Genomic DNA, 57671 nt, shown 5'->3' on the forward strand with positions numbered 1-57671 from the left:
TGTTATCGATAGGAATTCTTCCGGAAGGAACTTAACCAGGGCAAGCCTGAAGAAAGGGATTTCTAATTTTCTGAGTCGTAAGCGTTTCATATTTGACGATCATCAAAATGAGCTTTTTGAAGCCGCCCTGCTTGGTAGGGCGCATTTGATAGATGATGATTTATTAAATTTTTTCTCGACCACCGATAAGCTATACGCATACTTTATCATCGATAGCCAAGGTTTGAGTATTGCTTTTTGGCAAGAGAGCGAGCTTTTTAAGGAATGGGCGGATATCGTGAAGGCCTACGATCACGGAACTGCATGTTGCCCGATAGGCTAGAACCTTTCTCAGCAGTCATTTCTGAAAAATCAGTTCCGATTCGCAATATTAGACCTTTCAGGTAACACTTCCTCCCGAAATTTGCGGGCATCAAATCTCATTTGCCACGGCAGAGTATTCTTTTCCGTGGCCGCAATTTCTCTTTAACTCCCAACAATTTCCTTAAAGACAATATGTCTTTTGCTTTCAGGAATCGCTCATGTCGCGATGTGCCTTCGCATGATACGCATTCTATACCGGGTAAAATACGGTGCAAAAAATGGTGAAAACACCTGCTACCCACCGTATCGCTTGAACTAATTTTATATCGCTTCCCATAGTTCAGGAAACCCAAAACAGCCGATAAAATGGTAACCAAATACGAAGTAATCGTTTTCGATCTGGGCGAAACCCTCGTGAAGGACAAAAATTGGCTTCCCGGAGCGCAGAAACTTCTAAGGCTTCTTTTTGAGGATAAAATTCGGTTGGGTATCATTTCGAACACGGGTGATTTTAGTCGCGCGGCCCTCCTCGCGGCCCTACCGACGGATTTTCCCTGGGGTTTCTTTGAAAGCGATTTGATTATTCTTTCATCAGAGGTTAATGTCAAAAAGCCTTCACCTGAAATTTTTCGGATTGCTCTAAAAAAGACCAGTTGCGATCCCGCAAGATGCCTTTTCTGTACCGAAAATGTCGTCGACGGTTTGGTAGCGCAACAGCTGGGCATGCATGTATATCGAGTACAATCGCCGCCTGCCAGCGACATCGATCAAGTGTATACAAACCTTTCGAATATTTAACTTTTGGCTAGATCCTAGCCGCTATGATGTAAAACTCACGCGTCCCAACAATTTAAATGAACGAATATGAAAGCTCTAATTACTAACATTCTTTTTCTCGGTCTGTTTTCGCAGACCTGCCTGTTCGCTCAAGATGACTTTGAAGTAAAGTCGGGAAATGTATACCGATTCATTACTACGCAGGTCCAGGTTTTGTCAACGCAGGTTAGAGCTAATGCCCAGGGGCTTGCACCAGCAGGACAACAAGTAGCAATACCTTGGAATGCAAAAATTCTTGTTCAAGTTGTAGATGAAAAAGATGTTCAGTATTCGTATCTGACATATCCAGATTCGAATTCAGACAATTTTAAAATGTACAATGAAGGCAGCCCATTGTTTAGAATGACTCTGCAAGATTTTAAGAAATATGCACGACCCGTTTATCGAAATTATAAAGGTGCTACCGTGGGCCTATACACGGTTCCGTTCAGATTACGCGGGAAAGGCGATACGTTTGATTTCGAATCAAGTTTGGCTCTTCAAGCGAATTTGGTCTTTGGTTTAGGGAGTTCAAAGTCTAAGGAATCATGGCTTGACGCATCGGTCGGCCTTGGACTTTCCAGCATTAACCTTGACTCTCTCAACAGCGATGTTACCCAGGGAAGAACTGCAAGCGCGCTAACGATCTCTTTGGGAACGGTAATCAAGCTGAATCGCTTCGCAAATTTTGGCATTTTTATAGGCAAAGACTTCTTGAATGCCCGGGATCGTTCGACTGCGTGGATTTTCAATAAAAAGACCTGGGTTGGACTGGGGATAAATATAAGCTTTAACGATATCGCTACCGATAAGACGAACACAGGAAGCGGGCAATAACAGCCTCCTCAGCAACTTCTTCTGTTTTAATCTATCCCATTTCGAGCAAATGCAGATTCGCATCCCATATGCGGACAGCTCGACACGCACACTGGGTCCATATAGTAAACTGATAACTTCTCAAAGCAATGTCACTATTTTCGGTTTCCCTGGTATTACTGATTGCGGGCGTGATTGCCGGCCTTATTCAGTATTTTGTAGACTTCAAAGGGCTGATTATCTATGAGCCTAAGGTTAATGGTACCTCAGTGGTTGCCGTAAAAGAGGATTTTTGGTCACGACTGCTCAAATTCCTTCAGGGGAACTGGCCATTGATAGGTTACATTGTGGTAGGTATCGGTGGCTCGGCGCTCGTGCCGGTATTGTCTGCATTGGTAGAGCTAGAAGGCATAAAAAGCAAGTTTACAACTCCCTGCAGTGGAAACTGTGAGATCGACAATCAGACTCTTCTAATACTCCTGGGCTACGGTATAATATCCGGATATTCGGCTGTGCGCTTGTTGAGAAGTATCGGTACCTTACTGATCAATAACCTGTCTAATAACTTTTTAAAACAGCAGCAATCACTGGATGAAGCGAATGCCAAAATTAAAGAACTTGAAGCGAAGGTCGATACATTGCAAAAGGCTCCGACTTCGCAGGCATCGTTATTTGCCAACAGGGCGATCGGAGGAACTCCGGGGTCGATAAACGAATATTTCAATGCGGTACAGAACGAAGTTGAAAAACGAACATATTACGCCGGAATCGACTGGGATACGTCGCAGAGTATTTTTGGATCACTGGTTGAATTGCTGACAAAGACGCATCGCAATAAATTGCCTTACAAACCCTCGGTTTACCTTTATCCTTTGGTAGATCTGCATCCTGATAATTTGCTTCGCAGCGTATACCATCCAGAGACAGCCTTTGACCCTAGTGCGTTAATCGCTATGGATGAGCAGATTGATTTTTTACGGGAAAAGAAACGCGAGCAATTTGATTGCCTCGAAATGTCTAATGCCGAATTCGAGCAGCAGATACGGCGTGAGCTACCTTACAATTGCGAGCATGTAATTCCGCAGAGTTGGTTTGGGAATAATGCGCCCATGGTGGGTGACCTGCACCACCTGTTTGCATGCGAACTTGTTTGTAACGCGTTTCGCCAAAATTATCCATACTATGATTTTCAAGGATATGGTACCAATGATTTCGATAAACCACGATGTGGGCTGGTGGATAATGTAAATGGTTTGAACGAGCAAAAATTTGAGCCTATCGAAAACAAGGGTGCAGTGGCAAGAGCTGTATTGTATTTTTTAGTGCGGTATCCGGGGATAATTGGAAATAGATATAAATTTGAGGATGTTGCGATGCTGGTTCGATGGCATGAAAATAATCCCGTTACTTTGTATGAGCTACATCGAAATCAATGCATTTACAAATTACAGGGAAATCGCAACCCATTTGTCGATTTCCCTGAGCTTGCCACGAATGTAGATTTCAGGCATACATTCGATGTTAAACCGACAACAAATACCTTTTTAACTGAGATCACCCCGCACGACGAAACGGCTGCCAACGAATTCAGAGCTGCGGGAGCGAATCTAATCCAAGACTGCCCTGTAAATCCTGGCGCGCAGTGGAATGTATGGCGCGTTGCAGAAAGTCTGAAAAAATTGTTGGCACAAATTAATGCCGTCGCGCCTGCGAGAAAGAAAAATTCCGATGGGTCCATCGGCGATACGGCCCACAGAAACCGAAATTCGGATCATAATCCGCGGGTATGGGACGAAAATACAAAGAGAGGGGTGGTAACGGCATTGGATGTGACCCACGACCCGGCGAGAAAATGCGACTGCAACATTCTTGTCGCATCTCTTGTCACAAACAAAGATCCTCGGATTAAATATATTATCTGGAATAGACGAATTGTTAATTCAGCTCCCATTGGCGGAACGGCGGCATGGGTTTGGAGACCGTATGCAGGAAGCAACCCGCACGATAGGCACGTTCACATATCAGTTAAATGCACAAAGTCCGAGTACGACGACATCGCAGATTGGGACTTTGAGTTATCCTAATTGATATATACGGCTTTTGGGGAAAGAATTTATCAACCGGTTTTCTACGAGAATTGCTTTACATTATATTGACTTCTCAACCTATCTTTTGTCACTATGCCATTTATCATCAGATCTTCACAAGCAAAGCAATTGGGTATTCTCGATTGGGACGAAATCGACATTGGTATGATCTATGAATATCGAAAGGAATTCAAGAAACGTCATAACAAATTGAGAGATCGTGGATTGGATTTTACGAATGAAACAAAATCCGTGGCTATTGATGCTGTAAAGTTCAATGAACTGATCCAATCAGCGCAAGAGGGGCATTACCTTGTCGCGCAATATATGTGTCAACCGGAAGACAGAGGATTTAAGGGGTTAACGATCGGCTTTTGTATAAGGAAAAAAAAGATCATAGGGCGGGATGATACTGCTAAAAGCAAGATTTATTGGGCGGATGGACGGGAGGTAACGACAGGAGATTTGAAAATTGGGAAGGAGAGCTATCTGGGCCGGCGGAAAAGGATTGTCAATGACCTTCATATTCCGGATTTTCAGTCAGACAGGGAAGGCAGGGCACATCTAATTACTCGGGATATGAAGAAAGTTGTACAAAAGATGTACGACGATAACGAAGTATTTCAGGCTAATGGCCAAAAAGAGTATAAGCCATTTTATGCTTATTTTATTTTGGATGACGTCTTGGGAGAGCAAACACTTAGCGTTGTATTTGCTGTCAGTGAGATCACCACAGAGCTTGAAGTAACGAAAATAGATGGTGAGTGGGTGGACGATCCGCCTGTCGCTTACGACCACGGGACGGCATGTTGTCCCATCGGCTAATCTTTCCCGTCAAGGGTTGAACACTTCATTGTTTAATAAGTAATCGTTTACTATTTGAGAGATGTTCTGCCAAGTAGTTGTTAGTGGGACTTCCATAGTCTCCTCCGGAACAACTACAATTGACACCGTTAGCAGCCGTTACTTCCGTCAGCTTTGATTTAAGCACAATCGGTTTAGTCAATGTTTGTGCAACGAGTGGGGCCAAACGCCGCTAAACATTGACTTGTCAGGCTTTGTTAAAGAAATGACTTTTTTACTCATAGTATGTAAAGACTCGGTTGTAACTGCACTTTGCTATTTGCTGACCTTTCTATCTGTAAGCAATCCTAAGTCACCTGTGGAGAATATCAAATTAAACTTGTCCCTGAAAGGAATCAGCAGCGTGTGCCGAAAAATTTACGAAAAATTAATACGCTTCGGATAATTATTATAGCCGTTAGATAATTTTAAAGACAACAAAATGGTTGTATAAGGCATATTTCGATCTTAGAAGGAGGAGCAAACAATAGCAAAAGCTTCTTTTAATATTTTAAAATACTGATGTCTGAAAAAGCAATGTTTTGAAATAGTCCGTGTTGTATTTGTCGCTAGCGAATTTCCACTATACATTCATTCCTAGATAAGATTTCGAATCACCAATATCATATGAAGTATGAAGACAGCTAGGTGTGCTACGATCAACCAAGTGTACAAATTGGAGTCCAATGGGACGAATAACCCGACAATTTAGTAAAATAAATTTTTCAAAACTAAAACTACAGAAGTGAATAAACCCTCATTAATGTACAATTTATCATGTATAATCAAAAAGGATCTGACAATATAGCCGGAATTTTTTTCCGGATTAATACCAATCTGAACATTATCAAAGGAAAAATTGCAACAGACAATAAAACCAATGATTTCAGTTTGAATCTCTTCTTGGAGACAACAGCTTTGAAAATCTACAATATAATATTTGACAAAAATGCGATCAATGCCAATCTGGCTTCTGAAAATTTTCCCGGAGTTGACGGCATTGACATAGATGCATCAGAGATGATTCAAGTGACATCATCATATACAATGAGTAAAATAGATAACTCCATCGAGCAGGTTATTAAATATAAGCATTATGAAAAGTACAATCGGTTGAAAATTATACTTTTGAAAGATATCAATATAAAAAAAGATAGGAAAAAAATCAAGGATCGGATTGCGAAAATAATTAATGGAAAATTCTTGTTTGATATCGATGTTGATATTATAGATTTGGATCAAATGTACCGGCATTTGAAAATCAATCAAAATCTCTCAAAGGCAGTCGAAGTACTGACCATACTTGACAATTTTCTTGAAATAGCTCCCGATAGTAAATTTTCTGCGCCAAGGGCAATTAGCATAACATTTGGTTCTGATGAAATTACGAATGTTTGTAGTATCGTAAATTATTTAACACGTGAACAAATAAATGTTTACACATCTTCGAAGGAACTTTACGATCAGTTCAGAGTCAGCGGTAGATCATCTTTTGATTATCTAATCTATGTTTCACAAGAACAAATGCTGAGACATATTAGTCATACAATTGTGGTCTTATCCAACATCTATATAACAAATAACATTCAGGGAAAGGATTCTTGTCTAGTACTCAATCACCTTCTTTTGAATAGACACAGATGTCAAGTTATCAGTTTCAATAGGTTCCTGAAAAACTTAGACGTTTTTCGAAACCTGCAGTTAGGAGTTCCAAAAACTCTAAACGTGGCAAATATTGACAAGAGACTCAGAGATTCAATACTCAAAGACTTGTTTGCTGAATCCATGTTTAGCACCCTTAGCTATGAAGACGTGAAAGAAGCTTTAATTAATACTTATAGTTCCTTCAATAATAGCCACGTCGATGAAAAAGAATTCTATCTTATTAAATTTGTCATGGATCATCACCCATCCGTGTTTTTTAATCTTCTCGTCTTAAAAAAAGATTACGTTCTTCAACGACTGGAGCGACAGATTAAAGACGCGTGTGGCCCTTCTTCTCTTCAGAATTTGACTATTCTGGCACCGAAAGACTTCAATCATCGAACGGCCACGAGGATTGACAATATTAGAAGCTTCTTTCCTTCTTCTCAGGTTTACTACATTGATGAATTCTTGTTTGATAAAAGTTTCAAATTTGAACAAAGTTTACTTAGTAGTATTCCCGACTATGTCGACCCTGATGTTTTATCAAATGGTGACTATCTTGGGATTAATGATGTGATTGATTGGATTATCAACGACAATGAGTCGATGGTTGGCATCATAAAGGCGGCTGGCGGCATAGGCAAAACCACTTTTTGCGAAAAAATACATGACAAAATTGTAAGTGAGCATACGAGATTTGTTGTAGCATTTATTGATTCAAGTACGTTTATTCAGAGTTTCAAGAATAAGAGATTTCTGGTTGAATCTGATTACGACCTATACGCAATATGTAAAAACTGCTATCCAGACTGGGGTTTTGTGTCCGAAAGATCATTCTTTTTGAATTTTGCTCTTGGCAATATTGTAGTTATTTTTGACGGAGTCGATGAGATTATATCTACTATCCCTTCCTTTGACTTATCGTCCTTCCTTATTTATGTCGAAACTCTCCGTAAAGCAATCGGGCGCGGAAAAATTATCATTAATTGCCGTGATACTTATATTGAAGAGATGAATAGTTTTTTTAATTCTCAGGAAAATACCCACAGCGTGATGAGCTATGAGCTTCTCGGCTTTGATATCGGCCGGGCGGAATTGTATTTTCGTCATCACTTTGATGATAAGAAAGTCTTGTTGTGCAAGAGGATACTTAAAGAGTTTTATCCAGATGTGACATTCAATCAGTATAGCTTCCCGCCATTTGTTCTAGATATTATAGTTCAGATTGTTAAATCTAATTTCAATTTCAGTGAAATAGACTTTGATTTTAATAGTGATATTCTCTGTCAAGAAGATAGTAATGATTTCCTAATGTATAGAATTCTGAGACGCGAAACTTACAAAAAGAACGTTTTTGGATTTAATTTAAGTATTGATGATCAAGTTCGGTTTTTGTGCTTTTTAGCGGTTGATGAGCGCGGATCTGTTTATAAAGATGGCCTTCTGAATTTACTGAATAAAATTCGGAAGTTTGACCGGGGAGACAATATCGTAAAAGGTCTGCAAGACCATCCGTTGTTGACAAGAAGTGGGCAGAACCTTGTTTTTCGATTCCCGTTTTTGAATACATACTTTAAAGCAATAATGGTTACGGAATTTCTATTTTGTTCAACTAGCTTCGCTACTAGTCAAAATCTGGTTCAGGTATTATCATACGATTGCAACATAAATTCGGAAGTTGCACGGCTACTTACGGCTCGCATCCGCGTTATGAACAATAATTTTGAGTTATTAGTCAAAAGGGCTCGCACATGCATAGGGCGACTGAGGGAATTTGGACTGAAGAATGATTACCTTCTCAGTCATGTTGAGAAGAGTATTAGTAATTTATTTTTAATTTTAGTTGCATCTTTTTCTAATAGAAATAGCAATGAACTGATTCGTGGTCTTTTTTCAAAAAGTGATGGAGTAATAAGTAATTTTTGCCTGATTGACGTGCCGGCGAGTACAGACCTAAATTTGGATTTTAGTGATTTGTATTTTTCTGAATCGAGAATTTTGAGATTTGCTGATTTTTTTAATTGTAAAGTGACTGAGGAGACATACTTTGATGATACATGTGAAATTTCCGAGGTTTATTCGAAGCGAATTGATATTTCGAAGATAAATGCGAGCGCAAAAAATTTTGATAGCAATATTCGAGGAGATAATTCTGTTTTTAAAGTCCTAACATACCAGACTACCGGGCATGCCGATATCTCACGTTTTTTTCGGCAATACCTGAGCTACTTTTTGTTAAATCGGCAGCTAGTTCCCGTGGACCGGCGTTCGATTCAAATCGACAGTCACAATACAATCACTATAGATACGATTACTACGCACTTGGAAAATGGAGGCATTATTGAGGTTGACAAATCTGGATTTTCAATACATGTGAATAGGAATTTTCATTCAAATATTAACAGGTTTTTATCTCAGGGTAGAACTTTTTTGGAGTTAAACAGGGCGATCCGTTCGGTTGTTGAGGCAGATCTTAGCGGGAATGAACCTGATAGGAGATACGATTATTTGGACTTTAAACGGCGTGAGGATTAGATCGCATTATATTTTATTATTAGACTTTGTTGTCAGCTTACTATAACCAAGAACCATGGCCTCAATGTCATATTCCGTCTCGTTGTCGAAGTCTGCGGAATCTGCGCGATCAGGCATAAACAGCTCAATTCTCAATCCATAACCTTGTGCCAAGGTCAAAGTTTCCAGCGAGTAGCTTTATGGGGCCGCCACTTCGCTACGTCCGGTTGAATCCAGTTGCGTTAACTGCTTTCTGGTCGTATCCAATTGTAGTTGCATTTTTGAATTAATCGAATCGAAACGCGACTACGCGGACCTCGGCAGTGTAATTCGGGCCCGTCACAAGCCACTGAATACCGGTGATATTGTAATCCTGGAACGATCCAGATCCGTCGCCGATCCGCGTGTATCAGCCTCCGATTTGGTGAGGGCGAGTCGGCTGCTACTAGCTCCGGTACAAGCCCGAAAATGGCGGCTTGGTTCCGGGCGATCTCGTCGGGAATTAGCTATCTGTTCCAAACCGGCCTGGATAAAGTTATACTCACCGAACTATAACGGTCGTGGCAAACTGGTACCCGAGCCATTAAGACGGTTCTGGGAAATGTTGAGGATAAATTGGCCGTTGGCGATACGCCAAGAATCGCCTTGTAGATGGGGTTTTAATCAACGCGGCCCTTGTTATTCTAGATGAAAACTGGCGCTTATTGCCTATTGCCAAAACAGCCAGAGTGTTGGCAAATGGTACACACGCGATATTTCATTGATTTTTTGGTGATTGTTTATTTTACAAAATCCTACATTGCATTCACCTTATATTGGTAATAGAGCTTCTCTTCGCCAGGCCCTTCTGAAAATGCATTGTGGAAGGCGGTACTTTCCGCCGAGGTCATGAACTGCTGGCGTGTGGCCAGAATCTTGTCTTTTAGCGGTTGCTTCTCCGGCGTGCGGTCTATCGACAACCCTTCTTCGTTCATAATGATCAACCGGCCTTTGGTACGCAGGAGGAGGTCCGCGATCAGGTCGCGGTTGGGCATGGTACTTGTCCATCCCGGACTGATTACGTCATAATCCAGCGTCGCCATCGCCACCAGGTCGGGATCGGTCATCATTTCCACACCGAGGCGTTTAGCTGAGCCGTTATGGCTCAAATGGTGCGCTACCTTATAAAATACAGTCCTGTTGAGAAGGCCCTTGGTTTCCAATGGCTTATTATCATTAAAGCGGTCTTTCGCCTGCCATTTTATACTGTGCCAGCTCTTCCAGCTGCCATATTCCGCATCTCCGGGAAAAAGCATAACCCGTCCGCTATCCGCAAATTCAATAGCCAGCGCCACACTAAGGTTGTTGGTAGCGCTGTTCATCCGAAGCGCCAGCGAACCGGCGCTGTTGAGCCAGTCATAGTCGATCTTGCGCCAGGATTCACTCGCATACTCACTCATCGTTTCGTCAGCCAGAAAGCTTTCGTCGAACGGCAATATCGACGAAAGAAGCTGCGGGTCCGTGAGGTTCAGAATGGCCGTTGCAAAACTGTCGTTATCCGTCCGTTTGTTATTCTGGCTATGGCTGAATGTCTCACCCGGTTCATCGGCAGGGGCACCTTCGGCTTTGATCGAATCTATGGAGGTAGGGGGGCCCAGCACGTAAAATTTGATACCTTCGGCCCCTTCCGGATTGCTGATTACCTGGCCGGGATGTACGTAGGCGATGTTGTTCGTGGCAATTTCCTTTTTCACCACCTCCATTCCTGCCAGTCCGCCTATATATTCGCTGCCACGCGCTGAAAAGTGAAGTTCGGCAAACCGGTCGACGGCCACCGCAAAATCAGGCTGTAATCCTAGCGGGGACTTCTTTTTTGCCGCTTTTTCGTCGGTCATCAGGCTATTCAAACGGTCGGCTACCACATTCAATGCTTTTTTCCGCTGGCCGTATTCTTCTTTCCAATGTTTCAGTTGGTCGCCCAGTGGATCATCGGCCGATGTAGGAGCGTCGTTTTCAGTCCAGCCCATCCAGATCTTTTTGACGACAAAATCCGCCGTAAAAAGCTCTTTGCAGGATTTAAATACCGATACATGATCCAGGTGCTCATGGGTAACCACAAGCAGATCGATCGTTGCAGGTTCCGCAGTCCTGCCTTCCCGGATGTAATCTTTCAGGTTTTTAATATAGGGTTCCAAATGCTCCTTGCTGCCTTTCCAGGTACCGCAATCTATCATCATCGTAAAGGTATTGTCCGTGCCTTTGAACATCTTGATAATGAAGCAGTCGCCAGTCCCCATCCGGTACATCCTTACCTCGGCATGTGTAATCTTGTCCATAATTTTCAATGCTAATGGCGGTGTAGGAATGCGAATGGTTCTTGCGCGCCGTTGGTCAGGCCGCTGCCAAAATAATGGCTGTAGTCGGACACGCACATCATGATCTCGTCCTGTTCATAACGAACTTGCTGCTCAATCCGCTTCTTATCAAGGGTTCTGTCCTCGGGCTTCGTTTTGGTAGTGTCGAGCAAAGGCCGGCTGATGGCATAGCGCAATTTCAATGTATTCAGGTCGAAAATTAGCGTGCAGCCGCCCATGAAAGTCGATGCTCTCTTCTTTTCCTTTGTGTTCGTCGCCACTCCGATAAATTCCCCATTTTTCACGATCACCTTGGCTTGTTGCAGAAGTGATACTACAATATGATGGATCTGTCCTCCCTGCGGGCCTACGCGTGAGACAAGCCGCAGGTTATGCACCAGGACCGCAGGATAATCCTTGTTACTTCTGGATTCATTGATCCCGAATTTTTGCCAATCGCGATTCAGAACGAGGCCTGTCACGTTCTCAAACTCGGTCTGATTGTCAAACTGCTGGACGATTTGATCATGCAGACCCTGCTGTTCTTCGTTTCCGACAATATATTGTTGTGTGATCCTGTAAATTTCATCCCTACTTTTCGTATCCATGATATCATTCCGAAATTTTTTCAGGAACTGACTGATCATCAGAAACATACCCTGTACTTTCGGACCAAAAGACGGGTTTCTTTTAAATTGAAGACTTTCAACGCTGAGTGTCTTGATGTTTTTAGGATAAATACCGCGCCGACGGAACGCATCGATAAAGGCCAACCGGTAATTACGAGAATCGTCGTTCACCAGATCCACGTCTGCGGTAATAATAGCCCTTAGATAGTCGCCAAAATTAATATCCACGGGCGTACAGTAATCCAGCGCACGAATGCACATCTGCAATACGTGATCGGCGGATTTCGCAGCCTCGTCCGCAAGCCGGTTAACCAGGTCTTCCGGCAATTCTCCCGCCGTTAAAATCCCTGTACCGTTGGAAGCAATGCGGATCAGGTCAGCCACACGGCTCTTATAAATATTGATAAATGCCTCAAAAACAGCCGCCACCAAAATACTTCCCCTCGCATGCGGCTCCATAACCGTGCGGTAATCGTCCGGATTGGGCTCTTTGGGTTTCCACTGTTTCGTTTTTTCATCGATCTCCCCGATCGCATCACGCAGACTGCCATAATTCCCGATCGCAGAGCCAAACTGCTGGGCCAGTTGACCCAGTAAATTTTGCGCAGCCAAATCACCCCGAGTTTTCCTAATCTGGTTTTTTAGTACTTCGGGAAATGTAAAGTGCTGAAAAAGAGCCACTATGTCTGCAAACGCCTCATGAAATGACAGCACATCCGGATTCGTCGGCTGGTTGAAATTCGGGTGCATACCATCCAGGATCGCGTGCGTGGTTTCGTGGGCGATAATATCGTGGCTCAGGCAGGTAAATATCAGTGAAGCAGGCATTTGAATGCTTTCATCGGCCGGGGACGAGGAAAAATAGCCAAAAAGCAGCGCGCGCTTGTACGGGCTATAGTAGGCATTCGCTTCGCGTAACGCGTGAGGGTATATACGTAGCCGCGAAACATTCTTTTTCGTACCCCTGTCCCAAGTATCTGCCCAGAGGATTTTCCGGCCAAGCGCTCTTTCAAAATTTTTGATGGTTGTCATAGCCACTGCATACACCATTTGCTGATGAAACTGCGGGTTGCCCTCGCTGGGATCCAAGCCATCCTGCGCCAGAATGTAAGGATCATTCAGGTCGACGGGCTTGTAGGATTTGCCCACAGTTGGATCATAGTCAATCACCTCCAGATACTCACCTATCGGCCCGGGTCTAATGCCCTGGTTATTAATGGTAGCGGCAGCGGCATCTTCCCACGGAATTTTGTAAACAATGGTGCTGATGGGGGCCATATCCAATTGAAGGGTGAGTGCCGGGTCGAATGCATACCCCCTAAGTTTTCGGAACGGTGGTTTTGCGTCAGATGCCATAGATTTACGTAGGTTGTAATGAACTGACAATGGTTTGTTTATATTCTTATATGTGTAAGATTCAGAAATGATACTTACAACTAGGAACACGTGATATTTGAAGTGCGGATATGGGAATCTCTACGTCCATGGTATGATGCATACAGACAACACCCGCTAATATTAATCAAAATAAAAATCAAGTATTCAGTCTATTTAACAACATATGAACGTTTAAATTCGGCAACTCTCATCGGATGCTGTTACCAGGACTGTCACAACTACTTCTGAATTAAATGCTTTTAGAACCTTCAATTCTTGTTTTACAGAAGGTTTTTCTGAAATTTTCAGCCTACTTGAATCATAAGTGGTAAGGGTTATGATGTCTTTAACAATATTGATTCAAAGGCCATAAGCGGTCTAAACGATTAAGAGTAATCGAATTTATCTAGGCTTCTATTTCTTGATCATCAAAGTGAAATATTAATTGCAGCTTTTCAACCAGATATCTAAGACTCTCTTTTTCTTTCTTGTCCCAGTAGTGGGTGTGTGAAATAAAGGGGAACCATCCGTATCTCGCTGATCGTAATTTCTTATTTTCTACGCCTGAACCTAAACACGCTATCTCTCCCCCAACGAAGTCATTTCCAAAGTACATATTGGTCCAGCGGGTCATTGCAAATACTGCTGCGTGATGCAAGTTCCTAGGAACAGCTGGATCGTCTGTTGCCGGAAAAGAAAACCAATCTTTCTTGTTTGCATTTTTAAGTTTCTTCAAAGCAGCGGCCGTTGGGCGCTCCATAACAGGCGGACAGGTGGGAAACTCTCGTTGCCTTTTTTTTAATGAAAATTCATCCACGTTTCGGGCAATATGGAAGTGGGCAAAAGCAAGGGGGCTTCCTACTGTCAGTATATCACTAACTCGCCAAGAGTCGCTGTTTTTGTATTGGGATAGCCAAAACTTAAATTGTGCGCTTCGAAACTGTTCGAGATTAATCTTAGTGCTGTTAAAATTGGCTACGGCCTGCTCGGCTTCATCAATAGCTAGCGGATCTACTTGAAGTTTTGGGCTGATTTCGTTCCAGTAAAGCGACAATATATCGTAGGCTATAATGGATCCTAAGCTATGGCCAACAATGACGACGCGGTCATATAAATTATTTCCGATAGCATCTTTTTGTTCATGCAAACGACGCAACAAACTAATGCCTGTACCTCGGATCTGTTGTCGTTGAGCAATATTTCCGGGTCTTGGAGCAAAGTATCGAACTGCATCCCCCAAATAATTTAGTAGTAGGCCATTGATTAAGATTGATGCAAGCGTAACAATGAATGAGCTTACGGCTTTGAACCAGCCCACTGTTATAACATTTTTCCACCAAACTGGAATCAATGAGCTTCCAAAATTTTGAATGAAAATTAGACAGCTTATCGTCGCCAATACTATTGCCCAGAACAAATAGTAAATCCATCTTAATCTTTTAGGGACCTGTCCAGGGAACCTTACAAAGACATTCCAGGTCCACCATAGGACATCACTAATTTTTGTGTCAAGCATTAAATGTGCCCAGTACAGCTCGAAATAATCTGTCTTATAAGATTTACGTTGCCTGTTAGCAGTTAACCTTCGTAATTCGTAGCTATCGGAAAACTGGTCGGGCTTGCTAAAAAATGCTGGCTTGTTAGGATCTTGGTTTTCTGGGGCAACGGATGTGGCAAAATCACGAAGCGTGTCCATCGGGCGTTGCTCGCCGATCCCATGTATGATGATAATTGCTTGACGGGAGATCGAAGGTTTGGACGGCATGAGGGTTCTGGGAAGGTTGCTTTAATTTACCGAAAAATTAACATAATAGGCTCGAAAACACTAGCACTCCCATCCCGTATTTATCTAGCGGCAAAAATGGACTCGCTGCCTATCATAAGTCATACCCCGTTGAAGGTCCATATTGGCATCAACGATGACACTATATGCGGCCCACGAGAATTAGGCATAAAAAAAATGAAGTTTTTGAGCGAGGGATTTGAACGATTGACTTAACGGACTGAAAATCAGCAAGACCTCTATCTTCTAGAAATCCCTTCCATGATGCACGGAAAACTCAAAAGTCTGATAGATCTATGTTGTGTAATATATTGATTGTTAGTTACTTGGAGATGTTGAATATTGGCTTGTGACATAGAGATTAGGCAGCGGATGCTAGACAGGCTGCTATTTCAAACCTTGGCAAGCCTTTTCAGCCTGGTCTGATACGCCTGAAGATAATTCCTTTTAGAACGATCATTCAAGAATGAGGCATTGACTAAGCGTTCGACCTTTTCCGAATTTGAAAGCATCGTGTCGAAGATGGATTTAATCAATTTTATATTTAAGCCTGCTTCCTCTCCAAGTGTATGGAATCGTCTGGCGATATTCCCCTTTGATAGTTGAGGGGGTAGTAGGCCATCCTCCAGCGCGAAGTCGGAATCATTTACATGAAGGCGGCTGTTAAGAAGATCGTACGCGGGACTGAGCCTGAAATCACCCATGCCGGTTTCAATTATCGAGAAGTTCTTGAAATGGGCATCGCCATTTGAAAATAGATAATTGAACATGATTAGTTGAAATAGTTTAGGCGATTCTAATCCATAGATTGGAAGATATTTCTTCATTATGTTGAAGAGTTCCAGATAGTTACCCAGATACTTGTAATGTTCCCCGTGGGTCTGAGGACTTCTGTTGGCCAAAGCCGCGAAATCCTCTACCGCCTTCTTTTTATTTCCGTCCTGTACATCAAAGCGCCTAGTCAGATAGGCAGGTTTACCGTTTTCAAAGAAAATAAGTGCATTGTCGGCCGTATCAATGCCATAAACCTGGCGGGCTATTTGCATCGTCAAATGTTCATTGGCTGGCATTTGATCTGGATTACTGCCGATGGTGGGTATCGGTTTAAGGATGTGCGTGCCCTGCTCGCCCTCTCCAACCAATCTCAACTTACTCTTGACCTGAATTATGGAAAATTTTTCTTGGACGCCGGAAATTGACACTCGCCTTTGGCTCTGCAAGAACGCTAAGTTAGCAAGGCCCCCGGAAGCTGGCGAGTCATACGGTAATACATGTGATACTTTCGCGCCATTGAACATTCTTTTCAGGCATTGTCTGCTGTAAGTATCATAGCCTTCGGCTAATGTACCCGGACAGTATTTGATAATGGGTATACTCATGCCGAGTCGTTTGTCCGTTTGACTGTGACAGCTCCAATTGCGTCGTACTGCGCAACGTTCAGTAAAAGCCCAAAATAGTCGTCCTCGTCAATTTTTAGGGACCTGCAGATAACATGCTTATTGACGCCCTCCGGCAACATATTCGCAAAGAAAGGAAAAAGAGTTTTGGCGTTATACACCTTGACTGATTTCGGCAAAGTGAGGCTAACAGGAGGTTTCTGGCTGTTTGCTATCCAGGTATCTTCGTAGGTGAAGCTAAAGGAACCGTCGTTATGCTGGATTAGCTTGCCAGCAACTTCGCCCTTGTACATAATTTCCGCCTGCCTCATAGCTATTGATTCATCGATTTGATTTGCAGAACGAGCTGCATTCCGAGTACATCGGCAACTTTCTCTAATGTGATGATGGTAGGATTTCCCTTTCCACTTTCCAGCTGTTTCACTGTTCTCAATCCAACACCTGACATCTCGGCGAGGGTTTCCTGGGTTATATTAAAAAGTTTTCTTCTTTCCTTTACTATGCTACCAAGATGCATTGTCCCTCCCTTTTGTAAAAACTATTATTTAAATATACATCAAAAAGTGCATTAAAGTGTTCTTTTTGATGTTAAAAGTAATTATTGGTTGGTAAAATATAGCAAAAGTGCACTGTATTGCACTTTTAAAAAAATACTTGCGCCTTGCGAGCTTTTTTGGATGGGTTTTACTAGAGATGGGAAAATTGAAATGTAAGAATATCTGCATTCTGTAACCAACGGTACTTTTCGAAGAAATCATCAGGCAATACATTTCAAATTGATCCATCTCTATTCAGAAAATTTCCGAATGAAACCTGACCGGCCTCTGTTTGAAATTCGTGAACAGAAAACTAAAACTATAAGACATCCTGCATAAAATGATCTAGTGATTGAGTGCGACAACTTGACATCATCAGTTATCGCACTCAATCTCGTAATCAATAATCTGCAAAAACATGACCTTCATATTCACTGTACCCTTCTAAAAACAAGTCTCTGGCGAAGGCTTCATAGTCGAAATATTTCCCGAGCGCGGATGGTGCGCCTGAAAGCAGTCCTGTTTCTTCGACGTATTGGTAGGCGTATTCAAGCTCTGGATCTTTCATCGATCCGCCAAAGAATCCGCGGTAGCTTTCCCGGAAACTTTCAAGTTGGTCTTCCAGCTCACAGCAATTGTTTGGCCAATAATTGATCTGCTTACAGTAGATCTCAAATGCTTCGACGGCCTCATCGTCCATTTCGCCGATGGCTTCAAAATAGGTAAATGCCTCTTTATGGAGGCTGCATTCTGATATCAAAAAATCCGGGATGTTCTCCCAATCTTGGAACATCAGCTCTGGATCCAGTTCATTTCGATGAAATTCGTAGCAGTCTTGCAGGAATTCTTTGAGGTCAGCGTAGTCCGTCAGGTCAAACCACTTACCAATCAGCGACCCATTGTTGTACTGGCTGTAGGTTCCTACATAGATTTTAGGAGTACTTTCAAGATTTCTCATGATTGAAAGGCATTTAAGTTGCTTTGGCCCCGTCTTTGTGCTCAGGGCAATCGCTGCCTATCGATCGAAGAAAAAATGACGGGGCTTGTCCCCTGGTTGCAAGCCCATCCGGCGGTTTAAGGTGCGGCTGGCTGCCGAGCGGTCGCTAAAAAGCCGGATGACGGAGTGCAGGCTTGCAACCGTCATTTTTTGCTTTGTAACTTTCGTTTGCACTGATCACGATCTACCTGATGTCCCTCGCGTGGCCAGCGACTTAGTCCCGTCTCCCTCCCTTGAAGTCAATTCAAATTCAAATAAAAGTCCTGTAAATCAATGATTTGTGGAACTAGCTCGCAATCCCGTGCTACAAAATACCCTTGAGCCGCCGCATGGCAGCGGTACTCATCGGCTCAACCAAAACGGGCTCATCAATGTCGACTTGACCGTAGACTAAATCTTGATAGTTCATGGACTTTGAACATGGGTAACCTGCGTTATCTTGCAAATATAGAGCAACAAATCAGCCATATTTGCTCGGTCTGAGTAAAGCTTTAAAGCTCATTCTAGTTCTAGTATCACAGGATAATATGGATTCCAACTAATGATGAATATCTTCCAGCCATTAATATCGGTGAGAAATTACGCCTTTAAAATCAGCTTTATGCTTCTGGGAATGCTTTCATGTGCGCAGGTGCTAAACAAACCGAAAGGAGATATCTTCAGGTATATCGATATCGGGAGTAACTACCGACTCTTACTCGGAGATAAAATTGAGAAACATTTAGCTATCCTTGAACCGGTAGACGGTGGATACAAACTGCCGGGTGAAGGCTATGGAGATGCGAGCAGTATACTCATTCATGCTTCCAGGGAAGGCAAAATTGAGAGATTTGAATTTTTATACGACTCCGGAATCAGTAGGCAATCAAAAATTGACGACTATCGATCTTTATTCGGCGCTCCACTGGTAAAAGACGGCGTGTCGTTTTGGAGGGATAAGATGACCGAGTTACAGGTAACTAACCTTTGAGACGGCTCCTTGGTGATTTATTTAATTGACATATCCAAATAGTAGACCATACTACGGTATTTCACGGAGCTCAGAGGCCTATTGTGCTATCTTGGGGGCATCTGTACCCTTTGCTATGCTTCTTCAGGCATTAAGTCTCTGGGAGAACAGTTCATTTCACGGGCGAGTATTCCAATATGTTCAATATTGTACTTGCTTGGGAATTTGGGGCTTTCGATTTGTCCAATGAATCCCCTGGTCAGATTTAGAAACATAGCGAGATCGTCCTGAGTATAGCCCTTAGCTTTTCGGACTTTCCTCACTTGATTTATCACCGCAATTTCGAAATCTGTTTTTTCGGGCATGGGTTGCAAGAACCAAAAACATCGCTATTTTTGCGCTTAGTTATAACTAAGCAAATGTTTCAACGTGTCTGCTTTCCACAGTTTCAGACGCCTAAGTAGATGAAGTGATGTATTACTAAGTCAATAATGTATGATATGGGAATTCGAAAGCTACGTGCCAACTCTGGTGGAAACGTCGATATGTTAGACAGGTTTAAGGGCGGTGATGAACGCGCATTTACAGGTTTTTACGAGAAGTCATTTTCTAGCCTTTTCTACATTGGCAAGGGCCTAGTTAGTGACGAGTTCCTGGTGAGCTGCGTTCTACACGAGTGTTACCTCAAAGTCTGGGCACACCGTGACAAGATTGAAAGCCTCCCACATGCGTACCGGTTTATCCGTCTGAATCTCCGTTGGCAACTCTTGAAACAGGTCCAAAAGCCGGCCTACCAGGTATACCGGAAAATGACGGAAATAGACCACTTGGAACCTTTCCTGGGCGAAAAGTCAGATGTGGAGAGCTATTTCAACGGCGACACCGAAGGGAAGAGGTGGGATGAAATCTCGAAAGCGATATCATTTCTGCCTAAACAGCGGCAGTTGATAGCCAGCCTTCATTTTCAAGATGGGCATAGTCCGCGCGAGGTAGCGAAAAGAATAGGAACAAATACGCTGCACGTGACCAGCGAAATCCAGAAAAGTATAGAAGAGCTTAAAAGGATTGTAGCGCCCCGAGCGACTGTGCCTATAAGAAAAGTAAAGCAATCCTATCCCTACGATCATATCTTGAATAGTGAGCAGGCGGCAGTGTTTGAGCTCAGACAAGATCAGAAGAAGTCTTTTGCCGATATCGCCTCGATTTTAGGCTACCCGCAGACCCAGGTTCAACAACACTACATCACAGCATATCAACTCGTTAAAAATCACTGGAAGCAAAATGGGCGTTAGGTTATGGAAAAGCTTTTCACCACTAGAAAGATCCGCCTTCTGATTGATTCGGATGACATCGATCAAAAGAACAAAATTCTTGATACGCTCTACCAATGGCGCTACATCTGTTTCAAAGCAGCCAACCAGATCTATACCCATCACTACGTCCAGCAGCAGCTCAGGGAAATGTTGTATCTAACAGAAGGTGTAAGAGCCAGACTCTCTGATATCAAAAAAGACGAGTATGGGATACTCACGACATCCAGAATGAACACCAGCTACCAGGTACTTGCTCAAAACTACAAGGGCAGTATCCCGATGCACATTATGAGCGCCTTGAATGGTAATCTTGTTGCCAGCTTTAACAAGATGAATAAAGCACTGGCTAGCGGAGAAAGCACCTTGCCTAGTTTCCGAAGAGAAATGCCGATCCCATTTAAAGGAACCGATGTGAAAAAATTAAGAAGTAGCAGGGAAGGAGCGGTATTTCATTTCTCACTATTCGACATCCCGTTCAGGACATACCTGGGCAAAACAGGCCATGACAAGCGGGAAATACTCAAACGCTTAGCTGCTGGTCAGGTCAAACTATGCAGCAGCTCGTTGGCGCTAGACAAAGGAAAGATCTTCATGCATGCCGTTTTTCAGACGGAAGCCGGTGAGCACGAGCTCGACCAGGACGTTATCGCCGAGGCAAGCTTGTCGCTGGATTACCCGATCATGGTCTTGATCGCGGGTAAGCGCTACACGATCGGAAGCAAGGACGAGTATCTCTACAAGCGGCTTGCGATCCAGGCTGCCATCCGGCGGAAGAGAAAGGCCACGGCTTTTATGAACCAAAATAGCCGAAGGCAGCTCCGTAAATCAACCATCGATAATCTGATGCAATCCGAGAAGCGGTATGTTTCCCACAAGCAGCACGTATACAGTAAGAGGTTAATCGAGATATGCCTAAAAAATAAAGCCGCGACTTTGCTTTTGGTAGACCAGACCGAGAAGGAGCAGCAGGCCAAAGAAGATCCCTTCCTTTTTCGGAACTGGGGATATTACGGTCTCAAACAGAAAATAGAGCGCAAAGCCGAAAAGGCGGGAATTGCTGTGCTGGTCGAATGAATTTTCACAGAGGCTGCTTGTACAGCCGCAGGATGAAACCACCAGCGGTTTCATTAAGTGCCGAAGGGCACATACAACTGGGTTAGCTTAATTTAATCAGTAAGCAAATGTGACCCGAAATCAAGCAGGTAACCGGGATTGGTTACCTGCATTTTTTTCTGTTTTATTTTGCATCAACCGATTTCCTAGGCTTTCTGCCGCGCGGTTTTCCGGTGTATTCCGGTTTGGGCGTTTCAGTTTCAATCGCCAGCTCATAGCCTTTGGTAGCCTGGTCAAAATCAAAAGTCGAGATCTTGAAGACCAGTTTTTCACTCTCGAAATTGAGGCCCCCTTTTTTGAGAATAACGGCCAATGGAATTACATGGCCGCGGCCATTTTTTTCAAATGAAAAGGTCTGCTCAGAACTTGCAGCCGGGACAAGATATAAGGATTTGATTTTTCGCTTCCCGTGCTGGGTACCGATTTTGAAATAAGCAGACTGGGGATTGATTCCCAGATCGCCGAGTGCAGTAGCCGGGAAAACAAGCTTGCCGGTATTAGAAATGTAGCCAGTCGGCAGCGGAGCTGCCTTGACCACTTTGGTTTTAGGTAGGTTTTCCTCTGGGGAAAAGAATTTAATTGCTTTTAGCTTCATGGTGTTATGGGTTATTTCAGGCTAAAATAGGATATTCGTTTGGTTTAGCCTATTTACAAATGAAACCCTAAACTTCTCCGCTTCCTTTTTCTCTTTTTTAGCTCTGGATTCTGCGTTGTCATAGCGTTAAGGCCAATCCGATTTTCCAGCAGGCCTAGCGAGTATTCCCTGCCGATATCAGAACCCTTTATCTTCATTTTAGTCTCCATATGAAAAAATGCGATGCCTCGCCCCACATAGGTCTTGTATCCGTGCCCAAGTAAGTGTTCTTTCAATTCCTGGATCGAAGAGACTTGTGGCGTCAAACGGTCAATTAAAGATTTCAGCTTCATATGCGCCTTGTCCGCTGAATGAATCTGCTGGCCCAGGGCACGGTTGATCCGCATATCGTGGGTCGGTACCAGGCTCAACTCCTGTTCCATCCTGCGGCAGAACTTGCCGGTCCGCGCATAGTTTTTGAAATGGTCGGCGGTGTTCTTTCCGTTATAATTGATGCGGTTAGCGATAATATGAAAGTGTAGGTTGGCTGAATCTTCGTGCTTAAAAACGACCATCTGATTCTGCTCGAAGCCAAACTCTTTGGCAAATTCTCTGCAGATCTGCATGATCTTGTCATTGCCTGGCTTTTCGCCGGGCGAAAAGCTGAACGACTGGTGCCAGACGTATTTGGTTAGCTTCTTGTTTTTAAAGTGGTTGTCTGTATACTGCCGGGCAAGGTAGTCCAGGTCCAGGGTCCCGTCGGGTGCTGTTTTAAGGGCAAGGTTCTGAATATAAACCAGCTCCCCTCTGATGTTTTGTCGCTGGATTTGCTCGCCTGCCGTCGTTTGCTGACTCTTTTGATAATAGCAGTACTCCAAAATTCCTTTGGCGTAGCTGCCCAGTCCTGCTTTCCCGATCATTTACTGGTTTGCTGGATGAATTCTTCGATGGCATTTTCAATCTCGTAGTGTACCGAGGCGATATCTGCCGCCTCGTTTTTCCAGGCTGGCGTAAGATCCTGCAAAGGCTCAGTGTAATAGCTTTCGTATTTCGAAAGCAGCTCGCGCGCCGATCGGGACATACTGCGGGCTTCCCGAAGGATTTGCTCTTTGCTTTCCCCAGCGCCAAGGACATGGCCCAGATAATCCGACAGGGATGTAATCCAGCAGTCGATTTCAGTAAGTGTCTTTTGAAAGCTGCGAATCTCAAAGCTTTCAAAAACCCAGCGGGTGATAAGATCGGCGAGCAGCCTGACCCGCTGGCTGCTTTGTTGCCACTGCATAGAGAGCACCTGATGGTCTTTGGTCTTTAAAATAGCGAGCGATAGAATTCCGGCCAGCTGCTCGAGAATCCGGATTGTTTCGGCAGTCGCCTTCGGCAGCGTCCTTTTCTGGGGCCTTTTGAATGGGACATCCAGCGCCAAAGTCAGAAAGTACTGACTGGCTGAAAGCCCGCTCTTTTCAATGAGCTGATTGATCTGGCTTTTCTGGTCAGTGCTTACCCAGACGGAAAAATGTTCCCGTTTGGCAGTGCCCTTTTCCTTGGGCGGCCTGCCTTTCTTAATTTGATTTTTCATGTGTCTTATTGCTTTTGCTATGAGCCGCCAGGCGAATAGCAGGGGTCCAGGGGTTTTCCCATGGCCAGCCCGCCGGGGAGTCGCATTTTGCGACGTACCGGCGATAGCTGGCTGTGGAGAAAACCACCGTTCATGTTTGTAACCGTTTGAAAGCGTTTGCTTTCGTTCTAAAAAATTCGGGATTGTTTAAAAGAATTTGAATCCGTTCGAAAGCAGCAGAAACTGTGCGTTTCTGTTCGAAAATTCGCAAGACTGACGGGTTCTTACTGGCCGCCAAGCGGTACAAGCACACGCTTCGCTTGGGAATCATAGAGGTAGTGCTTGCCGATCTGGACTTCACCCTTCTTAGGCAAGGGGACAAGTTGCAGATACAACACGCCATCGTACTTGATGATCTTTCCGTGCTGCATGATCTGCCTGAAAGCCGGGGCGTCCGGGTACTGCTCCAAAATCCTTTGCCGCTCGACATACTGCTGTCCATGTCGTATTAAAACATAGAACAAGACTGACAGGACAATGCCGGCAATCGAATAGGGGCCGCTTACACCGAAGCCGTAGAACAGTGCCTGGCTGCGGTCTTGAAACTGCAAGAACCGTTTCCTGCCTTTCAGCTCTAATGCGGCGCGGTCGATGGCGGCGATGGATTTGTCGACCCTGCTTTCCAGATTTTGGAAATGCTCCTGGGTCTCAGACAAAAACAGGGCTGACCAGTCATCGATCTCGTGACCATACTTGGCCGCATACTTGCCCCTGGTCTGGGTGAGACGGTTGGGTTCGGTGTTATTCATCGCTGAAATTCTCTTTAAGTTCCTTTTTTAGTCTGAGCCTTGCGCCCGGTGGGTAGTCTTTCAGCGCATAGCCATTCCTGATACCATCCAGTATCTGTCCACCCAAAAGTGAAGCGGGCTCAAAGTCGCCAAAACGTCTGAGGTCAAGCCCAAGTGCAGTGCAGTTATCTTCAAGTTCTCGTGACAAGCTGGGAAACTGGGCAAAGCCAAAAAGGTTCTGCCAGATCACGATTTGAAACTTGGATCTGAGCGCTGCCCGCATTTTTTCCAGGAACTGAATACTGGCCACGTACGCTCCGCCGCCACCGATGATGATGTGAAATATGGCCTGGATTCCCAACTCGTCACACCATTCCTTTAAATCGATGTCGCGGGTGATCAAAGCGGGCAACTGCTCACTTTCCGGCGCCCCGAAATCCATATACACTTTATCGAAGGGACTATCCGCCAGGCTTTCCACATAACCGATGAAAAGGTCCCGCATGAGTCTTTCACGGTTGTCAAGCAGAGAGAAAGCCTCGAAGCGGTTCTGCCCCAAGAAAGCCAGTTGCCTGGTTGAGGTTTTTGTAGAGCTATCCAGGTCTACAAAAAGGGAAGAGTCGCCAGCTTCTGAAAGAGCCCTCAGGTAGGTATGAAGGCTTTTGCCTACGCCACCTTTGGCCTGGACGATGAAGTGAAATTGCTTTTTCATTGTTTGTTTGAATGTTTTGATTTGAACTTAAATTGGTCTTGTAGCTTGATTTCATCCGGATCGGTTACCTTGAAAGCGCTGGGTTGATTGCTTTCAACATATGATCGTTGATCCGGCTTTGGTTTGGGCTTTTCCACAGCCCCGGGGGTAGCCTCGGTTTTCTTGCCCTTGAAGTAAAACCGGCAGTAGCGCACATCTTCAGCCGTGATAAGTCCTGGCCTGCCCAATTTGGCGCTGATCAAATCGGCGATCCTGGCTCGCGTCAGTCCAGCCATCAGCTCCTGGTGAAAAAGCTTGAACAGGTTTTCTCTGCGTTTTCTGTCCTTTTGCTCGAAGAGCTCGATCAGCAGCTTCTCATCGATCAGCATCGGACTCAGCAGTTGTTCCGGTAAGCACTATACGACTGCCTAGTTGCGGGTGAAAAGAAGGATCGTAGCTCAGGTAGCCGTACCTGACCAGCTCCCGCATGCACTTATGATAAGTCGCACCGGATTTGATCCTGGAAAAACCCATCAGCTTCCGGCGGCTGGCATGAAACGGGATTTTTTGGATTCCGTTACCATAGTAAAGAAGCGCGGTGTAAAGGCTGATGTGATAAGAGTTGAGCCGGTCATCGGATTTGATCACTTCAAGTGCCGGCATGTCCATAGCAGCACTTGCCTGATTGTGCCTTTTCATCGCTTGGAGCCGTTTTGGTTGAGCATGGCAGCGATGTCGCGCTGACTGTAAAAGAAGCATCCGCCGATCTTGGTGAACCGAAGGTGTCCCTGGATGCGAAGGTTCTGTAAGGTGCCGGGCGAAATGCTCAGCATCTTTCGTACCTGAGCGCTTCTCAGCCAGGTGCCCTCCAAGGGCTTGTCCTGGGAAAGAATGGATTTGAGCTCTGCAACGATTTCTGTTTTTAGGTTTTGCAGATCCTCTCTGGTGATCATCTCTACATTCATTTTGCTGCAAGTTTATTGTGAAACATCCCGGCATAAAAACGGCCGGTTGCTTGCAAAAATGAACTGGGGGAGACTGATTCCAATGACCAAACTTAGCAGCTGGTCATCACTTACCCGGCTTTGAACCAGTCAGCACGATTGTGAAGAGCTGCAAATCCTTGGGTACCTCGACGGCCTTGCTCGTCTTTTCTTTCTGGACTGGAAAGTAATTGCGGGCTGTTTCGATGGGGATCGGTTTGCGGTCGTGCGTGAAATATTTACTTACCAGCTTATACCAAGCGGCTTGACCCTGAAAGTTGAAAAGCCTGCGCCCATCGGCAAGGACCAGATCTTGTAACTGATGGACGAGGTGGATGAAAGCACCCAGGTGCTTGTCGCGGATATCGATCTTGGTGCTCGGCTCAAATTGTCGAAGAGCCTGGAGCTGACTTTCAAGGTCAGTGATTTGCTCTTTGAGGCCGAGGATCTCTTTGTTATTTTCTGCAATAACCGCTTCCAAGGCCTGCGAGGAGTTCCACTGATCGATTGAGTGGAGGAACGTTTGGAATGCTTTCAGCTGCTCAATTTGTTCTTTGGAGCGAAGGGCTTTTCGGGAGAATGGATCCAAAAGCTTTAAAAGTGCAATCCGCGTCGACACGATCTCGGATACGTAGCGATGAAAACTTTGTTCGGAATCAGAGAACTTCTTAGTATGATGCCCGAGGTGGAAATTGTAAAAATCGGAAAAGTCCCGCTCTTGTAAATGGTAGAGCTTTAAAAGGAAGTGGTTGTCATGAAATGAACTTCGGATGAAAGGAGTACCAATCTCGAATTTATGGGGTTTGAAATTCCAAGGATCACGGACTTTAAAATAGGAGTTAGACATGGCATTTTTAACCATAAGTTACATGTTGCATTAGAAAAATGCAAGCAGGATTAGCCGTAAATTTAGACTGTAAGCTCGGGTTCACGACGGCTTGGCGTCGGACTTTGAACAGATAATGAAGCCACCGGTTCGATTCAACTTTAGTTATACATACCGCTGGCCCTCACTAACCTCTCCTTGATCACCTTCTGGAAGCTCTCTGGACCTGATACTTTAACCCGATCCCCGTAGGAAAGAATCAAACTCTCTAGTTCATAGTTCGGTATCACGTCTATGGATACGACTACCTCCGATTCATTCTCTGAAATTTTTTTCTGAGATCCGTGTAACGGCTTCGACAGCACATAAGGAGCTGCATCTTTGTTAAAAGTTAGCGTGATCAAAACTGGTTCCGCGTCCTGGTAAAGGGTAACTCCGATGATATCTTCAAAGTAATCATCGAAATTATAGTCGCAGTTTGAGATATAAGGAGTGTTTGAATCATGAATCGTAATGATGCGATCCAGCGCGAAGGTGGATATCCTGTCCCAGGTTTCGGATAAACCCAGTAAGAACCACCGGTTATTGTATTGCTTCAAATAGTAAGGGTGAACCTGATACTCTTTTGGGATCTCACTTCTGTATGATTGATATTCAAGGCAGAGAACCTTTTTATACAAGATTGCTTGAAACAGCTCGCCCAAATACTCGATGCCCTTCAAATAGCGATTATTGTCAAAGCTGATGATAGTCTCCTGATGTTTTTCCAGTAGGAAAGTTTGTTCCATTTTCGGTGCCAGCTCATTTACCCACTCAAATTGAGGCATTCCCTTAAAACGAGATAGTATTTGCATGGCTGATGCGATCTGCTCCAACTCAACCTGGTTTAGAGGCTGGTTATTAATGGAAAACTTTGTATCACTGTAGCGATAGAATATTCTTTTGCCATCTCGATGTCTTTCCAGCGGTATACTCCCACCTTCGTCACTCTCAAGATAGCGGATATCCTGTTCGATCTGCCGTCTACTTATGCCGTTGCTGTCTGGATCGATTTCGAGCAAGGCGTTGCTGCACGCATCGATCAGATCTTGCATGAAATATTTTTTAGCGGGATTCGAGAAGCAACGATCCAATACCCGAAATCGCGTATATGCGTTTTTGTTAATTGCCATGCAGAGGAGTGTTTTTTCAAAATTAATTTTTTCTGCGCAGATAGACTGCGCATGAAAAGGCAAAATTTGACTTGATGAAAAACAAAAGCGAAAATTATGGCAAACTTAAACTACGAGAGAAGGCTAATGAACCTCAATGCCCGTCGTTTTGACGAGCAAGTGGGCAAAGCAGATTTATCGGAATCATACGGGAAATTTATCCTTCCAAAAAATCTGGAATACCTCATTGAATCCATGAGACCGATTGAAAAAAAATACAATGATGTAACACTTGTTGCCGCTGAAAATGTGAAAAAGCATTTGGAACGGGATCTGTCGCTTCATTTTAACCGCGCATACCGAACTCAGGGATCAGTGAAGACTAGCACCAATATTAAGTTGCATAGTGATATTGATTTGTTGGTACTCGTTGACCGCTACCAGTTTTTGGAGCCAGCCTTATGCCCACCGCAGTACCCATACACGGATTCCATTCCAGACGACGATATTTGGTTATTGAGACGTCAATCTACAACCATCATGCAAAATCAGTATGACGATGTAGATACAACAGGTAAAAAATCGATCTCGATTACAAATAAGAATTTACGACGTAAGGTCGACCTCGTATTTAGTTTCTGGTATGACACACAAAGGTACTCGGAGGCAAATGATGAATTCTATCGCGGTATTTGTTTGTACGATTTTCCCGCAAAGAAGAGACTTCCAGATTTCCCATTTGCACACATTAGCAATGTTAATTGGAAAGGTGAAAATACTCTTGATGGGAGTCGAAAGGGGATTAGGTTGGTGAAGACGTTAAAGGCCGATTCGGAAGATCGAATCAAGCTTTCAAGTTTCGAACTGACTTGTTTGGTTCATTCAATTGAAAATTCAGATCTTTTTTATCGAAATCGTGAAGAGTTAAAAATCGCGATCAGTATCTCCTCGCAGATTGGTAAAATGCTCTCGGACTCTGTATACCGTAAGAGCATAAAGAGTCCCAACGCAACCGAAAAACCTTTTGATAACGATGATTGCTTGTCTGGTTTACGGAATCTTAAAGAAGATCTTGACCAGCTAATCAAAGATTGCGCGGGCGAATTGAACAATTTTTTAACTAAAAGATCACTCTTAATATACTAGTCATGGAATTAAAACCACGCGTTTTTATTGGCTCGTCCTCAGAAGGTTTGGATGTAGCCAAATATGTTAAATCTTATCTGGGTACTGACTTTGATTGTTACCTATGGAACGACGATATTTTCAAAAACAACGAAAGTGTCTTCGAGACTTTGTTGAAAAGCGCCAGTCTTTTCGACTTTGGTATTATGGTAGCCACAAAGGACGATTTTTTGAACAGCCGTGGAACCGAATTTGAAAGTGCACGGGATAATGTTGTTTTTGAATACGGCTTGTTCTTAGGCAGGGTTGGTCCTGGCCGCGCATTTGTCATTCAAGAGGAAGGAACCAAACTCCCCTCAGACTTATATGGAATTACAACCCCTAGGTTTGAAAAACTGCCAAATCTGGTTCATGCTGACAAGCTCAATAATGAATTGAGAAAAATCAGTAAATCAATGAAGGAGAAGATCAGCATCGGTGAGCTAGGTTTGTTACCTTCAACTGCTTTGGCGATTGGTTATTTCGACAACTTCGTGGCACTTACCTGTGAAAGTCTGTGTACAAAAGGTGAGTTAGTTGTAGAAGGGAAAACATTTAAAGAATTTTCATTCTGTATTGTAATTCCTGACGATTTGGACAGCGATATCAAAAAGCGATCAAACCTGTTCTGTACCAAGCACAAGCTCCGCCAGGTTCCCATTCAGGCAGCCGGTAGAAGTTACCCCATTTGGGTTTCCTATCAGGATGGTGATCGTGTGCTGAAAATTTATGACATGCCGACCACTTTAAACGGCATAGACCGAGCGATAGAGATGTATATGCGAAAAGGCCATATCGGAAAAACAGAAGAACAGCAATTGCTCGAAGACCGTGAACTCCGAAATTTTACAAGAGTACTTCAACTACTGATTGACAATGATTCTTACTGCAAGCATTTAGTACAAATTGTAAACGAAAATAATACGTCAATTTAGTGAGATAGATAAATCAGCGACACCTTGTTTTACGAAGGTTCGATTGGAAAATCTCAGTGGACGAATCATTTTAACTCTAATTTTAGGGTCGGAAAAACGCTTAAGGATCCGACCCTGGGAATTGCTCGCATCATGTGTAGTGGCTCTACAGTTCCGCTACATCTACAAGTCGGCAAAATGTAGGACAAAACTACGTTTTGGTTTTCCTTGCCAACTTTGCCATCCGTAGGTCTCGCCAGTAGGCCTGTTCTCGAATCCGTTCTTTTGTTTCTTCGTAGAGTGCCTCGATTTGGTCCCAGAAAGGCGCACTGGCAGAGTGTTCGGACGCAAATTCGATCGGAGTCTTACCACCCAACGAGCTGTGCGGCCGGAAATAGTTGTAGTGGAATTGCCATTGAGAAAGTTTGTCGTCCAATTCGGGGTCTCGCAGGTCAACCGTCGAGTAGAATTCTTGAAGATCAGTCTGCTGGCTTCGTTCGACTTTGCCGTTTAGATGTGGTGACCTGGGTTTTATGGGGCGAAACTTGATGCAATAATCCATCAACTTCTGCTGAAATGCGACCGCAAAAAACTCCTGTCCTCTGTCCGTCTGAATACGTTGAATGGGATAATGAAATTCCTCGATGAGTTTATCCAGAAAATCGATTGAATTGGCGGCCGACCGACGCTTGTAAAGTTTCAACACCCTAAGGCGGGTACAATCATCAATCGCTGTGTATTGATATAGGCCAGCTCTGATCTTGCAAACGTCTAACTGCACACGTTCACCAGGAACGAGCTTAGCATATCGAATTGGGGGACGATGTTTAGTAAATCGACGAATAGGTGCAACTGAATGCTTTTCGAGTATTCGCGCTACGGTAGAAGTTGAAATCTTTAAATCATGTAGCCTGAACAGATGAGAGCAGATTCTGAGTTTTCCATACTTGAATTCATCGCGCACCTTCAGCACGAGGGCTTCGTCTTCAGGAACATACTTTTGTCGCCCGAACCGATGCGGACGGTGAGACCGATCTGTAAAGAGATTTTCGTCCTTCCGTTTTATCCAACGCTGTAATGTAGATCTGGCAATCCCGCACCTCCTGGCTGCAACCGATACGTTCCCGATTTGCTTATAGAGGGTAACCCATTTTTCCCTTGCTTCTGCTTTCAGGCTTTCGGTGGCCATAACAACATAATTTGAATCCGCATCGTCTCATTTTTTCTCACAACCCTCGGGATAAGTGGGAGGGATTGCGAGAAAAAATGATCATTAATGTAACGACTTCCTGGAATTAATCGATGATCCAAATATGACTTTTTGAAGGATCAGAAATGATTGTAAGTGTAGCGAATGTTATGAACCATCACACATCATGCTAGGCAAAGCATATTAATTATTCCATCCATTCCACAATTTCAGGAAGTTCGCGACACACTTCTTTTAGTTTTTTTGAAAATGGAGAATTCATGTCCTTGAGAACAATTATTAGTGTATCTATCGCTCTCGTAAATGGAATGAGAGTCCATTGATTTACAAATTTTTCCCTTTTCTCATCCTCGGTTTCCAAAGCTATGCTTAACTGATCGGAATCGTCCTCGTTTTTGTAGGCCTTTGCTTTTGCTGATACAAATTCATCTAAATTCATACAGACTACCGTCCAGCCTTCCAATCCTCGACAAGCTTCATAGGGTACTATTCGATGCTGGTCAATTTTGACTGGATACTCTCTTCTTAGATCCTTATTTGTGCCGTCCCAAAAGTCGATTTTGCCTTCATATTCCTTTACCAGGCTACAAGAAGATAATTTTACGATTTTCTTTGTTTCACTTCCATCTCCGTTGGAACTGCTGTGAATTTCTTCTTCTCTTCGGACAATCAATGTGTTTGGTACAATAAACATCATTTCATATGCCTTATTCCCATTTTTCTTACAAAGTTCATATTGTTCTTGGTGCAATTCATATGTATAGGTCGAAGTCACAATAATTTTTCCACCTACAAACCCGTCATTTGGTTCTAACTCCCATCCTGGTAAACCAAATTTTTCCGCAAACATGTTTGCAAAGTGGACAAGATTGACCTTTTGGCGAAAGGATTTTCTTTCGTTTGTCTGTACGTAATCAATGTTAGGCTTCCATCTTGGTCTTACCCATTTGGCTGATTTTCCACTTCTAGTCATTTGATCAGAAGCTCTGGCAATCACAACTCTTGAAGGGCCGAATATTTTATAAAGTATATCAATCTCTTCATCTAGCCAGTCTTGGGCCTCGTCTATAAAAACATAATCCCAATCAATAGCTTGTTGATTTTTCGCCATTTCTAGGGGACTGCCAAGAGCTTTTTTAGCTTCAATAAATTCTATAAGACTTTGACAATATTCGGGGTATTTTTGAAAAAATGTGTTATCATCTGGTATACTGCTGCGGTCAAATATCTCGAATCCTTCTAATAGATCAATGAAGAATTTATGAAGTGTTATTATTCTAACGCTCTCCTGACCCGCGCTGTCTGGAATTCCTGCCAACGTTAAGGTCCTTCGTAAATCAGCAACGAGAGCAAAGTTAAAAGTTAAGATCAGGCAACGAAAACCGTAGTTAACGCATAAATCACTTGCCACTGTTAAAAGTTTAACGGTTTTCCCGGTGCCAGCTCTACCTGAAAATATGACAAATTTCCCATTTTGATCGGTATTTAAAATTGCATCTGCATATTTCTGCCCGGTTAGTATTTTTTTAGTTAACCTTTCAAAGTGCTGTCTCGTAATGTTTCCGGCATTATTTTTCACAACGTTGAATAACTGAAAAGCCTTGTCGAAATTGTCGAGATCATATCCATTTTCTCGTCTTACACCAGAGCTAAAAGCAAAGAAAGGTACTTTACCCTCTAAGCTAAGTCCGGATTCGTAAGGCGTATTCTCTGAGCATGCCAGCTGGAGTAACCAATCTATTTTGAAATTTGATGGTAAATAGTTGTGTGGTTTGCGTCCAGTCATTTGGTTTAAATCCTGAGCTGAAACGTTTTTCAACCATATCAAATTTACTATATATGGAGAATAACCAATTTCATCGAAATTTTTGAAGTACCGTAGTAGCGAGTACTTCTGTTTATTACTTTGATAAGTAACGTCATGATCGCGGCCATTATACTTAACTAGAAGATTGCCCGTGTTGCCAAGACTAACATCTTCTTTATGGTGATTCTTGAGTTCTATTACAAAACAGAAATTACTAAAATATACATTTCGATTAACGTACTCTTCCCGGTCTTTTGGCTTAAATTTGAGCTTTCTTACAAATCCCTTTCCAAATTGGCCAATGACTACAATGTCAATGTCCTTTACCTCTTGGCCGAACAAGGTTAGGTTCGTCGCAATAATTAGGTTGAAATCCTCCACCTCAGTTGGGATTTGCTCTTCGAAAATTTTTTTTAAATCGAGGCCTGCTTGATACTCATGTGTACCCTCCTGACCGGTAACCTTGATAATTCGAGACATGGTATGAAAATCTTGAAAGGATTAATAATAAACCTACTGTCCAAATGATAAATAGCCAAGGTCTACACCCTCAAATAAGTAACCTCACAAGCCTTACACTGTCTCTTAGCCTGAATAAATTCACTTAAATCAAACCAGCCGTTGGTTTTTTGCCAGATATCCAGGCCGCGGCCGAGAAGGATTTTCCATCCATTGTTAAGTTCAATAGATCGGTCATGTATGGATTCACGGAATTCAAAATTGAATGTGATTCCCATGGATTCTAGCCCATACTCCAGCTGCGATAATTTTTCCTTGAAGCCTTCGATGTATTCCTCGGTATTGACTGTTATCAGATTGATTTTTACATCCTGATCTATGTTCACTTTTTTGGTTACCAGCTCTATAAATTCCATCAGATTCCTGAACTGGTAAGGCAGCCGTATATATGGATCCGTAATGGTGATTTCTGTGCTTCCTACAAGATAATCACCAAACAGCTTTTCGTAAGAAATACCCGTTTGATTATCCCTCAGGATAATTTGCCCAGCTTTCAGTTCTTTTTGGATTTCTCTTGGAGTCTGTTGTTTAAATGTTGGTTCGACAGCTTGTTCTGGGATAAATTGTGACTCAACAACAGATGCTCTGCCATATTGTACTTCTTCAAGTGTTTCAACTCCATTTTTTCTGCCCGTTTCACGATCGGAGTAACTGAAATCTACCTTTTCAAAGGTTTCATCCATTTTTCGGAGTTGCTCTTTTACGCGCTTTCTGCATTCAATGGCGAAATCCAGAATTTCTCTGGCTTCTTCCTTATTGAATTTTCCATCCGGATAAATCACTTTAATCAATCCGGAGAATGTTTTTGAAATACCATCTTTATCCCTTGTCGTAATCGAATTCGATAATTCAAAAAACGGTTTGAAATCGTTTGTTCTGTCTTCTTTTCGCAGATCTTTTAAAATCTCAGCAAGATAATCCACTATGAAACCATAATCGGAAGTAAACATATCGTTACGTAACTTCTGCACTTCCCAGCCAGGCACGTACGCATGTATACGATCCAGAAATGCGGTATCGTAATAGTCTTTGGGTAATGCATCAAACAGGTTGCTGTGTTTGAGCATGTAATTGACAGTGTGGTCTGTATTGCCAACAAAAACCATAGAAGCGGATGCACCGTAGACTGACGTACCCCTGGAAAAGGATTTGTTGGCCATGTAGTTCTTCATGATATCTACCAGCCCACGATCCGTTTTCTTTGTCTTTCCAGCGAATTCATCATATGATATTACATCCCAAAAACCCACCAATCCTATGGCTCCGTTACTGTTGTTAACAAACAGTTTTGCCTTGGTCACTTCACCACCCGATAGCAGAATCCCATGTGGCGACAGTTCCGAAAAAACATGTGATTTGCCTGTTCCTTTTGGCCCCAGTTCGATCAGATTGTAATTATTTTCGACAAAGGGTACCAGCCGCGTTAGTTGCAATAATTTAGTTCTGAATGAAAATTCATCCGGATTTAGCCCCATTGTTTGAACGAGTAAATCTATCCACTCATTCTTTGTGAATTGCTGACGAGCCTCTTTGTACTCCTCTAAATCTACATTGGAAATTTGGATCGGCTTGATGCTGTCAACGATCCAGGGTGTTGAATTTTTTTCATCTGTCCGAAGGTAACCCATAGTCAAAATACACCACACACCTTCCGTCAATAGTTTAGGATAACTCCTGATCACATCATCTGCAACCGGAACTTTGTTTAAGCCCAGATTGGCGAAATTCGCTTCATACTGATCCTCCTTATCATTGAGTTTGACCGAAATCTTGTCAATAATTCTGTGAGAGCCTTTTTCTCTGATGGTCGACTTCACGATCTGAGCTTGGTCCCGGTGTACAAAGTGATTGGAAATTACGCTTTTTACCTGCTGAATTCCCTGTTCAATGGTAGCTTCATTATCCGTCGCGCAATACTGACCCAACAAGTATTCTAGCACATACGTAGGCACAATGGCATTTCCCTTCACCAGCTTGGTAAGATCTTTTCGAACTACCTTACCAGAAAAGTGGGTGTTGATTTTTTTATCCAGCTCTTTCATTATCAAAAATCATCAAAGTCGTTGGTGAAGGATATGTTTATAGTGAACTTATGCTCATTGTATTTCTTCCACTTTACAGTTCCCTCAATCGGCTCTTTCAATATTAGCGAAACCAGTTTATTCCTATACTTCGAACTCGCCTTGCTGCTAAGTACGAATTTATGTTTTACTTCCCGTTGGCGCTCACTGCCTTCTGCAAAGTCAAAATGATATTTGAACAGATCACTCAGTAATTCTTCTTCCTGGTCATCACTATAAATACCGGCCTGTATTTGGCGGGGAAGAACGCTCTCCGATACTAGTTCGGATTGGATAAACGATATGGAAAGAAGATTGGTTGTAATGCGGTCGCTAGAACGAATGATATCTACGTCTACTTGCCGCGTCGTATTTTCTCGAGTCTTCGAAACCCTAATTAGCGGAACAACGATTTCCTGAAGTGTTGCTCCTCCATGTACAAACCGGGATCCAGCTCCTTTGATGCGTAACCGGTTTATCGATTTTGGTATCAATGCCATCACGTCTCCTCTCAGGTTGAGTTGGCTGGCTGTGAATGCTTTTGTGGATTTGTCGCCCGTCAAGTTTTTTCCAAATACAAACCGCCTGTTTTCTTTCCAAACCTCCCCGCTGTGTACCGATGCTGTGAAATCGCTTTCGTCTATTGTGTGATGCTGGTAAATAAATCCATGATCTGCGGTGATCAGGATATTCTGGCCGTTCATGTTTCCGATTTTCTTAACAAGATCTATCAAAAATTTGATCTCATCTTCCACGCCTTCAAAGACAGTATCTTCCGACATTTTATCATCACCGCGTTTGTCGATGACATTATGATAAATGTATATAAGATCATAGTTTTTAACGAATTCACGCCCTTCCTGTCCTGAGTTTTTTGCCATAAACTCTTCTGCCTGAATCGCCGTGGCGCGTACATCCGCATTCGTTTCTAACACTTTGGAACGACCCTGTATGCCCGAGCTCGACATGCCGTCCACCAGAACCGTGTCAGAATTTGCTTGCACTGAGAGCGTATTTTTTACCGGAAGCATGGACGCCATTCCCAGTTGCGTGTAGGAGGGAAGGGAACTGATCAAGGGCTCTATTGAAGCCAGGTGTTTGTTTTCCGATAAGAGCTTGGCTGTAAGTTCCTGTCCGCACTCGTAACGTAGCGCATCGGATATGATCACAAAAAGCCTCTGTTTTTTATCCAGAAATGGTTTTACCTGATTTTTAAAGAACAATTGCTGACTATTCAGGTTCTGATTCGGCCATGCGTCAAGCTCATCCACCCTCTGTTGCCAGTTGTTGTTATAGTGAAGCAGCCAGTCATTGGAATAAATCTTGTCAACGCGTTCATACAATTCCGAAAGCACCCGGTTCTGATTAGATGCACGATAATGAAGTATGAATTTCCTGTACGATTGATCTACTTTGTACAGGTTTTGCGCATAGTCTTTTACCCCTTCTTCAAAGGTGGCATATTTCGTGTCTGCGTGTTTTTTGACAAGCGCGATCAAATCGGAGCCGTGCCATAAAGCCTGATACAGTTCTTCGAGTTCACGGTACCAAAACTTGTTTTCGCGTCTTTTAATAATTCCGTTGAGCTTGTCCGGGGCTATGGTCTGTTCGATTACAGCCTTTTGCAGCGTATGTATAATTTTCAGGTCGGTGAGCTTGAACAACTCGTCATCTGCGATTTCATCCAGTGTTGCATTTTGAAGCTTTTCTGCAATAGGCAATTCTTCTGAAATTTTTTGCGATATAACATGATAGCTGCCACGGAACTGAATGGAATCCCGCCATTGCGAAAGCAAAAGCCGGGACTCTTTTGAGATGGCCGTAACTCTGCCAAGTGAGAAATTCCGTTCAAATACTTCAATCAGAAATTCAAATATCGAAGGTTTGTCTGACTGATATCCATAGATTTTTCCAATCTCTTTCCAGTAAACTCCTTCCAGATTGTAACGTTTCAACTCTTTGTCCAGCCGCTCGTTTCCGTCGGAAAATGCGGCTGTGTGGGCGAGTACAAAGGACGACAAGTGGTAATTGAACACACCAAAGACGATCGACAACATTTTGTACCTGATCCCCTCATGCGTGTCGTTTGCGGTAGCAAGGTCTTTTAGTTTAATACGCCGGTCTTTGGACTTGAAAAATTCCAGATGCTCCGTGACCAGAGCTCTGAAATGGTAACCCAGTTCCATTTCCTGTAAAAACAAGGCTTCCTGATCTGTTTGCAGCACGTGATGTGCAAGTTCCAGATCTAGCAGCCAGTTATCCTCATATGCGGGGCGCGGATCCGAAAAGTACAGCAGAAATTTTTGCTCAGGTTCGGTTTTGACCAGCCTGTATTTTATTTCAAATGGATTTTGCTGCACATGTACCTTTTCAATGCCTTGCAATTGCATCTGCTCAAAATCCTCCGTCATTTCCGACTTTTCGTCATACCAAAATACCAGCCGGTGCTCGTCAAACAGCTTGTAAAGGCTTTCTTCTATTCTACTCATCGTATCTGCGTGGTATCGATCCAGTCAAACTCCCTGACCTTTTGCTTGGTTACTTTATCGTTTAGTCCTTTGACTTCCTTAATGGCTTTACCAAATTTATTGTAGTTGACCAGCACGCCGTCGTCCAGATCAAAGCCGATTCGCTCGCTGGCCAAGGGATACAAAATGTCTCGTTCGTATTCCTGCAATTCTAATAACACCAGCTTGATCTTGTCTGATTCGCGGGTTGCTTTGTTTTGCTCCACCGAGGACCCGGATACTATCAAGTGTTCCAGGTGCGCCAGCCTTCCACGCAATTTTTCGCGGTATTGGTTAAGGTAATTGTTTAGGATCGTGCTTAATGTATCCCGCCGGTAGCGATGCATGTAGATCAATACATTAAAGGAGCCGTTAGGCGAAGAGAACATCCAGTAAATGGGGCGCTTTTTGTAACGCTGGATGTGATCTGAATAAAAATCCTTTACAAAGTATTTCCGTATGTCTTTACCCAATGAAGCCTCCACAAAGGCCAGGTTTTTTGCAAAATTTGGAAGACCAAATGTAGCTTTCAAAAATGCATAAAAGCGTCCTACGATATCATCTTCAAACCATTCTTCGTCCAATAGAGGAATTACATTATCTGCATCAGGAACAAATGATAGTTCGGCTTCCGACTTCTGTACTTTGTTGAGAAAATCTTCTAGACTTTCATATTGGTTGGCCAGGATCAACCCTTCCTGATCCAGCGAATACCTGCCAAACATGCAGCCCACAGCATAACTTACAAACTGGGCAAAGACTTCCTGCTGGTTGAACACGAGTTGCCCATTGGCAATTTTAGTTTCCTGTTGTAAAATGGTGATTTCATCCAAAGGAACATCAGGCGTCATTTCACCCTCTAGACCATAGATTTCTATAAACTGCCGGTTAAGCTCTTCTTCATTTTTGTGGAGTTGGAAAAATTTGTTGGTCCAATACTGTTGATAGAGATCATAGGATTCTTCAACATCTGGACTGCTCATTTTGAGAAAATGATTTTTGCTAAAATTCCAGGAGATCTCAGATCTATCCCAGTCAATTTGGCTTATGGCTACACAATTTTCAATTAATTCATTTATTGAACGTGAATTAACTGATTTATAAGGGAGGGCTTTGATGTCCCCGGCTTGAAAATTAATTGTAGGCGCTAAGATCTTGATTAGTTCGGCGCAGACGTTTGAATTCAAAAATCCAAGGATTTCTGTTTGATTGTTTTGTGGAAAAAGACACGAGCCGGCAACATCAAAAATAAATCCGTTGGGATAATATCGTACTGCAAACGAGCCTGAACTTACAAATGACCAGGAAATTGATTCTTTAAAATAAAATTGGGCATTCTGAGGACGAGATCTAAGCTTTCCCGCTTGATCTTTAAAATTTCTAATTTCTGCTCCGTTGTTGTCCCACAACACAACAAGTTCCTGATTTCCGTACCATTTTCTAAAATCGCCACCTTTATTATATGGAATCCACTTGTGGCCTTGACTGATGACCGAAATCTCACTCCATTGACGGGTAAATCTAGTATTGTCACCCGTTTGAAGGCCAACTTTAATGTCTGCGTAGTGCGCTATTTTTTTGTTGTTTGCGAATGCACCTAGTTGGTTATTACTCAGCCAATAACCAATCGGACTCCCCGGAATTTTTTCAAATTCTTTTTGGTCACTCTCAAAATATCCATACGCCTTGTCTAAGAATAGTTGTCTTATCTTTTCGACACTGCGCACCTGTACATGTTCTTCAAAAAGTCTGCGATAGGTCCCTTTTGTATTTTTAGATTCTTTATTGATTAGTGTAAATGCAACAGAGCCGAAGTCAGAACCGAAAATTCCCCGACCTAGATGTAATAAAGTATCGATTGTGGCGTCATCGATTAAACTCTCTCTAAATTCCTCAAAGGAAGATATGAACATCCAGGATGGAAGGTTAATCATGCCAACAAAACCATTTGGTTGTAACTGTCGTAAGGCTTGTTCCATGAAGCAAACCATTAGGTCTGCTTTACTTTTTGGATAATTTGTTTTAACCCAATCACCTAGCTCCTTATTCATTTTTCCCCCACCCATATATGGCGGGTTGTCAACCACGCAGTGATATTTGTCACCCAATAGAAGAAGTTGCTTCACAGTTCCAGTGAGTTGTTCTACATTCGGAGATAATAATACATCCCAGGTTTTTGCGCTTTTGGTGAGGCTTTTTAACAATGCATTTAATTCCGGCTGCGCGGTATGCGGCTGTATCAGCGATCCCAGGTTGGTAGCCTGCGCCATGTTGGTTAAGTCATGTGAAAGCTCCACTGTCAACTGTAAACCTAGCTGCGCAAAGGTATCCTCAATTTGGGCTTTGGATAAAGTCAGATCCTGGTAGCAAAGGATATTGGGGATCAAGTCATTTCTAAACAAACGCCGGTAATAACTTCGGGCTTTCATCATCAAAGCCATGGAAGCCAGTTGCGCCGCGCGCTCATCAATTTCAAATCCAAAGAGATTTTTTTCAATAATAAGCCGGGGAATTTCAGAAGGGTTGTAACCTTCTTCCTCGTATATTTTATAGAAAAGCTCAAAGCCATAAATCAAGATGTGCCCGCTTCCACATGCCTGGTCAAGGAGTTTGATCTCTTCCACAGAAGTAATTTTCAGGAAATCATCCGCTTTTGATGAGGGCGATTCGATGTAGTAAGGCATGTGTTCCTGTAACCGGGAAGCCGGATGGTTTTGCAGCCAGAGTTTCCCAACGGTGTTTTGCACCATGTATTCCACAATCCAGCGGGGAGTAAAAAGCTGGGTAGCTGCTGGAATATCTTCCTTTTTTACGGCAGCCTTGGAAGCAAATACGTCGTCTTTTTTCTCGGAAATATAAAACTGGTACAGCCAGCCAATGATTTCTACTTCGGCACAATCTTCTGCCTTCATCCCTGCGCACACATCATGTACTATGGAAAACTCGGATGTAAGGTCGTCCGGAATCAACAGATCCGTATAGTCATCAATGCGTTCAAATAGAAAGGGCAGCGCCTGGTGCAAATGGTTGCAGGCTGCAATGAGTAACAATTTGTATACCTCATTTTGCGGGTTTGCACTCGGAATTTTTCCGTCCAGCAATTCGTGAATCCGTGAGGTGTTCACAGGCAGTTCGGCAGGTAATTGTCCGGATTTGGCTTCTTCCAGTATTTCGGGTGTGGTGAATCCGTCACGGGGCGTTACCACCCGTATGCCAATGGGCTGGTAGTCATTCGAATCCATAAAACGCAGCGCCATCAACCTATTGAACCAGGTATACGCAACTTTTTCAATCAGCTGCTCGCGGGAGGTACGAGCTATTTCATCATTCAGCTTTTTTACTTGTGCTGCTCTTTCCCGTAATTCGGCAGAGTCGGCCCGGAGAACATACTCAAGCCGGCTTCCTACCTGTGCAATCAGCTTTTTGCGCGCTTCCTGAGCAAATTTTTTGAGGGAATTGGTATTCATTTATATTGGAGGTATCTATAAGGAAATTCTTTTATTTTCTCTGATCTGGCCTATCAGCCCTGCACGCAGCGCCTGGATGTACTCTTCTACATCCGCTTCACTTCTTAGCTCACGTTTGTCAAATTGCAGTTTCACCGACGACGTGCGAATGTATTCCACCTTGGGTTCGGCAACTTTGCCGGGAATGACAACGACAGGTTTTGCAAGGCGTTGGATCTCATTTAACTGACTGGTGAGTAAAGAGCTTTTTATTCGCTGACGGCTGTCTCGTATATTTCCAATGTACCGTTGATGGGGCAATTTGTTTTTTTCATTTTGTAGCGGCGCAAGTATGCGTTGTTGGTCGTTAATTTCCAGCTGTGCAAATTCCTCAGAGTTTTGTAAGTGCTGTATAGCCTCGCCAATACTTTCCAGGGTTTGCGCCCGTTCAGCCTCAATTTTGGCAAGCACTTTTTGCGTAAGCGCATCCTTCGCCGTTTTTGCTTCACGCATGAAAGTACCGCGGTAGGGAGCCGTATTGCTTACGAGTGCTTTTAAGGTTTCCAATTCGCTGCCTTCTACGTACTCAAAGTTGGAAGTATCACCATTGAGCGTACTTCGGATTTCATCATAGATCTTCCGTTGATCAGTCTTCATGAACGTGTTGATAGGGTCAAGCACATCTTCACGGATGTCGAGCAGGTGGTCCTTAAAGTCGTCTACCTGTTCAAGCAGCTGACTGTAATTTTTGGTTGATAACTGACGCAGCGTGCTAAGTGGTGTTTCCAATTGCGAAAGAAAAGGGTAGTCTCGCTTCTGGTTCACAAGTTGGTGAACTTCGTCGACGACAACCTTCAACTTTTCCTTAAATGCATTGGCAACCTCTTTACCAATGTTATGAGGGCAACTTTCATGAAAAAATTCTGAGTAAAGCATTTTTAAAGCTTTCACCGCTGCCGGGTTTTCCGCCTGCTGAATCTCGACCTGCGTGGTGGCATGGTAGCTGCTGTTAAGAAAAGCAATTAGAGCATCCTTGTTGTCGAGCAGATTGGCATCCTGTTTCAATTCAATCACACCCCGCTTGAAAAGTTTGGCAGTGATGGCCCACACAGCATTCGGATACCAGCCATAGGGTTTTGAGCCAAGTACCTCTTTGAGATCGCTAAGTTTTGTTCTTTCCGACCGTACCTTACGTCTGTTGATGATGTTGACTATTTCACTTTCGGCCTCCGTCTGCGTGGGTTCGTTATCAAACAGTTCCGATTGTGTGGAATGGACGATCTGCCTGATGCTGTCTTCTGTGTACTGTGCCGCACCGAGCATGCGCAGGTTTGGATAGAAAGTCTTGATCAGAATCTGGAAAGCTAAAACCACGCGGGTTCTTCCATCAGAAGTAGCATTGAGCTCTTGTTTGGATCCATGGATATAAACGTCAGCCAGAGACAAAAGTTGATTTGCAATCAACATCAGGTTTCGTCTTCGCTCCTGATTTTGCCCTTGTTTATCCTGTATAATGCGCTGCTTTTCTTTGGAAAGTGATCCGTTTTGACTTTGTTTAATGTATTTATTGGTTTGCAGAAATAACCTAAGGTCCTTAATGAAAATGGCGTTTTCCGGTAGAACCATTTTCATCGTGGAAACGCTCATGGTTTGCGACTTAAAAAAGTCGGTGTTGGCATAATCCGGATTGTCATCCGTAATGATTTCAATGCCTAGCTCTTTGTCTCGTCCAATTAATGCTCCATCCACTTTGGTTGCGAAGTCGTATGATTGACGATTATCAGCATAGACTAGTTTGTTATCTCTGATTACTTCGTCAAAGAACAAATCTTTTAATTGCTGTGTCTTTGCTTGATCGTCAATGTCTACGTCTTTGATTTCAGCTTCAATATCCTTTTCGTCATCTGTCAAAAATTCATAAATATCACTATTCCGTTGGATGTAGTTTTGAGATTCAAGCTGATTCAATGCTTCATCAATTTGCTTGTCATGCACACGCAGATCGACTTTTATTGAATCGATCATCAAGACGGAAATATTCCGTTTTGTGGATTTGAAACTGGAATAGTACTTGATCAGAAAAAGCGTTTTCAATACCCTAACGGCAAAGGAGTTGGATAAGTTATTTTCTGCCAGGTTTATCGAGCTTTGAATTTCGCCCTTTAACTCGTTTCTTATACCCTGAAACATCAAATCAAACGGTACAAGTGCGTTTTCATCCTTGTCACCAAGGGATTTTATGACTTGCTGAAATACTCCCAGCATGGATCTTTCACCGACGGAGGTATGTTTTCCCTGAAAAGCATTGTGTGTAGACAAAGCCCTCCGGCATTGTTGAAACAGATCAAACTGGTAGGGGAGAAACGGGAACTTGTTTACGTAGTCCTTCGCATCGCGAATCCCCTTAAATTGAACGCCGGAATCGGAAAATGAAATTAAGGTATCCAAATGCGCGTGATCCTTTTGGTATATGTCTGTCAAGGCGCCGGTAAATTCAGGCTTCTTTTTAAGTAATCGCTTCTCAATGACTTCATCCACGTTGGCTGATGTCAACGGAATTTTAATCTTGAATCTTGCCTGAATTTTTGAAAAGTCATTTTGTTGACTGCGGTTCATATCGCCAACCACTTTCTCCATGTCTTCTTGTGAAGTAACGAGAATCCATGACCTCCCTTTGGTTTTGACAGCCAGGGTTTCAGCGATAGTTTGCAGGTTGAGCATCAGTTTGGTATTGTCACTGATGTACTGGCCGACTTCGTCCACAAAGAAATTGAGCCTGAAATGAGGGCCTTTTGACTGAACGTATTCCAGTACCTGTTCGCAAAAATGATCGATAGATTGTTTGCTTTTTTCTTCAATCACGTCGAGAATATCGTCGTAGTCGTAAGTATTTTTACCATTGAGTTCAGCCAAAACTTCTGAGATCGTATCCGTGACCATGGGATCGAAATAATCCATTCGCGCGCTTTTCCAATCTGACGTGCTTTTTGAATTGAATTTCTGCGCGAATGCGTCTAGCTGACCATTTTTTTTCAGCCACATTTCAAATTCCGCGACATGCGGTTGGTAGCCGTAAAAGCCAAGGTGATCATAAAAGATCTTGTAGAATACCGACAGGATGGCGTTTTCGTCAGATTTTGACTTAATAAGTGCTTGTTGGTCAATATTAAAAAGAATGGATTCGGAAGGGATTTTGGATGCGGCCAGAACGTCCGCTCTCAACATCGCGTCGTCTTCAATCTTATCTGCGAACAATTCACCACAGGGATATCCATCTGAAATCTTGTTTTCCAATACATAGGAAAGAATCTTCAATAAGTGAGATTTTCCACTCCCAAAAAAGCCCGATATCCATACGCCATTGACTCCAGAATAATCGCGGTACACACTGAAAAGATCCCTAATCTTATTCCCGATTTCCCGGGTGATTACATACTCTGCAACTTCATTGGAGACGTTATCTCGGTCGTCCGCTTTAATAACGGTTTCAATATTTCTATCAATAGGAAGGTCGAATATTTCTTTAATAATCATGCTTGTATTATTTCAAGGTTGAAGGCTCTATAATAATTGTCGTCTTTCAATAGATTGAATAGCTTAAGGGAATGTCCGTCATATTCTCCTGGGTAAAAAAAGATTGTAGGTGCTTGGGTAGCGATTGATTGCAGGTTATTGAGTATGCTGTGTGACCGGATAAATGGAAACACCAGGCCAATACCAGTAACGAAGTACAGTTTCGCATCAGAATCCTGTATCAGGCTTTTTATCCTTGGTAAGAGTACTTCATGTATATTCAGCGAGGATTGTAGTGCCCTGAGGAACTTTGCGGACCCTTTGCTTTTCTCAACCCGAAACATTCGGTCCATACCACCCTTTTCTTCCAGAATTTCACACGCAAGATCGAATAAATTGATTTCCAGAACAGAAATTCCATTTGTTGCCAGTCTGTTTTTTAGCAAACGAATGGCCTCTTTTACTTTGTTCTCATCAACTGCCTGGTAGTGGGAAATGAAAAATGGAATTTCGCCGCCCAACGACTCCTTATTTAAAAATTCCTTTTTTGACACCACCTGGTACGTGTGTTCAAATTGTTGTTGAATGTGGGTCATACTTTTTTGGTGTAATTCATTATTTGAAAGTCATTGAATAGAAACACCTCTAACCACTTGGGGTTATCATTTTCAATTAATCGTATCAGGTGAGGGTCGAGAAGCTGATACTGAATCACTTTCTCGCTGACCGAGTTTATTATTCCCCCTTCTGCAAGCATTCGAAAGATCACCTGCTTCACCTTGTCCTCCGTTGACGGACTCAAATGCTCTAACTCCTCGTGATCGATCATTTTACGTCTGTAAAAGGACAAATATTCTCCTTCCGAAAGATTCAGATCCATAAGCAGCATTTTCTCACGAACTACTTCGACCACAAACTCTCTAAGAAAGTCATAAAGTTTACAAGCAGATAGGTAGGCCAATTGTCGTCTCAGAATCGAGTCGCCGTTCAGAAACGCATCCGTTTGTGCGGGAGTGAGCGTATCCAATCGCTTCTTGAATTCTTGATTTTTCCGTTTGATAGATGATTTTTTTCCTCCGTCACCCACTTCTTCCAATCCCAGCTGTTCTCTGAGAAACTGAATCATTTCATTGACATGAAGTGAGCAAGCCGTAAAGGAGAACTCGTACTTTTCCAACACCATTAACCTATAAGTTCCTTGAAAGGAATGTTTAATACTTCACTAATTTTTTCCATGTGCTTCCGCGTAGGGGCGGCTTTGTCCTGCACCCAGTTACTCACCGTAACCTCTGACACGCCCAGCCTTTGAGCTAACCATTTCTGTTTGACTCCCTTAACTTTTATGAGTTCTTTTAACATGTTGGCTTTAATAAAAATTAAAGTTTGAATGCAGGCAAGATAGGGGGAATGAGGGGATTTGGCAAATTGGTGGGAGTGGGAGGGTAAGGTCATCTTGTGGCAGTATAGCATCTTTTTCTCATGATAGATAATTGTCGACACAAGGTATTTTTAAAAAAATAAAGTTTCAAATCGCTCTTTTTGCGCTGCAAACCCACTTTTATATCGATAAATAATATAAATATTGATAAAAAAGGTTTTTGTAAAAATTTGTTGTAGGTTTGAATAATGAAACTATCAGACTGACTACATCATGAAGAAACAGGAACTGCTTGCACAACTAATTGCAGAGTATCTGGATCCGCAAACTTTGGAGCAGAATTACCCATGGGATATATCTAGGCTTCTCATCGATGGTTCCAAAGTACTTGGTCTAAGTCATCAAGAAATTTTGGATGTAAAGAGTGCAACATCTGCCTTCAGTCAAAATCGACTATTAAGGAGTATTGTGCGTCGGAGATTGTCCTCAAACAAGCAGGATTACGCGTTACTGTATTGGATTATAAAGGACTGGGGTGGAATATCTGCATTTAAGAGTCCTTCGGAGAGTCAGAAGAATCTGGAGAGAATTGATAGCTTTTTCAGTTGTTTGGAGAGTGGCGATCCACTACCATCTGAGTTGTTTAATATCATTCCTTCGCTGTCAAAATTATCTAGTTTTTGGGATCCAGAGAAGTACGTAATCTATGATAATAGAGCCATTTATACTTTAAACTATATTATCTACAAAGCAAATGAAAATGGGGCAGGGCTTAAATATTTCCCTATAAAAGGCGGCTCTAGAAATAAAATGATTACTGAGAAGCCAATCGAGATTTTGATTGGAAAGTATATTAAGAGTAATTTTTATCCGGAAGAAACTGCTTACTACATTTATTGCGATCTGATCATTGCATTAAATGCATTGATCTATCCTGAACATTCTGATGAGCCCTACCGCACAGAGATGCTACTTTTCACTAAGATTGAAATTCCCTTCCGAGAGATGAACGGAAAGCTGGATAATTTGAAACCAAAGCTACGTGGAAAGGTGAAAAATAATCAGATGCAAAAGGTTGATGGGCTCTCTCCAAAGCAAAAATACTACCCAATACAAGAGCTACTTTCAAACGCGCTGTCAGAGGGCATGACAACATTTACTGTAACCATTGATGAATTAAATCAAAAAATTGAACGGATTGGTAAAGGTCAGCTTCCGGCAGTAGCTTATAAATATGGAGTTTTTTGGGGCAATGATTATGCCTCTAAGACGCATGTTTGGAAAACGGCTTGGCTTAGCCAAGGGTTCGTCGTAGCGAATACATCCGGTGTAGTTAATCCCCAAAGATCGGACGGCGATCCAGTTCCTGTCGATGGTGTTGTGACCTTTCAGTTCGTCAAAAGGGATGATATTGCCGATAAAAAATTAAATAGTTCTCAATTGGCGAAGGAGCTTGAAATAGATCTTGAAACTCTCTACCAAAGGATTCAGAACGAAATTAAGTCAAACACTCCGAGGTATTTTTCGATAATGCTAGCAGCGAAGGGAGCATTGGCGACGGCAAGTGAATTACTCAGTTCCACAGATCCAACAGATGGCTTTACAATTTTATTATTGATGGGGAGACTTGATTTGACGATAGAATTTTTAGTCGTAAATAATCCTAAATATCATCCATTGTTTTCCGAGTCCATGCTGAAGAACGCTAAACTGCGAATTGGAAGAATTTAATAACATAGAGAAACAATGTAATAGTATGGCGGAATCGCCCGGCATTCCGGGACCGGCGAGTATAATGATGAATGCGACGTCTGCTGAGCGAGCCGCATCCAACGGCGCTATTAATCCTCACTCGCTATGACCGGCGAGGCCGATTTGGTCGGAATTGATTTCCTTTCTCGTTTTTAAATAGCGGACTGCATTTTCTGTATCGTCTGCGAAATCTGCCGAAATGGCCGATTGATAGTCACCTTCGGATTGCTTAACGCCTCGGTCGTCAAATCTTAGAACTGCAATCCCATTTCGTGTGAGGTGATCGACTATCACGAGGAAGGGTTTGTGACCAATCGACTCAACATCGCTGTCGCTCGGGCCGCCACCGCTGATCAGTATCACCGCAGGAAAATTACCCTCGCGCGCAGGCAGTGTGAGTGTCCCCGCAAGCTTGATGCCAGCCTTCGGATTTTCAAATGTAATATCCTCCTGATTGTACGGAAAAGGCGGTTTCGACTCCTGGGGTCTTAGATTGACAGTCTTTTTGCTGAGAACTGATTTGTCGACAAAAAAATGAATGCAGCTATCGTCAGTATGATCGCCGCGAATTCGAGTAGAGTAAGTTTTTTCATGGCAGAACTGGACATGTAATTCAAAAGCAGTTACATGTACCGGTTTACTATCGGAAAATATCGTGCGTAGAGACATACCTCGGGCGACCATCTGTCTCTCATAGAGTGACAGCTAGAATATGACCACTGCTTAACAGATCGCTAATTATATAACGGCGCGAATTGCCCTGAGAGCCGGCGCGGCTTTCCTTCCACTTGACACTTTCATAGTTGGCTCAAACGGGCCGAGACTGTCTTCTGTCAGCCTCGGCTTTTAAAAGCAAGCTAGTTGATTTTAACGGCGAAGGATATCTTTCAACCTCGCCATATCATCACTTATCTTTTTGTCCACGATCTTAGCATACTGCTGAGTAGTCTTAATATTCCGATGCCCGAGCATTTTGGAAACACTCTCAATTGGCACCCCATTAGTCAAAGTCACCGTCGTAGCAAAAGTATGCCGAGCCAAGTGAAAAGTGATGTTCTTCTGTATCCCGCACAAGTCGGCAATCTCCTTTAAATAGGAATTCATCTTCTGATTGGAAAGCACCGGCAGCACGCGATTCTCATTCTCACACTGAGGATGATCTTCATACTTCTCCATAATCTCCATCGCCATCGGCAATATAGGTATCCGGGAGGGAGAGTCAGTCTTCTGGCGCTTGGTCGTAATCCACTTCCCGCCATCAATGCCATCGGCAATCTCAGTCCGCTTCAATTTGTATATATCCGCATAGGCAAGGCCTGTGTAGCAACAGAACAAAAAGATGTCCTTGACCAGAGCAAGCCGGCCGTCACCCATATCTTTCTCCCACACCCTCTTCAACTCAACTTCTGTCAATGCCTGCCGATCAACCTCTCGTTTCGAGAATTTGAAAGCATAGAACGGATCACGTAGCAGCCATCCTCTTTTAACACACAGAAGCACGATCTTCTTGAAATTAGCCAGATACTTCATCGTAGTGTTATGGCTAATTTTTTTAACCGCTTTGAGCCAGAACTCGTACTGTGATATGAATTCGTAATCCAGATTCTTGATTTCAAAGTCGTCTGCCTGGTACTTCCATTTGATGAAATCACGGGTGTGTTTCATGCAGGTCTCATAGCGCTCCAATGTGCCTGGCGCAAAATCAGCTCCGATTAAAGCGGCGATTTGATCGTTGTGCTCTCGAAAGATGGGGAGGATAGTTTTCCCGCCTTCCGTTCTGCCGAGAAGAATGTTCTTGATCGCTTCTGAGGTTACTTCCTTATTTGCCTCAATCAGGGATCGCTTTGCCTCGTAAATTTTGGAGGTCAGTGTATCGAGGTAGGCGTTCAGTGTCTTGGTGTCCTCCTTGTTTCCTGTCGCCCGACCAGCGCTGACGCTCCACTTGGATGGATGCCAGATGCGTTTTGTAGAGATGTCCTTGGGAACGCCGTTGACCGTAACCCGGCAGTAGAGATAGCGCATTCCATCTGGCAATTCTGGTTTGGGCTTTTTCAAAAAGAAAATCAACCCGAAGCTTGTTTCTAACATAGTACAAAATGTTTAAGATGAACAAAAATCGAATTGTTACAATTGAAAGTAAAGATGTTTGGCTTGTAAACATCTTTTGGTCAGCCAGTTAGTCGGTGTGCTGTGGAAGTTTTTTTGCAGTTTTATAACTTCCACGATCCCCTACATTTTCATTGGGAATTTGTGCATTTTTTGGTAAGCCCGAAAAACGCAAAAACCCCGTTTAAAGCGTTTAAACGGGGTTTTTGAATGCTTTGACATCATGTCCTGCAGAGAGAGAGGGATTCGAACCCCCGGACCTGTTACAGTCAACGGTTTTCAAGACCGTCGCAATCGACCACTCTGCCATCTCTCTATTTGCTCCGCCGTATGCGAATCATGGTGCAAATGTACAGTTAATATCAATTAACGCAAGAAAATTTTAGTGATTTTGCTGAAAGTTTCGGTAAGTGATTCATTGTGAGCGATGGACAAAGTCTGTTTTTTAGTGCGTCACCCTCGTGGTTCTCCGCTTTATCCGATGCGTGGGAAAGTCATCCGTCGACCTCGCGCGTTCTTCGATGCACTAGTCCAGTCCTTTCAAATCAGTTTTTCTGCCCACTATGACTAATATCATTTTCCCAACCAAATTCGCTGCCGTTCTTGCAGCCGATAGAGCTAACTTACCTTAGGATAGAAATTCGTGGAAAACGGTCAGGTTGTTAATCTGGCCTTTTTTGTTTCCTAAGGATTAAGCGAGATCATTATTGCAACCTTCGAATCGCTACTTAATTTAAACCGCTCGTCTGCGCGGACACCTACAACCCAGATAATTTCTCCATTTCCATTCAGTAAAACGGTGATTTTTTCCTTTTCGAAGCGGTCGATCTTGTTATCGATCAGCAAATCGCTCACCTTCTTGTGTTTGCCCGCCATCCCGAACGGCTGAAAGGTATCACCCTGCCGCCACTTTCTTAGTGTGAGAGGGAATATGAGCTGGTCCGCTTCCACGATGATTGTGAATCGATCGAAATGCAGGGAAGTTCCTGCCGGCAATGTACTTAAGGTAAGCCGCTCCCCTTGCCAGTCAAATGTGGCGTCCGACCCTTCGATAACCAACTCCTCACCGTCGGTGGCCTCAGACCGCGTTTTTAAAACCAGGTGATCCCTATCCACAAGCAGGACATGCGTTGGCGAAAAGAAACGTTTACCCGGAATCCCGTCGAGGGCAGCTAGAATGCCGCGGACCTGGCTATATTCGAAGCCGAGCCCCTGTAAAATGGTCCATAGCCGGTATCCCGGCTCTTTGCCTCCACGCAGCTCGCCGATGGGAATACGAATAGTGTCGGCCTCATACCTGACGATCTGTTCTCTCCATTTTTGCAGATATTCTTCAAGCAACACATTGGCAGCTCTCAGCCGCTCCGACGAAGCATTGAAGGTCGTTTCCAGCGACGGGTTCAACTCCGATAACACCGGTATCACGTGGTGACGGATTTTATTCCTATGATAATAGTCTGTTTGATTTGTCCTGTCTTCCCGCCAGCTAATGTTACTTTCCGCCGCATACCGGGCAACTTCCGCACGGTTTGAAAAGATTAGCGGCCGGATCAACTTACCGTTAACTGGCGCAATACCGGTCAACCCGGCAGGGCCGGTGCCCCGGGTCAGGTTGAGCAACAAAGTTTCCAATGAATCATTCGCATGGTGCGCGGTGGCTATCCATTCGTAACCAGACTCTCCCCTCACCTTCTCGAACCACGCATACCGTAACTCACGGGCGGCCATCTGTATTGAAACAGACGCGGTTTTCGCGACGCCTTTCACATCAGGCCTTGTCACAAAAAACGGAAAATCACATCGGGCAGCAAGTTCCCGTACGAAAGCCTCGTCGCCCTCCGACTCCTCCCCTCTCAAACCAAAATTACAGTGCGCAATACCAGCAGGAAGTCCCAGATTATGAAACAGATGAACCATTACCACGGAGTCAATGCCACCGCTTACGGCGAGCAAAGTCGGCTGGTGTTTCAAATCCGGCGTGTGTTGGTTAATAAAAGTTAAAAACGAATCCAACATGAACCTGCGAATCGTATTTGATGTACTTTTGAGTAAATGAGAATGGATTTATCTCTTCGTCCGAGTGGTAACGGGACAGGATCCGGCCAAAGGTAAGAGAAAGAACAGCAACATGAAGAAAAAAAATTGTGCAGAAACCTGCAACCCTTTTAAACTTTTCGGCGTCATCAATATCGAAAGAAATATATTTAAGATAACGTTCTTTGCTTTACTGATTTTTTCGCCTTATCTGTTCGCGCAGAAAGCATTACCTCAAACACAGCCCGCTCAAAGCGGAGACCTGGTTGAGGTCCTCAAATCGGATGAACTGGAAATCATCAACCTGCCGGGGGACGAATCGAGGCGTGTCATAAACGGTGTGTTCCGGCACAAGGGTGCGCTTTTGTACAGCAACCTTGCGATCCAGCATATCAACTCCAATATGATCGAGGCCTTCGGCAATGTCAGAATCCTTCAGGGGGATACCCTAACAGTGACGGGAGATACGCTTTATTATTATGGAAATACCCGCCTGGCTATTGTAAGTGGAAGAAAAACAGTCCTAAAAGACACCAAAAAAACACTCACAACCCGAAAAATCGAATACGATATGGCCAACGGGATCGCTTATTATAAGCAACCCGGCCGAACTGTCGACGAAGAGAATGTGCTCACCAGCAAGGAAGGATTCTACAATACAGCCACCAAGGAATTTACCTATTACAAAAGCGTCAAGCTCGTAAACAAAAAGTATACGCTCACAACGGATACATTACTTTACAACTCGATCACAAAATGGTCCTATTTCAACGGAAGGACCAAGATCGTTAACAAAGACGGCACGGTCGTAGGAACCAGAGGGCAGTACAATACGGAGTCTACACAGTCGGCATTCCATACTCGCACGACGGTTGACAATGAAACGTATACGCTCACCGCCGATTCGCTGATCGTAGATGGAAAATCGAGCGACGGCAAGGGAAAAGGGAATGTGGTGATTGTGGCTAAAAAGGATAAGACAGTCCTCAACGGGGATGAGGGGTATTACTGGAAAACAAAAGGTTATTCCAAAATTTTCGGACATGCTTATGTAAGAAATGTCGTATCCGAAGACACGCTTTACATCCGCGCCGACACGCTTTATTCTTATGAGAATTCGCGCGACAGCACGCGCAAGCTGATCGGAGACCGGAATGTGTTTATTTACAAATCCGACTTCCAGGGAAAATGCGACTCGATCACCTACGACACGTCGGATTCGATCATCCGCTTTTTCCGCAAACCGATCCTCTGGAGCGATCAGCATTACCAGATGGAAGCGGATTCGATTACCGCATTCCTGGTTAGCAATGAAATAAACAGAATGTTGCTCAAAGGCAAGTCGTTCGTAATCACCGAGGACACGCTCGTAAAACAATTCAATCAGGTGAAAGGACGGACGATCAACGCCTATTTTCAGACTGGAAACAAGCTGAAACAGGTACTGGTTGACGGCAACGGAGAAAGTGCCTATTACGCGGTTGATGATAAGCAGAAAAATATCGGTCTGAACAGGGTCGAATGCGGGAGAATGAACCTGCTCTTTGAAGAAAATCGCGTCCAGCGTATCGCCTTCATCGGGAAACCGGATGGAAAATTGATACCACCGTCCAAAATAAAACCTGCCGAGAGGCAACTGGATGGGTTCAACTGGCGTATATCAGAGAAGCCGACGAAAGCAAAGACGACCTGGCAGGAAAAATGAGTTTAATTCGAATACTGTGTCCCGAGGTTAGCTGTCGGCACGATTTTTTACCATACAAAAATAAAGTTACCCGTTCGCACAATATATTTTGAATATACAATTATTTCTCTATATTTTTGTAGCGTACTTTTCAGCTAAAACACATAACGCATTAGTCAAAAGTATCCGATTGCAGCTATGAAAAGAACTATACGTCTCTTATATATGATTTTAGCCTTAGCCCTGAGTTTTCAAGGGTTACAGGCCCAAAGTGTTTCGGGGGGAAGCCGCTTGAATATGGTCGGCAAAAAGAAAGCCCCCGCACCTCAAAGCATCAAATTCTCAAACTTTTCCAGTGGTGCAAATTACAAACCGCTGACTTTGCAAAATCCAAAAGCGCTGAATACATTCTACACTTCGTTTCTTTTTGCATCCCCGAATACGGCAGAAAGCAATACTTTGGCTGTCGAACTCGCTGAAAAAGGTGGTGAGAAGAAATCTCCCGCTTTGGAAGCTCAGCTGAGAGCAGAAGAGTTGCTGTTTGTCAATGACAAGATTTCAGTTTCCAATGTCTACCCCAACCCCGCGAGTGAATATGCTGAGATAGACTTCACCATTTCCACAGGCTTGCGTGACGCGAAACTGACTTTTTACAATGTGCTTGGTTCACAAATCCAGGAATTTACACTGAATAAAAACGAGCGTAAATTACGTGTGAACACGAGAGACATGGCTACCGGCTTGTACTTCTACCAGCTGTCTGTCGATGGTAAAAAGGTGGCCACAAAAAAAATGCTTGTCCGCCATCAGCAATAGGCTAACTTATAACACTATATCAGCTACGCATTCGTTATGGATGGTGTAGCTTTTTTTTATTACCTTTGCAGTTAATATGCGAAAAAACAGTCCGGCAAGCTATTTCTTGCTATTCATTGCAATCCTTGTTGTTACTTCCTGCAGTAAGTTCTCCAAGTTACAGAAGACAGGTACGGATCAGCAGAAGTACGATGCTGCCATGGCCTATTATAAAAAGGCGGACTACTACCGCGCAGGACTGCTGTTTGAGGAGTTGATCCCATTGCTGAAAGGAAGCACTGAATCGGAGCTCGCGCAGTTCTATTATGCGTATACGCAATACCATCAGAGCCAATACAATACGAGCCAGTTTCTCTTCAAGAAATTTTACGACACTTACGCACGTAGCGACTACGCGCAGGAATCTTTATACATGCATGCGTTCTCGCTATACAAAGACTCGTCGCCGTACAACCTTGACCAGACGAGCACTTTCACGGCGATTTCGGCCATGCAGGATTTCATCAATACGTATCCAGACAGCCCTTTCCGTGAAGAATGTACCCGTTATATTCTCGAATTAAGATCCAAGCTGGAAAAGAAAGCTTACGAACGTGCAAGGCTTTACCATAAGATCAGCGATTTTAACCCGATGTCGCTTAAATCAGCGGTAATTTCTATTGAAAACTTCCGGAAAGATTTCCCCGATTCGCAATACAACGAAGAGCTTGCATTCCTGAAAGTAGAATCCCAGTTCAACCTGGCCAGCAACAGTTTCAGTGATAAGCAGAAAGAAAGATTTCAGGATGTTGTCAAGTTCTACCAGGAGCTTGTCGACAAATACCCGACCGGTAAATACAACCGTGACGCCGAAAAGATGTATGACGATAGTCAGAAGCAGATCGAGGTGATCGCTAAAACGGAAGCCGAACGGCAAAAACTCAAAGAATCTCAACCTGACCCGGCTACCAAACCGGCCAAGGTGACCACGCCGGCTGTTAGTACCCCCAACGGACAATAAGCAGGCACCATTTATATTGTTTTAGAATTTTAAACTATATCAGACCATTATGGCAACGAATCCATCGATCATTACCCGTGATACAGACAAGATAGCGGCAGTGACAGGTAACCTGTATGAATCCGTATCAGTCATTTCCAAAAGGGCACGCCAGATTTCCAGCAAGATGAAGGAAGAGCTGAACAACAAGCTGGCTGAATTTGCTTCCGGTGTTGATAACCTCGAAGAAGTGTTTGAAAACAGAGAGCAAATCGAAATTTCGAAATTTTACGAGCGTATGCCTAAGGCTGGAAGCATCTCTATCGATGAGTTCATCGAAGGCAAAACTTACCATTCTTACCGCGATACCACCGAAGAATAATAGCAACGTATTTCCCGAAGCCCGCCATGAATCTGATTGATGGCGGGCTTTTTTTGTTTTAACTTTACATTCAAATCCTTGTAAATTGAATCTGAAAGGTAAAAAGATACTGCTTGGCGTTTCGGGTAGTATCGCCGCTTACAAATCGGCGTTGCTGTTGCGTCTGCTCGTAAAAGCCGAGGCGGAAGTTCGCGTGGTGATGACCCAGTCCGCGACGGAATTTATCACGCCGCTGACGTTGTCGACACTTTCCAAAAACCCGGTACTCATCTCATTCACTAAAAATGAGACGGGCGAATGGAACAACCATGTCGAGCTTGGCCTTTGGGCCGACCTGGTCATTATTGCACCTGCGACGGCAAAAACACTCTCCAAATGCGCCACCGGCCTTTGCGACGACCTGCTGACGGCCATTTACCTCTCGGCAAGGTGCCCTGTGTTTTTTGCGCCCGCCATGGATGTGGACATGTTCAAGCATCCTTCTACGCAGGATAATATTCAAAAGCTGATCGGCTACGGAAACCATTTCATTTCACCCGAACACGGGGAACTGGCCAGCGGATTAATCGGTGATGGACGGTTGGCCGAACCCGAAAATATTGTAAAAATTCTCGACGACCATTTCGGGAAGCGCCCTGTTGCTGCCGCGAAACGCGTCCTCATCACTGCGGGCCCCACCGTGGAACCAATCGACCCGGTCAGGTTTATCAGTAACCGCTCTTCGGGCAAAATGGGATATGCCATTGCCGAAGCATTTGCAGCCGCGGGCGCACAAATAACGCTGATAAGCGGCCCCACGCACCTGAAAACTTCAAACCCGAATATCCGTATAATCACAATTGAAACTGCCAGCCAGATGTTCCATGCGGCACAGGACAATTTCGGAGCTAACGACCTGATTATTTTCGCTGCGGCGGTAGCGGATTACACCCCACGACATGTTGCGGAGCAGAAGATCAAGAAACAAGGCGATAGCATGACGCTCGATCTGGCCAAAACGACCGATATTGCCGGGACGTTGGGAGCCACGAAAAAGCCGGGACAGCTGATTATCGGTTTTGCACTCGAAACGGAGAATGAGCTAAGCCACGCGCAGGATAAGCTCGCCCGTAAAAACTTTGATTACATCGTACTAAATTCCCTGAACGATCCGGGCGCTGGTTTTGCACACGATACCAACAAAATAACCGTTATTGACAAGGACAAAAATGTGCGCCAATTCGACCTTAAATCCAAAGACGAGGTCGCGCAGGACATTCTTAATATCGTAATAGCCAAATGGAGCGAAGCATAAAACTACTGATCCTGACAATTCCGCTGCTTTTCGGAGCGCTCTCGCAACGTGCGTGTGCACAGGAATTCCAGTTTACGGTTAATCT

48 protein-coding genes and 1 tRNA gene (2 of these 49 running past the window's edge) are annotated in these 57671 nt (G+C 43.6%); 18 read left to right on the forward strand and 31 right to left on the reverse strand.

Going from position 1 to position 57671, the window contains the following annotated elements; all coding sequences use genetic code 11:
- The 6 genes from IEY24_RS14565 to IEY24_RS14590 form a co-directional block, all read left to right on the forward strand.
- Positions 1 to 322 carry the 3' portion of a hypothetical protein gene (locus IEY24_RS14565; RefSeq protein WP_188933264.1) on the forward strand. It extends 170 nt beyond the left edge of the window, so the window shows 322 of its 492 coding nt (coding positions 171-492); the start codon falls outside the window, past its left edge; its stop codon occupies positions 320 to 322.
- Positions 323 to 669: 347 nt separating this feature from the next.
- Positions 670 to 1101: an HAD family hydrolase gene (locus tag IEY24_RS14570; RefSeq protein ID WP_188933266.1), complete on the forward strand. Its 432-nt coding sequence runs from the start codon at positions 670 to 672 to the stop codon at positions 1099 to 1101.
- A 66-nt stretch (positions 1102 to 1167) separates the two neighbouring features.
- The gene (locus IEY24_RS14575; RefSeq protein ID WP_188933268.1) at positions 1168 to 1956 is read left to right on the forward strand and encodes a hypothetical protein; all 789 of its coding nucleotides are present in this window, start codon (positions 1168 to 1170) and stop codon (positions 1954 to 1956) included.
- A gap of 128 nt (positions 1957 to 2084) precedes the next feature.
- Positions 2085 to 4019 (forward strand): endonuclease, encoded by a 1935-nt coding sequence (locus IEY24_RS14580; RefSeq protein ID WP_188933274.1) that lies wholly within the window; start codon positions 2085 to 2087, stop codon positions 4017 to 4019.
- 96 nt (positions 4020 to 4115) lie between these two features.
- Positions 4116 to 4847 carry a hypothetical protein gene (locus IEY24_RS14585; protein WP_188933275.1) on the forward strand — a complete coding sequence of 244 codons (732 nt, stop codon included), beginning with the start codon at positions 4116 to 4118 and terminating at the stop codon, positions 4845 to 4847.
- Positions 4848 to 5642: 795 nt separating this feature from the next.
- Positions 5643 to 9047 (forward strand): SMEK domain-containing protein, encoded by a 3405-nt coding sequence (locus IEY24_RS14590; protein ID WP_188933277.1) that lies wholly within the window; start codon positions 5643 to 5645, stop codon positions 9045 to 9047.
- A 773-nt stretch (positions 9048 to 9820) separates the two neighbouring features.
- On the opposite strand, the gene IEY24_RS14595 is transcribed toward IEY24_RS14590, so the two are convergent.
- From IEY24_RS14595 to IEY24_RS14625, 7 genes are all read right to left on the reverse strand, one after another.
- Positions 9821 to 11341: an MBL fold metallo-hydrolase gene (locus IEY24_RS14595; protein ID WP_188933284.1), complete on the reverse strand. Its 1521-nt coding sequence runs from the start codon at positions 11339 to 11341 to the stop codon at positions 9821 to 9823.
- 11 nt (positions 11342 to 11352) lie between these two features.
- A complete protein-coding gene (locus IEY24_RS14600; protein ID WP_188933286.1) occupies positions 11353 to 13344 on the reverse strand; it encodes a gluzincin family metallopeptidase in 1992 nt (663 codons plus the stop codon).
- 427 nt (positions 13345 to 13771) lie between these two features.
- Entirely contained in the window at positions 13772 to 15130 is a 1359-nt protein-coding gene (locus tag IEY24_RS14605) for a hypothetical protein (RefSeq protein WP_188933288.1), read from the reverse strand.
- Between the two features lie 410 nt (positions 15131 to 15540).
- Entirely contained in the window at positions 15541 to 16527 is a 987-nt protein-coding gene (locus IEY24_RS14610; protein ID WP_188933290.1) for a HipA domain-containing protein, read from the reverse strand.
- On the reverse strand, positions 16524 to 16856 hold the full coding sequence (locus IEY24_RS14615) for a HipA N-terminal domain-containing protein (protein ID WP_188933292.1): 333 nt from the start codon (positions 16854 to 16856) through the stop codon (positions 16524 to 16526). Before IEY24_RS14615 ends, IEY24_RS14610 begins: the two co-directional genes overlap by 4 nt.
- Positions 16857 to 16858: 2 nt before the next feature.
- A complete protein-coding gene (locus tag IEY24_RS14620) occupies positions 16859 to 17062 on the reverse strand; it encodes a helix-turn-helix domain-containing protein (protein WP_188933294.1) in 204 nt (67 codons plus the stop codon).
- Positions 17063 to 17481: 419 nt separating this feature from the next.
- Complete coding sequence (locus IEY24_RS14625; RefSeq protein ID WP_188933296.1) at positions 17482 to 18039, reverse strand: antirestriction protein ArdA; 558 nt, start codon at positions 18037 to 18039, stop codon at positions 17482 to 17484.
- A 580-nt stretch (positions 18040 to 18619) separates the two neighbouring features.
- On the opposite strand from IEY24_RS14625, the gene IEY24_RS14630 reads away from it, so the two are divergent.
- Entirely contained in the window at positions 18620 to 19048 is a 429-nt protein-coding gene (locus IEY24_RS14630; protein ID WP_188933297.1) for a hypothetical protein, read from the forward strand.
- 113 nt (positions 19049 to 19161) lie between these two features.
- Here IEY24_RS14630 and IEY24_RS14635 read toward each other — a convergent pair whose 3' ends face one another.
- Positions 19162 to 19392: a helix-turn-helix domain-containing protein gene (locus IEY24_RS14635; protein WP_188933298.1), complete on the reverse strand. Its 231-nt coding sequence runs from the start codon at positions 19390 to 19392 to the stop codon at positions 19162 to 19164.
- 135 nt (positions 19393 to 19527) lie between these two features.
- Here IEY24_RS14635 and IEY24_RS14640 point away from each other — a divergent pair, with 135 nt between their 5' ends.
- On the forward strand, positions 19528 to 20319 hold the full coding sequence (locus IEY24_RS14640) for an RNA polymerase sigma factor (RefSeq protein ID WP_188933299.1): 792 nt from the start codon (positions 19528 to 19530) through the stop codon (positions 20317 to 20319).
- Between the two features lie 3 nt (positions 20320 to 20322).
- The gene (locus tag IEY24_RS14645; protein WP_188933300.1) at positions 20323 to 21414 is read left to right on the forward strand and encodes a hypothetical protein; all 1092 of its coding nucleotides are present in this window, start codon (positions 20323 to 20325) and stop codon (positions 21412 to 21414) included.
- 163 nt (positions 21415 to 21577) lie between these two features.
- On the opposite strand, the gene IEY24_RS14650 is transcribed toward IEY24_RS14645, so the two are convergent.
- The 10 genes from IEY24_RS14650 to IEY24_RS14695 all read right to left on the reverse strand — a co-directional run bounded on the left by IEY24_RS14650 (position 21578) and on the right by IEY24_RS14695 (position 28042).
- Positions 21578 to 22048, reverse strand: a complete 471-nt coding sequence (locus IEY24_RS14650; RefSeq protein ID WP_188933302.1) for a hypothetical protein — start codon at positions 22046 to 22048, stop codon at positions 21578 to 21580.
- A 53-nt stretch (positions 22049 to 22101) separates the two neighbouring features.
- The gene (locus tag IEY24_RS14655) at positions 22102 to 22947 is read right to left on the reverse strand and encodes a relaxase/mobilization nuclease domain-containing protein (RefSeq protein WP_188933308.1); all 846 of its coding nucleotides are present in this window, start codon (positions 22945 to 22947) and stop codon (positions 22102 to 22104) included.
- On the reverse strand, positions 22944 to 23603 hold the full coding sequence (locus tag IEY24_RS14660) for a plasmid mobilization protein (protein ID WP_188933310.1): 660 nt from the start codon (positions 23601 to 23603) through the stop codon (positions 22944 to 22946). The genes IEY24_RS14655 and IEY24_RS14660 overlap by 4 nt, the downstream gene beginning before the upstream one ends.
- Positions 23604 to 23866: 263 nt before the next feature.
- Positions 23867 to 24298 (reverse strand): hypothetical protein, encoded by a 432-nt coding sequence (locus IEY24_RS14665; RefSeq protein ID WP_229222339.1) that lies wholly within the window; start codon positions 24296 to 24298, stop codon positions 23867 to 23869.
- An 85-nt stretch (positions 24299 to 24383) separates the two neighbouring features.
- Positions 24384 to 25082, reverse strand: a complete 699-nt coding sequence (locus IEY24_RS14670; RefSeq protein ID WP_188933314.1) for a hypothetical protein — start codon at positions 25080 to 25082, stop codon at positions 24384 to 24386.
- On the reverse strand, positions 25079 to 25450 hold the full coding sequence (locus tag IEY24_RS14675) for a hypothetical protein (RefSeq protein ID WP_188933315.1): 372 nt from the start codon (positions 25448 to 25450) through the stop codon (positions 25079 to 25081). Before IEY24_RS14675 ends, IEY24_RS14670 begins: the two co-directional genes overlap by 4 nt.
- The gene (locus IEY24_RS14680; RefSeq protein WP_229222340.1) at positions 25437 to 25760 is read right to left on the reverse strand and encodes a hypothetical protein; all 324 of its coding nucleotides are present in this window, start codon (positions 25758 to 25760) and stop codon (positions 25437 to 25439) included. Before IEY24_RS14680 ends, IEY24_RS14675 begins: the two co-directional genes overlap by 14 nt.
- Positions 25757 to 26014, reverse strand: coding sequence for a helix-turn-helix domain-containing protein (locus IEY24_RS14685; protein ID WP_229222342.1), 258 nt, complete (start codon positions 26012 to 26014; stop codon positions 25757 to 25759). The genes IEY24_RS14680 and IEY24_RS14685 overlap by 4 nt, the downstream gene beginning before the upstream one ends.
- Positions 26015 to 26132: 118 nt before the next feature.
- A complete protein-coding gene (locus IEY24_RS14690) occupies positions 26133 to 26891 on the reverse strand; it encodes a hypothetical protein (RefSeq protein ID WP_188933317.1) in 759 nt (252 codons plus the stop codon).
- Between the two features lie 140 nt (positions 26892 to 27031).
- On the reverse strand, positions 27032 to 28042 hold the full coding sequence (locus IEY24_RS14695) for a WYL domain-containing protein (RefSeq protein WP_188933318.1): 1011 nt from the start codon (positions 28040 to 28042) through the stop codon (positions 27032 to 27034).
- Positions 28043 to 28138: 96 nt separating this feature from the next.
- Here IEY24_RS14695 and IEY24_RS14700 point away from each other — a divergent pair, with 96 nt between their 5' ends.
- On the forward strand, positions 28139 to 29167 hold the full coding sequence (locus IEY24_RS14700) for a nucleotidyltransferase family protein (protein ID WP_188933319.1): 1029 nt from the start codon (positions 28139 to 28141) through the stop codon (positions 29165 to 29167).
- A gap of 2 nt (positions 29168 to 29169) precedes the next feature.
- A complete protein-coding gene (gene cap12, locus IEY24_RS14705) occupies positions 29170 to 30120 on the forward strand; it encodes a CBASS system CD-NTase-associated NAD(+) hydrolase Cap12 (RefSeq protein WP_188933320.1) in 951 nt (316 codons plus the stop codon).
- 190 nt (positions 30121 to 30310) lie between these two features.
- Here the strand turns inward: cap12 and IEY24_RS14710 are convergent, their stop codons facing one another.
- The 9 genes from IEY24_RS14710 to IEY24_RS14750 all read right to left on the reverse strand — a co-directional run bounded on the left by IEY24_RS14710 (position 30311) and on the right by IEY24_RS14750 (position 46613).
- Positions 30311 to 31288: an IS481 family transposase gene (locus IEY24_RS14710; RefSeq protein WP_188933321.1), complete on the reverse strand. Its 978-nt coding sequence runs from the start codon at positions 31286 to 31288 to the stop codon at positions 30311 to 30313.
- A 208-nt stretch (positions 31289 to 31496) separates the two neighbouring features.
- The gene (locus tag IEY24_RS14715) at positions 31497 to 33596 is read right to left on the reverse strand and encodes a DEAD/DEAH box helicase (protein WP_188933322.1); all 2100 of its coding nucleotides are present in this window, start codon (positions 33594 to 33596) and stop codon (positions 31497 to 31499) included.
- Between the two features lie 62 nt (positions 33597 to 33658).
- Positions 33659 to 35677: a BREX system Lon protease-like protein BrxL gene (gene brxL, locus IEY24_RS14720; RefSeq protein ID WP_188933323.1), complete on the reverse strand. Its 2019-nt coding sequence runs from the start codon at positions 35675 to 35677 to the stop codon at positions 33659 to 33661.
- 2 nt (positions 35678 to 35679) lie between these two features.
- A complete protein-coding gene (gene pglZ / locus IEY24_RS14725) occupies positions 35680 to 38184 on the reverse strand; it encodes a BREX-1 system phosphatase PglZ type A (protein ID WP_188933327.1) in 2505 nt (834 codons plus the stop codon).
- Positions 38181 to 41669 carry a BREX-1 system adenine-specific DNA-methyltransferase PglX gene (gene pglX / locus IEY24_RS14730; RefSeq protein WP_188933333.1) on the reverse strand — a complete coding sequence of 1163 codons (3489 nt, stop codon included), beginning with the start codon at positions 41667 to 41669 and terminating at the stop codon, positions 38181 to 38183. Before pglX ends, pglZ begins: the two co-directional genes overlap by 4 nt.
- Positions 41670 to 41684: 15 nt before the next feature.
- Complete coding sequence (gene brxC, locus IEY24_RS14735) at positions 41685 to 45182, reverse strand: BREX system P-loop protein BrxC (protein ID WP_188933335.1); 3498 nt, start codon at positions 45180 to 45182, stop codon at positions 41685 to 41687.
- Positions 45179 to 45757 (reverse strand): DUF1788 domain-containing protein, encoded by a 579-nt coding sequence (locus tag IEY24_RS14740; protein ID WP_188933337.1) that lies wholly within the window; start codon positions 45755 to 45757, stop codon positions 45179 to 45181. Before IEY24_RS14740 ends, brxC begins: the two co-directional genes overlap by 4 nt.
- Positions 45754 to 46338, reverse strand: a complete 585-nt coding sequence (locus IEY24_RS14745; protein ID WP_188933339.1) for a BrxA family protein — start codon at positions 46336 to 46338, stop codon at positions 45754 to 45756. Before IEY24_RS14745 ends, IEY24_RS14740 begins: the two co-directional genes overlap by 4 nt.
- 5 nt (positions 46339 to 46343) lie before the next feature.
- Entirely contained in the window at positions 46344 to 46613 is a 270-nt protein-coding gene (locus tag IEY24_RS14750) for a helix-turn-helix domain-containing protein (RefSeq protein ID WP_188933341.1), read from the reverse strand.
- 199 nt (positions 46614 to 46812) lie between these two features.
- Here IEY24_RS14750 and IEY24_RS14755 point away from each other — a divergent pair, with 199 nt between their 5' ends.
- Positions 46813 to 48270 (forward strand): hypothetical protein, encoded by a 1458-nt coding sequence (locus tag IEY24_RS14755; protein ID WP_188933343.1) that lies wholly within the window; start codon positions 46813 to 46815, stop codon positions 48268 to 48270.
- Positions 48271 to 48387: 117 nt separating this feature from the next.
- Here the strand turns inward: IEY24_RS14755 and IEY24_RS14760 are convergent, their stop codons facing one another.
- The 4 genes from IEY24_RS14760 to tilS all read right to left on the reverse strand — a co-directional run bounded on the left by IEY24_RS14760 (position 48388) and on the right by tilS (position 52413).
- On the reverse strand, positions 48388 to 48960 hold the full coding sequence (locus tag IEY24_RS14760) for an alpha/beta hydrolase family protein (RefSeq protein ID WP_229222346.1): 573 nt from the start codon (positions 48958 to 48960) through the stop codon (positions 48388 to 48390).
- 198 nt (positions 48961 to 49158) lie between these two features.
- On the reverse strand, positions 49159 to 50379 hold the full coding sequence (locus IEY24_RS14765; protein WP_188933345.1) for a site-specific integrase: 1221 nt from the start codon (positions 50377 to 50379) through the stop codon (positions 49159 to 49161).
- Between the two features lie 249 nt (positions 50380 to 50628).
- Positions 50629 to 50713: transfer RNA gene (locus tag IEY24_RS14770), tRNA-Ser, on the reverse strand.
- Positions 50714 to 51081: 368 nt separating this feature from the next.
- Positions 51082 to 52413: a tRNA lysidine(34) synthetase TilS gene (gene tilS / locus IEY24_RS14775; protein ID WP_188933350.1), complete on the reverse strand. Its 1332-nt coding sequence runs from the start codon at positions 52411 to 52413 to the stop codon at positions 51082 to 51084.
- A gap of 112 nt (positions 52414 to 52525) precedes the next feature.
- Between tilS and IEY24_RS14780 the strand changes: the two genes are divergently transcribed.
- The 6 genes from IEY24_RS14780 to porD all read left to right on the forward strand — a co-directional run.
- Positions 52526 to 54136 (forward strand): OstA-like protein, encoded by a 1611-nt coding sequence (locus tag IEY24_RS14780; protein ID WP_188933352.1) that lies wholly within the window; start codon positions 52526 to 52528, stop codon positions 54134 to 54136.
- A gap of 204 nt (positions 54137 to 54340) precedes the next feature.
- On the forward strand, positions 54341 to 54931 hold the full coding sequence (locus IEY24_RS14785; RefSeq protein ID WP_229222357.1) for a T9SS type A sorting domain-containing protein: 591 nt from the start codon (positions 54341 to 54343) through the stop codon (positions 54929 to 54931).
- Between the two features lie 76 nt (positions 54932 to 55007).
- On the forward strand, positions 55008 to 55931 hold the full coding sequence (locus IEY24_RS14790) for an outer membrane protein assembly factor BamD (protein ID WP_188933356.1): 924 nt from the start codon (positions 55008 to 55010) through the stop codon (positions 55929 to 55931).
- Between the two features lie 49 nt (positions 55932 to 55980).
- On the forward strand, positions 55981 to 56292 hold the full coding sequence (locus IEY24_RS14795; RefSeq protein WP_188933358.1) for a DNA-directed RNA polymerase subunit omega: 312 nt from the start codon (positions 55981 to 55983) through the stop codon (positions 56290 to 56292).
- A gap of 85 nt (positions 56293 to 56377) precedes the next feature.
- Positions 56378 to 57586, forward strand: a complete 1209-nt coding sequence (gene coaBC, locus IEY24_RS14800; RefSeq protein WP_188933360.1) for a bifunctional phosphopantothenoylcysteine decarboxylase/phosphopantothenate--cysteine ligase CoaBC — start codon at positions 56378 to 56380, stop codon at positions 57584 to 57586.
- Positions 57571 to 57671: the start of a type IX secretion system protein PorD gene (gene porD, locus IEY24_RS14805; RefSeq protein ID WP_188933362.1), read on the forward strand. It continues 826 nt past the right edge of the window; only the first 101 of its 927 coding nucleotides appear in the window; the start codon lies at positions 57571 to 57573; its stop codon lies off the right edge, out of view. Before coaBC ends, porD begins: the two co-directional genes overlap by 16 nt.

Source organism: Dyadobacter endophyticus (assembly GCF_014641595.1).
GTDB classification, from domain to species: domain Bacteria; phylum Bacteroidota; class Bacteroidia; order Cytophagales; family Spirosomataceae; genus Dyadobacter; species Dyadobacter endophyticus.

Coding starts and splice junctions, on each gene's coding strand:
- cap12 (WP_188933320.1), top strand. CDS start 29,170: ATGGAATTAAAACCACGCGTTTTTATTGGCTCGTCCTCAGAAGGTTTG.
- IEY24_RS14690 (WP_188933317.1), bottom strand. CDS start 26,891: ATGTCTAACTCCTATTTTAAAGTCCGTGATCCTTGGAATTTCAAACCC.
- IEY24_RS14670 (WP_188933314.1), bottom strand. CDS start 25,082: ATGAAAAAGCAATTTCACTTCATCGTCCAGGCCAAAGGTGGCGTAGGC.
- IEY24_RS14610 (WP_188933290.1), bottom strand. CDS start 16,527: ATGAGTATACCCATTATCAAATACTGTCCGGGTACATTAGCCGAAGGC.
- IEY24_RS14630 (WP_188933297.1), top strand. CDS start 18,620: ATGATGAATATCTTCCAGCCATTAATATCGGTGAGAAATTACGCCTTT.
- IEY24_RS14645 (WP_188933300.1), top strand. CDS start 20,323: ATGGAAAAGCTTTTCACCACTAGAAAGATCCGCCTTCTGATTGATTCG.
- IEY24_RS14635 (WP_188933298.1), bottom strand. CDS start 19,392: ATGCCCGAAAAAACAGATTTCGAAATTGCGGTGATAAATCAAGTGAGG.
- IEY24_RS14680 (WP_229222340.1), bottom strand. CDS start 25,760: ATGAAAAGGCACAATCAGGCAAGTGCTGCTATGGACATGCCGGCACTT.
- IEY24_RS14570 (WP_188933266.1), top strand. CDS start 670: ATGGTAACCAAATACGAAGTAATCGTTTTCGATCTGGGCGAAACCCTC.
- IEY24_RS14795 (WP_188933358.1), top strand. CDS start 55,981: ATGGCAACGAATCCATCGATCATTACCCGTGATACAGACAAGATAGCG.
- IEY24_RS14700 (WP_188933319.1), top strand. CDS start 28,139: ATGGCAAACTTAAACTACGAGAGAAGGCTAATGAACCTCAATGCCCGT.
- IEY24_RS14765 (WP_188933345.1), bottom strand. CDS start 50,379: ATGTTAGAAACAAGCTTCGGGTTGATTTTCTTTTTGAAAAAGCCCAAA.
- IEY24_RS14740 (WP_188933337.1), bottom strand. CDS start 45,757: ATGACCCACATTCAACAACAATTTGAACACACGTACCAGGTGGTGTCA.
- IEY24_RS14620 (WP_188933294.1), bottom strand. CDS start 17,062: ATGCATCTTGGTAGCATAGTAAAGGAAAGAAGAAAACTTTTTAATATA.
- IEY24_RS14625 (WP_188933296.1), bottom strand. CDS start 18,039: ATGAGAAATCTTGAAAGTACTCCTAAAATCTATGTAGGAACCTACAGC.
- IEY24_RS14640 (WP_188933299.1), top strand. CDS start 19,528: ATGGGAATTCGAAAGCTACGTGCCAACTCTGGTGGAAACGTCGATATG.
- IEY24_RS14710 (WP_188933321.1), bottom strand. CDS start 31,288: ATGGCCACCGAAAGCCTGAAAGCAGAAGCAAGGGAAAAATGGGTTACC.
- IEY24_RS14780 (WP_188933352.1), top strand. CDS start 52,526: ATGAAGAAAAAAAATTGTGCAGAAACCTGCAACCCTTTTAAACTTTTC.
- IEY24_RS14685 (WP_229222342.1), bottom strand. CDS start 26,014: ATGATCACCAGAGAGGATCTGCAAAACCTAAAAACAGAAATCGTTGCA.
- IEY24_RS14585 (WP_188933275.1), top strand. CDS start 4,116: ATGCCATTTATCATCAGATCTTCACAAGCAAAGCAATTGGGTATTCTC.
- IEY24_RS14790 (WP_188933356.1), top strand. CDS start 55,008: ATGCGAAAAAACAGTCCGGCAAGCTATTTCTTGCTATTCATTGCAATC.
- IEY24_RS14785 (WP_229222357.1), top strand. CDS start 54,341: ATGATTTTAGCCTTAGCCCTGAGTTTTCAAGGGTTACAGGCCCAAAGT.
- IEY24_RS14715 (WP_188933322.1), bottom strand. CDS start 33,596: ATGTCTCGAATTATCAAGGTTACCGGTCAGGAGGGTACACATGAGTAT.
- IEY24_RS14695 (WP_188933318.1), bottom strand. CDS start 28,042: ATGGCAATTAACAAAAACGCATATACGCGATTTCGGGTATTGGATCGT.
- IEY24_RS14575 (WP_188933268.1), top strand. CDS start 1,168: ATGAAAGCTCTAATTACTAACATTCTTTTTCTCGGTCTGTTTTCGCAG.
- IEY24_RS14580 (WP_188933274.1), top strand. CDS start 2,085: ATGTCACTATTTTCGGTTTCCCTGGTATTACTGATTGCGGGCGTGATT.
- IEY24_RS14750 (WP_188933341.1), bottom strand. CDS start 46,613: ATGACCTTACCCTCCCACTCCCACCAATTTGCCAAATCCCCTCATTCC.
- brxC (WP_188933335.1), bottom strand. CDS start 45,182: ATGATTATTAAAGAAATATTCGACCTTCCTATTGATAGAAATATTGAA.
- brxL (WP_188933323.1), bottom strand. CDS start 35,677: ATGAAAGAGCTGGATAAAAAAATCAACACCCACTTTTCTGGTAAGGTA.
- IEY24_RS14600 (WP_188933286.1), bottom strand. CDS start 13,344: ATGGCATCTGACGCAAAACCACCGTTCCGAAAACTTAGGGGGTATGCA.
- IEY24_RS14655 (WP_188933308.1), bottom strand. CDS start 22,947: ATGATCGGGAAAGCAGGACTGGGCAGCTACGCCAAAGGAATTTTGGAG.
- tilS (WP_188933350.1), bottom strand. CDS start 52,413: ATGTTGGATTCGTTTTTAACTTTTATTAACCAACACACGCCGGATTTG.
- IEY24_RS14605 (WP_188933288.1), bottom strand. CDS start 15,130: ATGCCGTCCAAACCTTCGATCTCCCGTCAAGCAATTATCATCATACAT.
- IEY24_RS14660 (WP_188933310.1), bottom strand. CDS start 23,603: ATGAAAAATCAAATTAAGAAAGGCAGGCCGCCCAAGGAAAAGGGCACT.
- IEY24_RS14760 (WP_229222346.1), bottom strand. CDS start 48,960: ATGTCTCTACGCACGATATTTTCCGATAGTAAACCGGTACATGTAACT.
- IEY24_RS14590 (WP_188933277.1), top strand. CDS start 5,643: ATGTATAATCAAAAAGGATCTGACAATATAGCCGGAATTTTTTTCCGG.
- pglZ (WP_188933327.1), bottom strand. CDS start 38,184: ATGAGTAGAATAGAAGAAAGCCTTTACAAGCTGTTTGACGAGCACCGG.
- IEY24_RS14675 (WP_188933315.1), bottom strand. CDS start 25,450: ATGCTGATCGATGAGAAGCTGCTGATCGAGCTCTTCGAGCAAAAGGAC.
- pglX (WP_188933333.1), bottom strand. CDS start 41,669: ATGAATACCAATTCCCTCAAAAAATTTGCTCAGGAAGCGCGCAAAAAG.
- IEY24_RS14650 (WP_188933302.1), bottom strand. CDS start 22,048: ATGAAGCTAAAAGCAATTAAATTCTTTTCCCCAGAGGAAAACCTACCT.
- IEY24_RS14615 (WP_188933292.1), bottom strand. CDS start 16,856: ATGAGGCAGGCGGAAATTATGTACAAGGGCGAAGTTGCTGGCAAGCTA.
- IEY24_RS14595 (WP_188933284.1), bottom strand. CDS start 11,341: ATGGACAAGATTACACATGCCGAGGTAAGGATGTACCGGATGGGGACT.
- IEY24_RS14755 (WP_188933343.1), top strand. CDS start 46,813: ATGAAGAAACAGGAACTGCTTGCACAACTAATTGCAGAGTATCTGGAT.